Below are 57,444 nucleotides of genomic sequence, written 5' to 3'. Positions count from 1 at the left end.
TCCAAAGAGCCGCCGGGACTGTCGGCAATAGCTGCGGGCCTGTCGGGTTGCCGGCTGGTGCTGACCAAATCAGACTGGGCGCGTGAGCATTTCGACAGTTTTGCTCAATTGGTGGATCCCGACTCGACCGAGTCAATCCGCGAGGGCGTTGAGGCCGCCATTCGTGCTCCCGCACAAACCGATGTGCAACGCGAACATCTTCGCCGGCACTGCCTGCCTGCGGCAATCGTACCGTTGCTGGATGTTTTCAATGAGGTGGTTGAGGCGCCATGAGGCTTTATTTGTTCCGACACGGCCTGTCTGAAGCCAATATCGCGCGGCGCGTGACGGGTACGCCGGAAGACCCCTTGTCTGCCCAGGGCGTGAATCAGGCGCGCGCAATGGCGCCATGGATCGAGGCCGCTGCGATTTGCCCCGACCGCTTCCTGACTAGTCAGTGGAGGCGTGCGCAAGAAACCGCGAGGCTTCTGTTCCCGACGGCCGAGTGGGAAATCGATCCCCGGCTCGGCGAAACCGACGCCGGCGCGGTTGCCAATGCGCCACTTGACAGTTTTTTGCACGACTATCCCGATTTCTACTCGGACTATCGTAATGCCTATCCGGGCGGCGAGTCGCATGCCACCTTGAACGAGCGGGTGCTTGACTGGCTTCATTCATTGCGCGTGCAGGGCATATCCGATACCGCGGCAAGCGAGATCGCTGTCGTCTCGCACTCCGGGCCAATCGCCTGCTTGCTCCAGCAGGCGCTTTCGATCGGGATGGAGAGATTTCCGGCATTACTGCCGGCTCATGCGAGCCTCACCATACTGGACTGGAACGTGGGTTCCGACTTGCCGGTGCTACGTGGGTTCTCGTTGATGCCGCCTGAAGCGCTGGCTTCCATGTCCATGAGCAGTGCGAGGAAAGGCTAATGATGAAAGTCCTTGCGCTACAGCGCGTATCCCATGTCGCCGCTGATGCGCTCTCGCTATCAGTTGAGGCGCGGATGACTGAGACGCTTGACTTCCTTTCCGACAAGGGTATGTTGACATTCGCCGCGATCGCGGAGAACCATGAGCGAGTCGATTCCGCACTCGAATGGGCTGATGCGCTGACCCTGAGCAAGCACAGTTCGCCGGCGGCCGTTGCCGTGGCGCGCCGTGCACGGGAGAGAGGAGTACGCATTGTCTATGATGTTGATGACTGGATTTTCTCGTTCCCTTCGTACAGCAACGCGACCAAAGTTGCCAAACAACTCGACGGTATCCGCGAGTTGATGTCACTGGCAGATGTCGTGACGGTGGCCAATCAGAACTTGCTCGATCACATTGGAGAGTATTGCGCCCGGCCGATCCTGATGCCGAACGGCATGTACGTCGAGAAGTATATTGCGGAGAACCACGCGGGTGCGGTCCGCGAACTGCAACCGCCACGCATCGTATTCACCAACGCGGACCTGATCAAGGTCAACAATAGCAAGGCCGTGCTGTTGCGCGTGCTGCAAGACTTCTTCCATCAGCATCCGGATTACTTGCTTGATTTCTACGGAGATCCGTTCCCCGAGATCTTCTCGCTTCCATTTCTGCACTACACAAGTCGAAAGCAATATCCGGACTACGTGCAGGCGCTGATCGCGGGTGGCTACGTTTTCTCGATCACCCCGCTTGGAGGGGCGGAAGACCCTGACAGCCTGTTCTTCAATAGCTGCAAGAATCCGTTCAAGTACCTGAACTATGGCACGGCTCGGGTGCCTGGCATCTATTCGCGCAGCCCGATCTATGAGGACTGCGTCAAAGACGGCGAAACAGGCCTGCTGGTCGACAATACCTACGAGAGCTGGCTCGATGCGATGGAGCGGATGGCCGCTGACGCGAGCCTGCGCAACAGGATCCGGGGCGATGCATTCGACGATGTCTGCCGTTCACACCACATCAGTCGCAGCGCTGAGATTCTTCTTGCTTTGCTAGGCAATGGTTGAGTATCAATCCATAGCGGCGAGCGCCGGCCAGGTCGGACTGTACGAGCCGCTCTATCGACCGGATCAGGTTTCGTCGAGTGACTTGTTGATTCCGCTGGAGATGCGTGACAACTCACGGCCGGACTGGCGCGAATTTGCAATTCTTGTATCGATGTACAAGCAGGGCATTCATCGACGGCACGCAGCGACAGGGCTCATTTCGCCAAAGTTCGGCCTCAAGTCGCGCGTTGGCCTTGAGTCATTTGTTGCATTCGTCCACGCCCATGTGGGAGATGACGTCAGTTTCGTCAATCCATTCCCCCAGCTCGCTTATTGGTCCTATAACGTGTGGATGCAGGGGGAGCACGCGCATCCAGGCCTGGGCGCAGCCGCACAGGCGCTGCTTGACAAGGTTGGCATTGGCTGGCCGCTTTCCAGCGTGCCGCGTCACGGTCAAGCAACGCTTGCTTACTGCAATTTCTGGGCAGGCTCGCCAGAGTTCTGGGAGCGCTACGTAGGCGGTGTTCTCGTTCCCATCGCGGAGTTTCTGGAAGACGCACCTGGCGATCCCGTCGCACAGGCCGTGATGCGCGATACCACGCACACTGATCCGGCGCCGCTGCTGCCGTTCATTGTCGAGCGGCTGTTCAGTACATTTCTTTCGCTTCATCCCGAATGCAAGGCGAGTGCTGTGCCGATCGAGTTCGAGGACGCGCTCGCTCATTGTGTGGACGAGTTCGAGCGTGTCATCGTCCGGTACATGCGTCAGCCCGTTGAATTCGCGGATGCCTCGGGCAAACCATTTGGTGGCGATCTACTCCGGCAGATGGATGCAATGTGTGCACTTTGGCAGCAGCACTTTCGTGATCTTTACTCGTTGGTACCACATCCTCATACAGGACGAACGATTTGATCGAGTTCCTTGTGAGCGCCTGTTCTTGCAGCGCATGCCTGAGGGCGCGTAGGTGCTGACTACCAGAATGGCTTCGTCGCGTGTTTGCAGGCTTTGGTAGCGGCATTTCTTTGCTGCTTTTCAATGCGGGCCGCAGCAGTATCCGGGGTGGATGGCAGAGAGTTTGGACGTCAGCGCGGACGGGGCCAGGTAGCGGCAACAATAGCGGTAAGCTGCGCCAACATATCATTTGCTGGCTTGTTAGGATCAATCGTCGGTGGTCTGAACGGCTACGACGTTAGAATTTCATCGCTAGAATGAATCAGAAAATTCGGATGAATCCAATGAATTTGGTCGAACGGAAATCCGCCGTGGCTGCTAAGCCTAGTGGCGGCTCGTGGCTGTTGGCCGTGGGTGCCGCGTTTCTGACCTGCTTACTTCTGATACCTGTGGGGCCACTGATGCCAAGCGCAGGACTTGATCCATCGTGGACTTTCGCGGTGAACGAGGCTATTGCCACGGGTATGGTCTTTGGGCGTGACATTATTTTTACGTTTGGTCCGTATGGGTCTGTGTACACGCATGTCTTTCATCCTGCCACGGAAGCCATGATGCTAGGCGGTAGCGCACTGGTCGCGCTCGGTCTCATGTCAGGGTTCTGGCTGCTCGCTTTCCCATACCGGGTGGCGTGGTTGGTCTTTGTGCCGGTTGCAGTGGGGCTGTGCCAATTGATGGATGGCATTTTCCTCATTCTGCCGCTGCTATTGCTTCTTGCAGTCTTTCGCCTAACTAACGCATCCGACGAGCGCGAGGCCGTCCCAAGTGACGGAGCCGCCCGGATTGCGATGGCGCTGCTTGCAATAGCCGTTGGCTTACTGCCACTGATAAAGGGTAGCTTGGGTGGCTTCGCGGGCGTTGCGGTCGGCTTGTCGGTTGTCCTTTGCCTCGTGTCAGGCCGCGTGTCACAGGGGATCGCACTGGTTGCGCTCGTGGTCGCGTCGATGGTACTTGGATGGGTGCTATCAGGACAACCGATTGGCGCGCTGCCAGGCTTTTTTGTGTCGCAGAAGCCGATCATCTCAGGGTACACCGGTGCAATGTCGCTTGAGGGCGATCCATCGGAGGTCGCTATCTGGCTTGCTGCGGCAACTGCATTCGTGCTGGCTCTCGCCGGAACACTTAAGGGCGCTTCAAGGGGGCGTCAGGCCTGCACATTGCTGGGTATTCTGTTCTTTGTGTTCGTCCTTTTTAAGGCCGCCTTTGTAAGGCATGACGGACACAGCCTGATCGCAGCGAACGCGTTGTTGTTTATGACTCTCATTGTGCTGATGACAATGCGCAATCGGGGTGCGCTCGCTGTCGGAGCGATTTGCCTTGGCGCTTCCTGGATGGTTAACCAATCGGCTAGTGGGGAGTCTCTCCGAGAAACCGCAGGTCGCTTGACGGGCTCAATTGTTAGCGACGTACGGGCATTGTCCTCTCGCTTGTCAGGCACTAAAGATTTACACGCTGAGTATACAAGGAGCAATCGGGAGATACTGCGCAATGCGCATTTCCGTGTGCTCCCTGGCTCTGCAGATGTTTATCCGACTGAACTGGCTCCGCTGCTCGCATCTGGTCAGCCTTGGGCAGGACGGCCGGTGCCCCAGAGCTATTCGTCTTATACCGGCATCTTGCTGGAGAAGGACGCCCGTCATCTGAATGGCCCCAGTGCGCCAGAGCATATATATTTCACGATCGCCCCCATTGACGGCCGCCTTCCGTCACAAGACGATTCACTCAGTTGGCCGTTGCTGCTGAGCCACTACCGAATTATTGACTTCAATGGGATCTTTCTCACGCTGGCTCGGGAGGATGGGAAGCTGGCGCAATTCGGCCCTGAGCGGAAGCAGACGACCAAGGACGGAGAATCCGTGATAGTGGCCGATGGTACGGATCTGCTCTGGGCGAAGGTAGACCTGCGCCTGACCGCGCTTGGCAAACTTATGCTCGGGCTTTACAAGCTGCCCCCGGTGGAGATCGAGCTAACCTTGCATGACGGCAAGATGGTTACTCACCGCCTGATCCCCGACATTGCCCGACACGGGTTACTCTTGTCACCATATGTGTCATCGGCAGGTGATTTCTTGAATGTCGCTGGCGGTGGCGAGACTCGTCACGTCCGCTCCTTTCGCATCCTGACAGGTAAATCGGTCTACTGGCAGCGCGATATTGCAGTGTCGACCAACGAGCTCACGATCTCGCGGCAGCCGGATGCGCTGAAACTATTGGCGGTGCAGCCGTCGCAGCCGCTTGCGCCCCATTCGGCGACCTGCGCGTTGGACCGCATCGAGCGTCGTGAAGACGGCCGTATTCATGCTGCTGGTTGGATTACGCCGTCAATCGACAAAGGAATCAATCCGGAGAAGATTTGGGCGGTTGTTCAGGTCGGCGATGGTAGCGTCACAACATTCCAGTTGCCCGTGTCCGAACGTCCTGATGTGGCGGCTGCATTCCGCAAGCCAGTGATGGACAAGACTGGCTTCGACACGATGGTCGACGTGCCCAGCCTGAATGGGGAACTGGAGTTCTCGGTGAGAGCGGAGGCGGGAGGCCTCTTGTATGAGTGCCGGAACCGCGCCACCGTCAAATGAAAGAATGCGCCAGCCAATGCACCGGTGCATTGCGGTATTGATAATATAGCCGCTAGCGGAACGTGAAGCGCTTGTGGCCGATATAGCTAGTGAACACGGGTACCGCTACCCCAACCATGTGCGCGATCTCCTTGCTGTGCCACATCATGCCCAGCGCAGGCAGTAGGTGGTACGCCAACAAAACGCTTACAGCCCAAGTCTGGATTACCGCAGCGATATTGACCAAGGTGAAGATCAGCGCCGAACGTCCTGTCGACTGCGTGGAAGTGGTGAAGACGAACATCTTGGCCAGCACGAACGCCGTCACCATGCCAGTCAAGTAAGCGAGCACAATCGCGTACGTGTAGGGCATCCACAGATTGTAGGCAATTCGGCTCGTCCAGTTGACGGCGGCCGCAAAGCCGCCAGTCAGCAGAAACAGCAGAAAGGTCCGCGACTGCATCAAAACATCCTCGCCATCTTGCGCGAGAGGCCGATGCTCTCGGAGATGCCGCGGTCTTCGGGATAGTAGTACGAGGTATCGGCGACGAGCAGGCCTTTCACGGGCAGCTGGATCGGCGGCAGGCGGTCGAGATAGCCTGGCTCGCAGATCGGTTGCGCGAAACGGTAGCGGCTCGCACGCACATCGATGAAGTCTGATTCCGTCAGCGTCGGATTGATCCGTTTCAGGTACGACTTCACCTTCTCGATGAAAACGACATCCGGTTCCTGATATTTCGGATGCTCGCCTGGAACGTAGTACGGTACGTAGACGATGTGGCTGTCCATCGGTCGCAGATTGGTGTACTCGACGATACCCGGGATATCCATGTCTGGGTCATTGACGTTCAGCCAGAAGTTCTCGGTAACGGCCTTCTTCAGTTTGGCGATCACGCACACCACGGCTACGTTCTTGACGCTGGAGAATTTGCCCAGCACGTCGGGGGGAAGGTCAGGCATGATGCGCGGCACGTAAGGCAGCGGTACCGTGCTGATGACCTTGTCGTACGGATCGAATCCGTCTTTGGTCTGAATCCCCTTGACTACGCCGTTCTCCATCACCACCTGCTGCACCGGCGTCGAAAGGCGAAACTCGCCGCCGCCTGCGACAATGGCATCGCGCATGGCGTGCAGCAGTGTGTCGGAGCCACCCTCCAGATAGCCGAGCTTCTCGTGGAACAGGTTGTAGCGCGATCGGCCAATCCGGCGGATGCGGCTCCAGATCCAAGCGGCGGAGAGGTTGTAAGCGTAGTCGTAGAACTTATAGTCGAACAGTCGGCGCCAGAGCACTTCCCAGGCCTCTTCGCCAATCCAGCGGCGAATCCAGCCGCTCGCCTCAACCTTGTCCAGAGAGCGCCAGTCATCACGCTTGGTGGAGAGGAATGCGTGGAGCCCATAGCGGAACTTGGCAATCAAGCTGAGACCTTTGAACTTCAGCAGCGCTACCGGGTTGCCCCAGGGTTGCACATGACCCTGGTAGTAATAACCCATCTTGGTCTCGCGCCATTGCAGCTTGTCGCTCAGGCCGAGTTCGCCGAGCATTTCGAAGAAGGCGATGTCCGAGGTGGCGTGGAAGTGATAGTAGCGCTCAATCGACGTACCGCCGAAATCGAAGCAGGCCGCCATGCCGCCGACGCGGTCGTCGGCCTCGTACACGACAGGCTTATGGCCATCCTTGACGAGCTGGTAAGCGGCGCCCAGGCCCATCGGGCCTGCGCCAAGTACGGCGATGCGTTGCGCCATTCAGAACTCCAGGACCACGCTGCTATAGCGCGGATCGTTAAAGGTTTCGTCGATTGCTTTCTTGAACGGCGTGGAGGACACGCCGAAGGTGCCAGGCCAGTCGATCACTTCGAACTCGTCTTTTGCACTCAGCGCCGCGAGTTGCTGGGTTGTGAACGGCGGATTCTTATCAAAAAGCGACCAGGTCCAGAGCAGGGCATAGAAGAGGCCGTACGGTATACGCACGATCGGCGTCTTTGAGCTGGTAGCCTGCTTGATCTCGCGGATGATGTCGATGTAGTCGACCTTCTCGTGCCCGGAGATGTTGTACACGCCTGCGCCGCGACGGTTTTCAATGCAACTGATGATGATGCGGCAGAAGTCGCCGACATAAAGCGGCTGGCGCATATAGCGTCCGTTCCCCGGGATCGGAAATACGGGCACTCTTTGCATGAAACGCGAGAGCCAGCCAAGATGCTTGCGGTCGAACCAGCCGAACATCAGCGTCGGGCGCAGGATCGGGCAGGGGATGCCGCTGGCAAGGACCATTTCTTCCTGTTCTTTCTTGCTGCGCGTGTAGAAATCGTCGGCGACGGATTCGACCACGGACGAACTGATGTGCACGAGGTAAGGCACGTTCTTCGTCTTGATTGCATCAAGGATCACGCGCGTCGAATCGACGTTGTTGCGCACGAACTCCTGCCAATCGGTGCCGCCAATCTGGGCCTGCAGCATGACCACCACCGCAGCGCCATCGAAATGAGACAACCATTCGCCGGGTACCGAGACGTCGACGCATTCGACGACCACATCGGGTTGGGTCTTCCTGAGAACTTCCACGTTGGCGCGATGCTTGTCGAGCACAACGATGTTGCTGTAGCCCAGGTCCTTCAGGCGGGCCACCAGGTTTTGTCCAACTAGGCCAGCTCCGCCCGGGAGGACGATCTTCTCGTTCAGGTTTTTCACACTTCGCCTCGATTCATGATGTTCGCTGTATTGCAGTCCGCTATGGGCAGGTCATCGGGAGACAACACGTCCACCAGGCCGCTGCCTATGCAGTGCGGAGCCTTGCACTCAAATATCCATCTTGTTAAAGACGACGCTCGGCAAATGTCGGATCACCATCATGATCACGGCCCATTTCCCCGGTGCGTAGACTACCGGGTTGCCAGCGCGCATCCCGTCGACGATGCACTTCGCGACGTCTTCCACCCGGGCCATCTTGCCGGCCTGGGCGGTCATATGCGCGGTCATCGGCGTGGCGGTGGGGCCGGGCTTGATCAATACGACTTTCACGCCGTTGAGGCCGCCCAGAGCCATACGGTGCTGCAGGCCTTGGGCGTACCGGGTGACCATGCCCTTGGCGGCGCCGTAGACGTAGTTGGACTTGCGTCCGCGGTCGCCGGCCACGGAGCCGATGATGCCGAGCGTGCCGCGGTTGGCATTGGCCATGTGTCCGGCGAAAGCTTCCGCGAACAAGACCGGCGAGATGCCATTGACGGTCAGCGCCTCGGTGGACGCGGCGAGATCCTGCTGGCAGAGCTCCTGGTCGGGAAGTGAGCCGTGCGCGATGAGCACGGTGTCAAGCGGGCCATCGGCTGCGATGGTGTCGGCCAGCTGGCGAATCGCGGTGGCGTCGGTGAACTCGCTCTCGACAATCCGGACCGCCGCGCGGGGGCCGCGAACCTGGAGATCGGCGGCGATGCGCTCGGCCTTCCCACGGTTTCGAACCACAAGCGTCAGTTCAGCCCCCGGTTCGGTGGCCCATGCGCGCGCGCAGTGCTCGGCGATCGAGGAGGTTGCGCCGACGATGACGATTCGCTTTCTCTGGTCTTGCAAGGTCAGTGCCCCATGAGTCTGAGTGACAGGGCGGAGCTGATGCCCGGATCACGAAATGGAAGAAATTCCGCGAGCCGCGGATAGCCGGCTTCGAACAGGTCGCGCGGCATGCGCGCGTCCTTGGCCGGATAGAGCCGCCCGCGCGCGTCACGGACGATGGCGTCGAGACGTTCGAATAGCTTGGCGGTCTTCTCGCCCCGATTGGGGAAATCGAGCGCGAGCGTGACGCCGGGCTCCGGAAAGCTCAGCATTCCCGGGGCCTGCCGGTCGCCGAAGGTCTTGAGCACGGCAAGGAACGAGCCCTCGCCCGACCTGGCGATCTCGGTCAGCATGGCCTGAACAGCATCGCGGCCTACCGCACGCGGCACCACGCTCTGGTACTGGAAGAAGCCCTTGGGACCGTACATACGGTTCCATTCGTGCAGGTTGTCGAGCGGGTAGAAGAACGATTCATAGTGGGCCACGCCACGACCTGCCTTCCACTTGTTCAGATGGAAGTAGGCCGTGTTGAATGGCCGAAGCGTCAGTCCGTTCACCAGTGAAACCGGTGGCACGAATGGCATCGTCTTGCTGCGGCCCTTAGGCTCGGAACGGCCCGTCGCACTGCTCGGATTGCCTCGCATGAACAGCCCGCGCTGCGAGCTACCGCCAAGGCAGTCGATCCAGGACACTGTGTGCTCCCAATCTGCCTCCGAGCTGTCGGCAATGGCGAAGAATTCGTCCAGGCTGGCATAGGGCAGGGTCTCAGTGTCGAGCCAGGGCCCGGCAACTCGCCGCAGTTGCAGCTCGGCCGTCACAATGACTCCCGTCAGGCCCAGCCCTCCGATGGTCGCGGCGAACCATTCTGGCTGCTCACCAGGGCCGCATTCGAGCACGCTGCCATCGGTACGCACCAGCGTCATTCGGCGAACGTGATCGCCGAATGAACCGAAGACATGGTGGTTCTTGCCATGCACGTCGTTCGCGATGGCGCCGCCAACCGTGATGAGCTGGGTGCCTGGTGTTACCGGCAGCATCCAGCCGCGGGGCAGGGCGAGATGCTGGATGTCGCGCAGCAGCACACCGGCCTCGCAGACCAGGTGCCCGTTTATGTCGTCGAATGCGATGAAACGGTCGAGGCCGGTCGTCTTCCAGAGCGTGTGGCCGGGATTGAGGCAGACGTCGCCATAGCTGCGACCCATGCCGTGCGCAAGTCCTGGCAGCGAGCCGGCAAGGTGCCGCGCCACCTGCGTTCGATCGGTCAAAGCCCGAAGTTCATGTTCCCAGCTTGCGAGCCGGCCCCACGACGAGACGCCTACCACGGCCACCCCACCGTTCCCATTGCCAGCACGGCGGCAAATGCGACCCCGGCGAGCTGGCTGGCGCGGTCCTTGACCGCGAAGATCAGCGGATCGTCGTGCATCTGGCCGCGATGTGCCTTCATCCACATCCAGCTGACCCAGAACAGCATGATGGGCACCGCGCCCCACATGAATTCGGGAGTGCTGTAGAGCACAAGCACGGAATCGCTGTTGAGATAGAGTGCGAGCACCAGGACGGATGCGTAGCCAGCGCCAATGCCAAGTGACTGGATCAGTTGCGCATCGCTGGTGTAGTAGCCGCGGCCATGGACCTTCTCCTTGCCGTTCTGCAGCTGAACTTCGAGTTCAGCGTAGCGCTTAACGAACGCCAGCGACATGAACAGGAAGATCGAAAACGCCAGCAGCCAGAACGTCATCGGAAGCATTGCCGCGGCGGCGCCGGCGATGATCCGCAACGTGTAGAGCAAGGCCAGCACAAGGCAGTCCACAAGGATGATTCGCTTGAGTGCCAGGGAATAGGCGCAGGTGACGATGAAGTAGACGGCCAGCCAGGGCAGGAAACTGCCGCCGACGAACCATCCCAGCGCCACGCTGATCAACAGTAGCACAGGCGCCAGTACCACCCCTTTCCATGCGGGAACCTGGCCCGATGCGAATGGTCGGAAGCGCTTGCGCGGGTGCTGCCGATCGCTTTCCAGGTCGAGCAGGTCGTTGGCGATATAGACCGATGACGCGCAGATGCTGAACGAGAAGAACGCCAGGAGCATCGCGACCCAGGTCGAACCACTGGTCAGTTCGTGGCCGGCAAACATCGGCACGAACAGCAGCAGGTTCTTGAGCCACTGGTGGACTCGCAGCACGCGGCGCCATGCCGTGAAGCCGAGACCTTCGGCCGGGAACACCCGTTCGACTTCGCAGCAGCCGCCGGCAGCTTTTGCCAGGCTGGTCGATCCGTTGACGACGATGGCATTGCGCGCGCAGCGCCAGACGGCGATATCGGCGCTGGAGTTGCCAACATAATCGAAACCAGCCTGACCGTAGCGCTCGTGGAGAACAGCGGCCTTGTTGGGGCCAGCGAGGTTCGTGACGCCATCGCTGGCCATGACCTCATCAAAAATGGTCAGGTGTTCGGCGATGGCGAGCGCCACCGACTTGTCAGACGCCGTGCACAGAACCAGCTTGCGGCCTGCGGCCTTCTGCACCTTCAGCCATTCGAGCAGCTCGGCATTGTAGGGTAGGGAGGCCGGGTCGATGTCCACGAGTCCTGCCAGGCGTTCCTTGAGCACCGCCTTGCCTCGCGAAAGCCAGAGAGGAATGCGCAGGACGCTCCCCGGGCTGTCGCGCAATAAGCTCAGTGCGGATTCGTGGAGCATGTCCGTACGAATCAGTGTGCCATCCAGGTCGACTACAAGTGGCATCGAAACCAAGAACCAACTCCTCTTCAAAGCTTGTTATATCTCTATTTTTCGCGCGTGACATCGGTGTCGCAGTTGTCACCTGAGGTGGCAACTGCCTGCTGAAGTCAGTGCGCGGACTTTGCTCATTGCCGAACGCGGCTTGCGCAAGCAATCCAGCGTGGCTGGCCGATTGCCCCACGGGGCACTTTGGCTGAAGTAATTGGGAACAACATGTTCCCACAATGGAGTGCCATATTTTAGCGGAATCGACTGATCATGTATCCAGACGCGCGCAAACTTGGCCTGCGATGTGCTCTGCTGCTCATATGGATGGAACGCTGTTGCGCTTGCCTATTGTTCGCCAGAAACCTCGTTCCGCCAATATTCCGCGGTTTTGCTCGCAATTGTCCCCATTTGAGCCGGCTCTGACCGCATGCAATGGCCCTGTTCACATGCCGAGTGAACGCAGGGCACGGTGCGCATAGTATATAGTCCTGCACAATCGTGGCCATGGCGGGAGTGGGTTCGTGCCCGTAATCCCTCGTCGTGGCTCGTTCAGTGCTCGCTTCGAGCGCATGTTGCGCAAGGGAAGTTACAGGAAGCGCTCGTTCGAGGTAAGCTCCGGACTCCTCTGCACGTGCAGAAAAACACGCTGCGCAGGATCTATTCAGGTTTGCTAAATGTTTGATTTTTTTTGGGTTCCACTATTCACGCTCTTGGCCACGGCCGTGGCGATAGTCGCATTGCGACCAGTGGCGATTGTGGGTGGAGTGGTCGATCGGCCAGACTCGCGCAAACGTCACCATGGCGAAGTGCCTCTAGTGGGGGGGGTTGCCATCACGATCGCTGTGTGGGCGGGCGCGATGCTGTTCATGCGTTCTCAAGGATACTATGTCGCCCTCTTGGGAGGATTGACGCTTTTGGCAATTATCGGCGTCATCGATGACATAAAGGGAATGTCGCCTGTTGCAAAACTGGGAGTTCAGTTACTGGCGGCTATTCTAATGACGTCGTGGGGTGGGATTTATCTTGGTACTCTCGGCGATCTTTTTGGTCGCAGGGAAATTGAGCTAGGTAATTGGGGGATTCCGCTGACACTCTTTGCAGCCGTCGCCGTAATTAACGCGATGAATATGTGCGACGGTCTGGATGGCTTGGCGGGAGGGTTATCCGCCATTATATTTGCTTGGTTCGCATATTTGGCTGGTCAAGTCGGTAACGGTGCTGCTCAGCGCATGTGCGTTATATTTTGTGGTGCCATTCTTGGTTTTCTCATATTCAATATTAAAAATCCACTTCGTGGGGATAAAAAGGTTTTTCTAGGGGATGCCGGTAGTTTGATGCTGGGATTTAGTATAGTGTGGTTCGCAGTTCTCCTCTCGCAGAAAAACTATAATGAGAATCGCCAAATCCCACCTGTTGTGATGTTGTGGGTACTTGGTTTCGTGCTAATTGATCTCTTCACTGTCGTACTGCGGCGTTTGCTTAAGGGTAAGAACCCATTGGCGGCGGACAGGACGCATCTTCATCACATTCTGTTACGGTTGGGGGTGGGGCCTGATGCAATTGTCTGGGTTATCTTGATTAGCAACGCCATATTTGGGCTTTGTGGCGTATACGGCTGGAAAGCAGGGTTTTCTGAGCAGACACTATTTATTCTCTTCCTTGGGCTAGTTCTTGTCCACTTAATGATCATGCGCAGTGCGTGGCGCTTCATAAGGGTGGGCCGTCGTGTTGTGGCTAGATTGAATCACAAGCCCAGGTAAAAGGCAGGTTGGGCTCTGTGCAGGGTCGGCTGCAACATTGGGTTCATAATCGAAATCCATACAGCCCAGTGCACAACCTTCGGGCGCCACCTGCACATGACCTGTACCGTAGCGGCAAGAGCCAGGGTAGGGCATAATCAGATTCTGAATGGGAGGGTTGGGGGATTGTTGAAATACTTTCCCGCAAACCGGAATTTTCCGGCTGTGCGGGTGAGGTGCTGTTTGCCTTCACAATCAGGAAGCCACGCATCACTTCATCGAGCTTTTCGTGGATTGGGTGCCCGTTGGCCGCTGACAGGCAATGACAATCTATAGACGTAGCGGCCGTCTCACTCTACGTGAGGCGTGCGATATAAGGCTCAACATGCAGAGGGAGTCTATCCATCCGAACGATGATATGTTTCATGGTTCATTCGAGCACTATCACTCGGTTGGCCATCAAATGGCAGAGTTTGCCTCCGATGCGGCTAAGCTGGCCAGCGCTACGGACGCATCTATCCTAGAGCTTCCTTGTGGCTACGGGCGCGTCACGCGTCAACTTGCGAAGCGATTCCAGCCTTCGCGAATCCACTCGGCTGACATCATGAAGCCATCAGTGGACTTTTGCGTCGAGTCCTTCGGGGTCGTCGGGCACTATGTAACGGATCCTGTACACGAATTCAGGAACATCCCCGACAGCCATTTCGACGTAGGCGTACTTGGCTCACTGGTTACCCACCTGTCGAGCAACAACGCAAGATCCGTCATCAAGCATTTCTTCGACAAAATTAAGATTGGCGGTGTGGCGGTAGTCACGACGCACGGGGAAAAGTCACGCGAACATCTCGGGATCGCCGACTGCTATCAGGTGGGTGAAGAAGCCCGGCAACACCTGCTGTCGCGGTACGACTCTGGGGAGTTTGCGTTCGTCAACTACCGGTCGGACCATTCCCTTGAGGCAAAGACGGTCGACTACATTGGTGACAGCTACGGGATCGCAATGATTCCCACCTCTTGGGTGCATGAGGTCTGCCGTGCGAACGGCCTGATGATTATTGAGCATCGTCCCGGCGGTTGGGATGGCCACCAGGACGTGTTCTGGATCAGGAAGTAACGGCGTCCAACTTGAGGGCGGCGTTATTTAAGCCTGCCGTCGGATCGCCTACGGCCTGAGCGATGATCATGCGCAAGCTAGTTCGATATTCCATCCAGGGCCTGGGCGTTTGGGCCTGTCCGTATTTTTGTGTGCGAGGCGGTTTTGAATTCTGTCAGCTTCGAGCGGCAGTAAATCGCTCGCCATACAGAATAGCAAACTGATTCATGGCGGACTTCCAGTCATAGGTCGTGCGAACGGACTTGGTCAGCACGTTGCGCAGCGCCAGCCACAGCAACTTGATCGCAGCTTCATCCGAAGGGAAGTGGCCCCGGGTCTTGATGATCTTGCGCAACTGCATGTTCAAGCTCTCAATGGCATTCGTGGTGTAGATCACACGCCGGATGTCGGGCGGGAACACGAAGAACGGTATGACGTGCTCCCAGGCGCGTCGCCACGACTGCACGATCATCGGGTACTTGGCTCCCCACGGGCCGTCGGCGAAGTCCTGCAGCGCCTGCCCGGCCTCTTGTTCGCTGGCCGCGCTGTAGATCGGACGCAGCGCCTGTGCCAGCACCTTGCGGTCCTTATAGTTGGCGTATTCCAGGCTGTTGCGGATCAAATGCACAATGCAGGTCTGCACCGTCGTGCGGGGATAGGCCGTGGCAACGGCCTCCGTCAACCCCTTGAGGCCGTCGACCACTGCGATCAGGATGTCCTGGCAGCCTCGGTTCTTGAGTTCATTGAAGACCTTGAGCCAGAACTTGGCGCCTTCGGTCTGCTCGACCCACAGGCCCAGCACGTCGCGCTGGCCATCTGCCTGGATTCCCAATGCCAGATACACGGCCTTATTGCTGACGATGCCGTCACTGCGGATCTTGACCCGCAACGCGTCGAAGAACACGACCGGGTACATGGCCTCAAGCGGACGGTTCTGCCAGGCGATGGTCTCGGCCATGACCTCGTCGGTGACCGAGCTGATGAAGTCCGGGGAGACTTCGGTGCCGTAGCTCTCGGCCAGAAACGCCTGGATCTCGCGCACGCTCATGCCGCGCGCGTACATGGCGATAATGCGCTCATCGAAGCCGGTAAAGCGCCGTTCGTGCTTCGGGATCAGAACCGGATCGAAACTGCCATCGCGGTCGCGTGGCAGTTCGACCCGCACCGGGCCGCGGTCGGTGATCACGGTCTTGCCGCTCAGACCGTTACGCGCATTGGACTGCTCGGCCGGCTTGGGCTCGCCTGGCTTGTAGCCCAAATGCATGCTCATCTCGGCGCTCATCGCCCGCTCGATGATGGCCTTGTTGAACGCCAGCATCAGATCCTGGACCTCGCCGGGCGTCATCGGCCCTTTAACCAACTCATCAAGCAAGCCGTCAGGCAAGGCAGGCAGCGGCCCGCGGGCCGCTGCCTGAGACGCCACCGTACGTTTCTTCTTCATCGGCATATCCATGGTCATTACCTCTCATGATATGCCTCGTACACAAATTTCCGGATAGGTCCGGGCGTTTGCCTGTTGTTCCTGACATAGGAGAAGATAGTAATCAGTAGGACTTTAGGCCCGACTTTAGTGTCCGCTAGCAGCTGTCAGGCGAATTTATGTCAACCTGCCTCGGCCATACGCGAGAGGACAACAGCCCATCCCAGTTTCTGACAATATTGGGCAGGGCATATTTTCGGACTGTTCGTCTTCCGGTGGCCGCCATCCCCTGGATATTGTCCCCCCCTCGAATCACTCTCAACAATCCTTCAGCCAGCGCCCCGCGATCGTCCACAGTTACGACCACTGCATTCTCTCCCGCCTCCAGCAACTCCCTCGGCCCTGTCTCACAAGCAGTGGACACAATTGGGAGGCCGAACGCCATTGCCTCAATCAGCACCAGCCCGAAACCCTCGTAACGAGAACTCATGCAAAAAACTGACATCTGTTCGTAGGCCTCGCGGGCATCGAGGCAAATCCCCGGCAAACTGACACTTTCCTGCAGCCCAAGCTCCTCGACGAGTGCAGCCAGCGCCGGTCGCTCCTCTCCCTCTCCATGAATGATGAGGTTCCAATCCGGCGCTTCAGCGGCGACGCGCTTCCATGCCCGAATCAGTACATCAAAGCCTTTGGCATGAACCAGCCTCCCCATTGCCAACACGGTCTTGCTTGTCCGGGGCGCAGGTTCTTCCGGAAACGGAAAAGGCAGCGGATTCGGAATGACAACCACATGACTACGTGGCCGCAGCGCTTCCTCCCACCGCAGCCTGTCCCGCTCCGTCAGCACCACCACATGTCTGCAATAACGCGCGGCAAGTCGCCGAGCCAGCCTCCGAGCTGGTTTCCCAAGATCCTCGTCAAAGTGACAATGCTCCCAGGCAATATGCTCGACACCCAGCCCCACCGTGGCTGGCAGTGTGTAAAGCGCCAGCATGGTGTCAACCTGCACCAGTACATCGACCCCATGCTCACGACAAAACCTGCGGATGCCCGCCACCGTTTCCAGATAGACCCGCTTGAACGACGGCCGCCGCGCATACAACGCCTCATGCCGAACGGCAGGATGCAAGGGAAAGCAGCTTTCCTTATCCCAGAGGCTCAGAACGCTGACGGTGTAACCGCAATCTGCCAGCGCATTGGCGATGACCGCCGTCATCCGCTCGGCCCCGGCCATCGCATTCAGAGTTCCCGTCAGGAAACAAACATGGCGATTCTGACTCATGCTTTTGCCCCATGTGCCGCCGGTGTACCTGGCAGTGGACGAAGGCAGACTGCAATGCCGAACGCAATGGCAAGCAGATTTGCCACCGCGTAACCAAGAATGGCACCGCGCGCTCCGAGGTGCGGAATCGCAATGCTATCGACAACGACGGTGGTGGCAAACACGATGCCCCATTTCAGCGCTACCAGTTGAGGCCGTCGCATATAGACAGGCAGCAGGGTGAGCGCAACGTCCGCAAACACCAATGAGGATGCCATTGCCGCAAGCTGGAGCAGTTCGGCTGCGGAGGCGAACGCCGAGCCGTAGAGCAGACGGATGATCCAGTGCGCCGACGTGGCGATGATCATCCCACCTGTGGTGCCGATCACAACCATGCCAACCGCGATGCGCAGGATATTTCTGCGAGCCTGGGCCAGCGTCGACTGCGCATATACATAGATGGGGGCGATGCCAGCGGCAAGGATGCTGGCCACCGTAACGAAATTGTCCAGTATCTGCATGGTGGCCGCATAGGCGCCGAACTCTGACAAGGGTACGAGAGGCTTGAGCAATAGCTGGTCCACGCGGCGCGAACCCAGCATTAGCATGAAGCTTACCCAGAACAGTGTGCCGTTGCTGAATAACTCTCGCGCCAGCCCGGGATCGGCGGCGACGCGTGCCCGGGGAGCCCGGGACAGATAGAAATGCGCCAGCAGGATTGCCGCCAGGACCGGCTCCACCGCGATCGCCGTTGCGTAGGCAGTCACGTTCTGGCTTCCGAACCAGAACAGCAATCCGACACAAGCTGCCTTGACCAGCAAGGATGAGACATTGATAACAGCGTTGGGTCGCGTGCGCGTATGCGCCTGCATCCACGCAGTCACGATGCCGGAGGGCTCGCGCAGCAGGACTGCAGTCCCCAGGATCAGGGCTGGCCACCATGTTTCCGGTCCCTGACCGGTCACGAGCATGAAGGCGCAAATCACCAAATACGCCAACACCCCCGCTCCAAACCTCAGCCCAAACGCATGCACCACCAACCGATGCTGCGCCACCGGATCCGTGTTCGCCACCAGCCGCGGAATCACCACCTCGCCGCCGCAGATCAGCGCCACCGACGCCGCGATATACACCACCGCCTGCGCATACTGAACATGCGCAAATCCCTCCGGCCCCAACCCCCGCGCCAGCATGGCGACGATGCCGATGCCGCCCGCGACCTGGAGGCCGCGCTCCATCAGCATCCAGGCAAGATTGCTCGCTACCTGTCGCCTCATCGGGCTGGCTCCGGTGCCGGGTTGCCGGTAACGCCAGCCAATCCGGCATAGCAGTCCACCCATTGCCTTGCAACGGCCTCGAGGCTGAACCTGTCCAGAATGCGCTGACGGCGCGCTGACTGCTCCAGGGTTGTACCCGTGCCGCGAGACAATGCCCGATCCAGCGCTCCAGCGAGTGCCTCGATATTGCCGCGCGGCACGATTTCCCCAGCGTCGCCAAGCAGTTCTGCCACGCCCGCTGCATCGGTCGCGACCACGGCACAGCCACTGGCCAGCGCTTCGCCAATGACCAGCGGCATGCCTTCGATATCCGACGACAACGCGAACACGTCAGCCGCGTTCAGCAGTTCCGGTACGTCATGCCGCATGCCGAGGAGCGTGACGAAATTCTCCAGCTTGTGCCGGTGGATGATGGCTTCCAGTTCGCCTCGCATTGGGCCTTCGCCCGCGATGAACAAGCGCAGGTTCGCCGCTGACGTAGCGGTCTGCGCTTGGCGCAGCAGCCGCGCGAACGCTTCGATCAGTACATGCTGGGCTTTCTCCGGCACTAGCCGTCCAACGGTGATGGCGACTTGTGTATTCGCATCTACCCCGAGCGCAGTGCGAGCGGCTTGCCGCCGCCCGGTATCCGGCCGGAAGAGCGAGGTGTCAATGCCGTTAGGCATGACGCGGATACGTTCCGGCGTCATCGCACCAGCCGCAATCATGGCCTGCCGTCCGGCCTCGCTGACATGCGTGGTCAGCGCCGCCCATCGGTCGGTCAGGCGATAGGCCAGCATGCGCGCCCGTCCGCCTTCGCGAGCGCTGTGCGCGGAACACAGCACCGGCGGCGCGTTAGTCAGGGCGGCAAGCGTCCGGGCAGCGAGATTGGCGTGCACCATATGGGCGTGAATGATGTGAGGCTCCCACTTTCGCACAAACCGATTCAGTCGCCACAATGCCAAGGCAAAGGACGGCAAGGTCTTGCGCATGCCAAGATTCAGCACGGTGGCGCCATCAGGCAGCGATACCTCTTGTTCCGCCGTCAGGCTGACAACGGCGACCGCATGCCCGTCACACAGGAATTGCCGCGCGAGCCCGGCAATCTGCTGTTCCGCACCGCCCATCTTGAGGCCAGTGCATAGCAACAGGATCCGCATGGTCCGCTGCGCGGGCATGCTTTTCGATTCCTGCTGCGTCACCGCGCACCGTACCCGGTCAGGATCGTCTGCATCGTCTTCACGGCAATCAGCAGGTCCAGTGCGAACGAGCAATGCTTGACGTAGTACAGGTCGTAGCTGAGCTTGGTCACGGTCTCTTCGCGCGTGCCCACATATCCCTGCTGCACCTGTGCCCAGCCAGACAGGCCAGGCCGCACCAGGTGGCGATAGGGGTAGTAGGCGATGGTGCGCTCGAAATCCTCCACCATCGGAATCTGTTCCGGGCGCGGACCGATCAGGCTCATGTCGCCTGTCAGCACGTTCCATAGCTGCGGGATTTCATCCAGCCGGTACTTGCGGATGAACCGCCCGACGCGCGTCACGCGGGGATCCTTACGTGCCGCGAACTGCGCGCTGCCCGAGTTATCCACAGCCATGCTGCGGAACTTGAACATGGTAAAGGGTTTGCCCAGCAGCCCTGCTCGTACCTGGCGGAAGAGGGCCGGTCCCGGCGATTCCAGGCGGATGGCCACTGCCACGGCCAGTGCGAGCGGCAGCGCTAGCGGCGCCAGGCACAGCACCGTGCCGATATCGATGACGCGTTTCAGATAGCCGTAGAAGTAGTGCGCCGCGTAATCGTCCAGGAAATTCTCATCGATATGCGCCAGTCCGACCCGGCCGCTCAGCATCTCGCCGACGCGCTCGACCGAATAAATGCGGACATGGCTGAGCTTGAACTGTGCCAGTGCGCGCGTGCGTTCGGGGTCGGCGGCGGCGTTGCGATCGAGCATCAGGCCGTCGCAATTCACCGCTTCGGCGAGCGAGCTGATGGGTTGGAAGCGGGTGCGGCCGGCGGGAGCGGCGCCGGGCATGGCCAGCACGGCTTCGAGCTGTGCCAGCGCGGCTGCGTCCGTATAGCCAAAGACCGGCACATAGTTACGCACGAAATGCCGGTAGCCAAACCAGAGCCAGGCGAGGGTGGTGAAGTACGCCAGCAAGAACGCGCCGCGCGAGTACTCGATATGGAAGCCGGCAAATACGAACAGCAAGGCCGCGAAGGGCAGGGTGGCGGCCAGGCCTGCCAGGCTATTGCCTTCCATGGCGGGCAGATGCAGGGAGCGGTGCAGCAGGATGAAAGCCGCCAGGTACGGGGCGATCGACCAGAGCAGCGTGCGATTGAAGACGTAGGTCACGAAGCCGGCGCGCTGTGCCAGTTCGGCGAGGGCGATGTTCATGCCGAACAGCAGCAGCCCGAGCAGGGCCCAGGCCAGCATGCGGCTGGCGCGGCGGATGGTTTCGGAGCCTGTAGCGCGGGCGGCTGCTGGCCGGCGCAGGCTGTCAGTTTTGTGCATGGCGTTGTCGTGCGGACGCCCGGTAGCGCGGCGCGCTGGCGAGCGTGTCCTGATAGACGGCCCAGGTGGCCTGGATCATGCGCGCCAGGCCAAATTGCTGCTCCCAGCGCTGACGCGCCAGGCGGCCAAGCGCCTCGCGCCGTGGCGCGTCGGCGGCCAGGGCTTGCAGCGCGCGCGCCAGGGTTTGCGGCTGCTTGTCTTCCAGCAGGATGCCACAGCGGCCGTCGTCGAGCTGCTCGCGGATGCCGGGCAAATCGCTGGCAATGACTGGCAGGCCTGCCCGCATGGCCTCCAGCACCGATAGTGGCAATGCCTCATGGTCTGAAACCAGCACAAAGATCTGCGAGGAGGCCAGCAGGCCCGGGACGTCATGGATACTGCCCGGCAAGGCCACCTGCGCAGGTGTCATGGCTTGCGCCCGCGCCCGGATGGCGGGCAGCTGCGGCCCTTCGCCGGCGATGACCAGTTCACACTGGGCAAGCCCCGTCTGCCCGAACGCTTCCAGCAGGACGTCAGGCCGCTTGGGGTGCGCAAAGCGCGCAACCATGGCGATCCGGCGCAGCGGCGCGCCCGGATGGGCGCGCTCCGCCACGTCTGCCAGCCCATTGCGGATGACGCTGACGCGCGAACCGGCGATCGGCAGGCTGCGAGCCAATTCACGTTCTCCATCCGCCACGCAGATCAGTCGGGTGGTCAAGGGCGCGAGCAGCCATTCCGTCACGCGCGCCGCCAGGCGCTGGCGCCAAGGCGCGGCCGGCTTGAAGGCGAAGCCGTGTACGGTGTAGATCACAGGAATCCCCAGTACCTTGCCGGCCACGCGCCCGAGTGCACCTGCTTTGGCGCTGTGGGCATGGATGATGTCGGGTGCAACCTCGCGCAGTGCGGTATTCAGCTCCCTGAGGGCCTGAACCGCTCGCACCGGAGAGAGGGCGTTGTCCAGCATGCGCAAGCGTATTGCCGGAATGCCGGCCGCTTGCGCGCTCGCGAACAGGTGCCCGTCGCCGCCTGCCAGCAGGGTGACATCGGCGTTCTGGCGCATAGCTTGCATCAGGTCTGCCACATGCGCCTGCGCCCCGCCGATCTCCGAATTGGTGATCAGGTAGGCAATGCGCGGACGGTGGGCGGATGTGGCTGACAAAGGATTCCGGGCAAACGGGAACGGGATTGCCGTGTCGAAAGGCAGATAAGGCTGGCCGCGCCGGGTGCCCATCAGCAAGAGCGATAACGCCGCCGAACGGCAGAACGGCGCCCATTCCGGGGCGGCGGCGTGATTATAGCGCCGGCTATCCTCGCGATCCGGCAAAATAACGCCTTTGGCGCGACGAGCGTCCCGCAAGCCGGGACGGCACCGGGCAGCAGAATCTGATAACTGGAACTCCCTATGCAAATCGATCCCAGCATCTTCAAAGCCTATGACATCCGCGGCATCGTCGGTAAGACGCTGACCCGCGACGTAGCCCGCCTGATCGGCCAGTCATTCGGTTCCGCGGCAGCCGAAGCCAGCGAGAAGGCCGTCGTGGTCGGCCGCGATGGTCGTCTCTCGGGCCCTGACCTCATCGGCGGCCTCGTCGAAGGCCTGCGCGCGGCGGGCATGGACGTGATCGACCTCGGCATGGTTGCCACGCCGATGGTCTATTTCGGCACCAACATCGAATTGGATGGCGTAAAGGCCACTTCCGGCATTATGGTCACCGGCAGCCACAACCCGCCGGACTACAACGGCTTCAAGATGGTCCTGGCCGGCAAGGCGATCTTCGGCGAGCAGATCCAGGCTCTGCGCCAGCGCATCGAAGCGGGCAACTTTACCAGCGGCGCTGGCGGTTACCGCCAGTGCGATGTGCGTCAGCAGTATCTCGACCGCATCACCAGCGACGTAAAACTGGCCCGCCCAATGAAGATCGCGCTCGACGCCGGCAATGGCGTGGCTGGCGCCTTCGTAGGCGACCTGTTCCGTGGCCTGGGCTGCGAGGTCACCGAGCTGTTCTGCGATGTGGATGGCAACTTCCCCAACCACCACCCCGATCCCGCTCATGTGGAGAACCTGCAGGACCTGATGCAGTGCCTGCGCGACACCGACTGCGAGCTGGGCCTGGCTTTCGACGGCGACGGCGACCGCCTCGGCGTGGTGACCAAGGACGGCCAGGTCATCTTCCCGGACCGCCAGCTGATGTTGTTCGCCGAGGAGATCCTCGGCCGCAACCCGGGCGCGCAGGTGATCTACGACGTCAAGTGCACGGGCAAGCTGGCGCCGTGGATCCGCCAGCACGGCGGCGAGCCGCTGATGTGGAAGACCGGCCACTCGCTGGTCAAGGCCAAGCTGAAGGAAACCGGGGCACCCATCGCCGGCGAGATGAGCGGCCACGTGTTCTTCAAGGATCGCTGGTACGGCTTCGACGACGGCCTGTACACCGGTGCACGCCTGCTGGAAATCCTGTCGCGCCATGCCGACCCGAGCGCCGTGCTGAACGCGCTGCCCAACGCCAACAACACGCCCGAACTGCAGCTCAAGTGCGCGGAAGGCGAGCCGTTCACGCTGCTCGACAAGATCAAGGCCAACGCGAAGTTCGACGGCGCGCGCGAAGTGATCACCATCGATGGCGTGCGCGTGGAGTATCCCGATGGGTTCGGCCTGGCACGTCCGTCCAACACCACGCCGGTCGTGGTGATGCGCTTCGAGGCCGACAACGACGCGGCGCTGGCCCGCATCCAGGCTGAATTCAAGCGAGTGATCCTGGCCGAAAAGCCTGATGCCAAGCTCCCGTTCTGAGCAGATGCGCGAGGCGATCGCCGCTCCGGCGGCACCGCAGGCCGTGACGCAGGCGGTGCCGTTCGTGTTGCCGGCCAATCCGCGCATCCTGGTGGTCAAGGTCTCGTCGCTGGGCGATGTCGTCCACAACATGCCGCTGATCCACGACCTGCGCGCGCGCTGGCCGGGCGCGCAGATCGATTGGGTGGTGGAGGAGGGCTACGTTGACCTCGTGCGCCTGCTGCCCGACGTAGCACGCGTGATCCCGTTTGCGCTGCGGCGCTGGCGCAAGCGCTTCTGGCAACCCGCCATCTGGCATGAGATCGGTGAGATTCGCGATGCGCTGCGCGCGCAGCGCTATGACGCCGTGATCGAGAGCCAGGGGTTGCTGAAGACCGCGGTGGTCGCGCGCGTGGCCGCGCGGGCTGCCGGCGCGCCGGTCATCGGCCTTGGCAACCGCACGCAGGGTTCCGGCTATGAGCCGGCTGCACGCTTGCTGTACACCGATCCCGTCCACGTTCCGCGCCAGGCGCACTCTGTACGCCGTTCGCGCCTGCTTGGCGCCGCCCTCACCGGCACGGCTCCGACCGAGCCGCCAAGGTTTTTCGGCGAGTCGGCGCAATCGCTCCATGTCGATGATCCAATCTGGGCGCAATTGCCGGCGCGCTACGCGGTGTGCTTCCACGCCACCGCCGGCGCGAAGAAGAAATGGCCGGTAGCCAGCTGGCACGCGCTCGGCCAGCGCCTGCAGGCGGATGGCCTGACCATGCTGCTGCCCTGGGGCAACGAGGCGGAGCGCCGCGCGGCACAGGAGATCGCAGCCGGTGTGCCTGGCGCGCAGGTGCTGCCGCGCTTCTCCGTGATGCAGGGCTTCGGGCTGATCAATCGCGCCGAGGTGGTCATCGGGGTAGACACCGGGCTGGTCCATATCGCTGCGGCGCTGTGCCGGCCGACCGTGGAAATCTATACCGCCACCTGGCGCTGGAAGACCGAGGGGTACTGGTCCGAGAGGATCGCCAACGTGGGCGACGACGGCGTCGTGCCCACGGTCGATGAAGTCTGGCAGGCGGCCAGCCGCGTACGCGGAGCTGGCCGATGATGCTGCGCGTCCTGTACAGCCTGCTATGGATCGTCATCCTGCCGCTGGCGTTGTTGCGGCTCTACTGGCGCGGGCGCAAGGAGCCAGGCTATGTCCGCAACGTCGGCGAGCGGCTCGGCGCCTACGGCCATCTGCCCGCGCCAGGCCCATGGCTGTGGGTGCACGCGGTTTCCGTGGGCGAGACGCGCGCGGCGCAGCCGCTCGTCGAGGCCTTGCTGGCCGCCTATCCGACGCACCGGCTGCTGCTCACGCACATGACCCCTACGGGGCGTCAGACTGGCGCGCAACTGTTCGGCAAGGAGCCGCGCGTGCTCCAGTGCTACCTGCCCTACGACTTGCCCTGGCTCGTGAGCCGGTTCTTGCGGTATTTCCGGCCGGCGGCGGGCATGCTGATGGAAACCGAGGTGTGGCCCAACCTTGTGCACGGCGCGCGCCGTGCCGGCGTGCCGCTGTTCCTCGTCAATGCACGCCTGTCGCCGCGCAGCTTCCGCCGCACGGCGCGCTTCGGACGCGCGGCGGCAGCCATGTACGCGGACTTTGCCGGCGTGCTGGCGCAGACCAGCGGCGATGCCGAGCGATTTCAGGCCCTGGGGCTCGAAGCGGTGCAGATCACGGGGAACCTCAAGTTCGATATGCAGCCGGCCCCGGCCGGGATTGAGCGCGGCCATCGTCTGCGCCAGGCATTCGGCAGTCGTGCCGTGCTGGCGGCCGCCAGCACGCGGGAGGGTGAGGAACCGTTTCTGCTGGATGCACTATCGCGCTGGCCGCGACTTGGTGGCCACACGCCAAGACCGGCCTTGCTGCTGATACCGCGCCATCCGCAACGCTTTGACGAAGTGGCGGCCATGGCGGAGCGCGCAGGCTTCTCGGTCCAGCGCCGCAGTGCGATGGATATCGACCACCTTGCCGCGCCGATCACCGCCGACATCGTGCTGGGCGATTCGATGGGCGAGATGGCCATGTACTTCGCCGCATCGGACCTGGCCTTTGTGGGCGGTAGCCTGTTGCCGCTGGGCGGGCAAAACCTGATTGAGTCCTGCGCCGTGGGCACGCCGGTGCTGGTTGGCCCGCATACCTTCAACTTTGCGCAGGCAACGGAAGATGCCATCGATGCCGGTGCATGCCGGCGCGTGGCGAACGCCGAAGAGTTGATGCAGGCCGCGGCCCGCTTGCTCGCCGATGCCACCGCGCTGACGGACATGCGCGCACATGCACGCACGTTCGCGGGGGTGCACCGCGGGGCCACGCTGCGGACGCTGGCGGCGCTGGCGCCTGCGCTGGGTGCCTGAGCCGATCGGGAATTCGTGGCAAGGCCCCAGGCTCTAAGGGGCATTAACCTGGCGCGCCCGGCAGTCGGACTGCCTGGCTCGCCTCATGACAGGAGCCGAACCCATGCAGACACTGACCCGTGATACCTGCCGCCGGATTGCCCGGCGCGGGGCAGCCGCCGCCATCCTGGCAGGTGCCCTGGGCGCGTGCGCGACCGGGCCTGCGCCTGACTCCACCGGCGCCACCACCGCCCTAAACCAGACCCAGTCCTCCGGCCCGAGCCGCTGGGAACTGGTGCGCTGGCAGCAGCCCGACGGCACTTTGCGCGACATCCCGCATGGCGACAACGGCCAGCCCATCATCTTCGAGTTCAGCGCCGGCATCGACGCCGCGCAGGGCACGGTCAGCGGCACCAGCGGCTGCAACCGCTTTACCGGCAGCTACGGCAAGACCGATACCGGCATCCGCTTCGACCACGTCGCCGGTACGCGCATGGCCTGCCCGCCGCCGCGCATGGAGCTGGAGTCGGCCTTGCTCAAGGCCATGCAGACCCCGTTCCTGACGGTTGGCACGCAGCCGACGGCGGGTTCCACGGGGCGCCAGATCATCTGGAAGACCGCCAGCGAAGACCTGCTGCAGTTCGTCGAGCGTGAGGGTGTCGGCCAGCGCGGCGCGCGCATCGATGCCGCGGGCAGCGTCGAGAAGACCGTCTATATCGATTCCCAGCGCGTGGATTGCAGCGGCGTGGGCCGGATGACCTGTTACCGCTGGCGCGAGTCGCCGGATGCGCCATGGCAGCTCTGGTATGGGCCGATCGAGGGCCTGGATTTCGAGCCGGGGGTGTCGTACAAGCTGCGTGTGCGCGAGTACAAGGTGCCCAACCCGCCTGCGGATGCCTCTTCGATCCGCTGGCAATTGCTCGGCGTGGAGTCGCGCACGCGCGCGAACTAGGGTCAGCGCATAAGCAAAACGGGCCGCATTGCGGCCCGTTTTGCGTTGTCCAGCATGTCCGTCAGGAGCGGGGCGTGCCGCTTGCCAGCGCTTCACGCCGGCCGCCGCCGCGAGCAGACGCCGCGGGCGCGGGCGTCGCCACCGCACCGACCTTGGCCTTTTGCGGCAACTGGTACATGGCCCCCGGTGCCGACGTCAGCAGCGTGTTGATCTGGACGATATCGTCTTCCTTCAGCGCGCCCGTCGATGCCTTCAGCCGCAGGCCGTTCATGATCGTGTCATAGCGCGCCTTGGCCAGGTTGGCGCGAGTCTGGAACAGCTGCGCCTCGGCATTGAGCACATCGATGTTGATGCGCACGCCAACCTCGTAACCGAGCTGGTTCGATTCCACCGCGCTCTGGGCCGAACGCTCCGCAGCTTCCAGCGCCTTGACCTGCGCCAGGCCGTTGGAGACGCCCGAATAGCTCTGGCGCGCGCCCTGCGCGGCAGTGCGGCGCGCGAATTCGAGGTCGCTGGCGGCCTTGTCGGCCAGCGCCAGCGTTTCACGCACGCGCGACTGGATCTGGCCGCCCGCGAAGATCGGCATGCTCAGCTGCACGCCGATCTGCGAGGCGTTGTAGTGCGTGGAGATCGTCTGCGTGGCGCTGCCGGTCTGGTTGGTGAAGCCGTAGGAAGCCACCAGGTCCACGGACGGCAGGTGTGCGGCGCGCGCCTTGTTGGTTTCGCGCTGCGCGGTTTCCAGGTTGTAGTTGGCCAGGCCCACCTGCAGGTTGCTGGCCTCGGCCTGCGCCGCCCAGGCGTTGGCGTCGGCCGGGATCGGCGCGGGCAGCTCGGCCTCCGGCCGCAGCCCGAGCAGTTCGTCGACGGGCTTGCCGGTGATCTGCTGCAGGTTGGCGCGGGCGACTTCCAGCGCGCTCTGCGCGGCGATCTCGGTCGAGGTGGCCAGGTCGTAGCGGGCCTGGGCGTCGTTGGCGTCGGTGATGGTGGCGGTGCCCACCTCGAAATTGCGCTTGGCCTGGGCGAGCTGCTCGCCGATGGCCTTCTTCTGCGCGCCGGCCAGATAGAGGTTGTCCTGGGCCGTGAGCACGTCGAAGTAAGCCTGCGAGGACCGGGTGATCAGGTCGAGCTGCGCCTGCTGGAACGTGACTTCGCCCGCCATCGCGACCAGCTCGCCCTGCTTGTAGGTTTCCCAGCGGTCCCAGCGGAACAGCGGCTGGCTCAGCTGCAGGGCCCAGCTGTTGTTGTCGAAGAAGCGTACCCCCGAGGCAGTGGGCAGACCCGGCGCCAGCGCCGCAGTCTGGTCCAGCCTGGTGCGGTTGGCGCCTGCCGTGCCGGTGACCAGCGGCAGCAGCCCGGCGCGGCCCTGCGGCAGCTTCTCGCGCGTGGCCAGCAACTGGGATCGCGCGCTGGCGAACTGGGCGTCATTGGACTGGGCGTCGCGGTAGACCTGCAGCAGGTCGGCAGCCGTGGCCGGCATTTGCAGCAGCGCATACAAGGACAGCGCTATAGCCAGCCGCGTCTTGCCGGACACGGCGAAAGGCGCAAACGTCATCACATCTCCAGGTTGCCGGCACAGGCGCGGCCAACAGTCGTTTTCTTGTTCGGGTTTGACTTCGCGGGCGGGCCGGCAAACTGGGTCGCGCAGCCTCTCTCAGTACTTCGGCATGGCCGGGTCCACTTCGCTCGCCCAGGCGTCGACGCCGCCGGTGAGGTTGTAGACCTTGGCATAGCCTTGGCGTTCGAGATACGCGGCTACCTGCATGCTGCGCATGCCGTGGTGGCAGATGCAGACGATGTCCGCGTCTTCGTCGAGTTCGGCAGCGCGCGCCGGAATGTCGCGCATCGGGATATGGGTGATGCCCGGCATGGCGCAGGTCTGCACCTCCCAGGGCTCACGCACATCGAGCAGGACCGGCCTGGCGCGGCTGGCATCCGCCAGCCACTGGGCCAGTTCGGCAGCTTGAATGACCTGCATGGCGGCTGTGTCCTCAGAAACGGAACTGCGACGGCTGGGCCGCGCCGACCAGCGGCTTGACCGCGGTCTCGAACAGGTTCAGCACCTGGTATTCGGTTTCCGACAGGCGCGTGATCAGGCGCGCTTCCATCACCGGCAGCGTGCCGACGAAGGCCGCGATACGGCCGCCCACCTTGACCTGCGACAGGATCGACTGCGGGATGGCCGGCAGCGAGCCGGAGATGCAGATCACGTCGTACGGCGCGGCGGCGGTCCAGCCGTCGGCGGCGTTGCCTTCGGCCACGTCGACATTGGTGACGCCGGCGCCGGCCAGGTTCTGGCGGGCCAGGGTCACGAGTTCCGGCATGATATCCACGGTCAGCACATGGCGCGCGCGGTTGGCCAGCAGCGCGGCCATGTAGCCGGAGCCGGCGCCGATTTCGAGCACGTTCTCATGCTTGCGCACGACCAGTTCCTGCAGGATGCGGGCTTCCACGCGCGGGGGCAGCATGTTCTGGCCGCCCGGCAGCGGAATCTCCATGTCGACAAAGGCCAGGCCCTTGTAGGCCGCGGGAACGAATTCCTCGCGCTTGACCACCGCCAGCAGGTCCAGGATTTCCTGGTCCAGCACATCCCACGGGCGGATTTGCTGTTCGATCATGTTGAATCGGGCTTTTTCGAGATCCATCTTGCCATTCCTTACCAATGCCAACCGCTATGTGGGTGCTTGTGTCCGGGCCGCGCGGTGCCACGGCCGGGCAGTCTTGTCAAACCCAGTATTTTAACCCTCCGTGCGCGGTCCGGCTCATTCGGCGCTCCGATGTTGTGCCACGGCCTCCGCGTCGGCCCCGGCGGGCGAAGTGGCCGCCACGGCCGCCTTGCCTTGCCAGCGCCGCCGCAGCCACGTCGCGAAATCATCAAGGTACGTATAAATCACAGGTACCACCACGAGCGTCAGGATCGACGACGTGATGATGCCGCCGATCACCGTCTGGCCCATCGGCGCGCGCTGCTCGGCGCCTTCGCCGAGGCTGAAGGCCAGCGGCACCATGCCGAAGATCATGGCCAGCGTGGTCATCAGGATCGGGCGCAGGCGCACGCGCGCGGCCTCGACCAGGGCGGCTTCGCGCGAGAGCGGCGCCTGGCCGTCGGCGCCGTCCACATGCCCGCGCCGGGCCTGGTTGGCAAAGTCCACCAGCAGGATCGCGTTCTTGGTGACCAGCCCCATCAGCATGATGAAGCCGATGATCGAGAACATGTTCAGCGTCGAGCGGAACAGCAGCAGCGCCGCGAATACGCCGATCAGCGTGAGCGGCAGCGAGGTCATGATGGCGATCGGCTGGAAGAAGCTGGCGAACTGCGAGGCCAGGATCATGTAGATGAAGATCACCGCCAGTGCCAGCGCCGAGACTGCATAGCCGAAGGACTCGTTCATCGACTTGGTGGAGCCGCCAAAGCGGTACTTGTAGCCGGCCGGCCAGGTCATGCCGTCGAGCGCTGCCTTGACGTCGCGCGCCACCTCGCCCGCGGAACGTCCGGCGGTGTTGGCAGTCAGCTCGACCTCGCGGTTCAGGTCGCGGCGGCTGATCTGGTTGGCGCCCGTGGTCGGCACCAGGTCGGCCACCTGCCGCAGCGGCACCATCTTCGGCGTGCCGTCGGGGTTGGTCTGGCTGCTGGCGATCATCAGCGCATTGAGGTCCGCCAGCCCTGTGCGCGCATCGCGCGGCAGCCGCACGCGCACGTCGTAGTTCTGGTCATCGGGCGCGCGCCACGAACTGATGGCATCGCCCGCGAGCAGCGGCCGCAGCGCATTGCCGATCTGCGCGACGCCCACGCCCAGGTCGGAGGCCAGCTCGCGGCGGATGCGCACCTCGATGGTGGGGCGGTCGTCCTTCATGCTCGAATCCAGGTCCGCCAGGCCGCGAATGGCCAGCATGCGGCGGCTGGCCTCCTGCGACAGCCGCCGCAGCTCGTTCAGGTCATCGCCCTGGATCGACACCTGGATCGCCTTCTGGCCGCCCGCGCCGTCGGGCATGCCGACCATGGTCAGCGTGATGCCGGCAATGCCGCCCAGGCGCTCCCGGATCTTCGGGTTGAGCTGCACGGTGGACAGCTTGCGCGCGCGGCGATCGACCAGCCGCACCGACACCAGCGCGTTGTTGCGCCCGGACGTATTGCCGGAATTGATCGTCGCGTAGGTATAGGCAACCTCGGGGAAAGACTTGAGCGCGGCTTCGACCTGGCGCACCTTGGCCTCGGTGACCTCGATCGACGTGCCGACCGGCGTGGTGAAGCCGACCTGTGTCTCGCCAAGGTCGGCGGCGGGCACGAATTCCGTGCCGATCAGCGGCACCAGCGCAAAGCTGCCGAAGAACGTGACGATCGCGATCAGCGTGGTGGCCAGCCGGTGCCTGAGCGCCCAGCCCAGCATGCCGGCATAGCCATGGCCCAGGGCATCCATGCGCGCGGAGAACCAGTCCAGCAGCCGGCCCACGGTGCGGCCGTACCAGCTGGTCTTGTTGCCGGTGCCGTGCAGGTCGGGGTCGTGCCAGACCGAGGACAGCATCGGGTCCAGCGTGAACGACACGAACATCGAGATCAGCACGGCCGCCACCACGGTGATGCCGAACTGGTGGAAGAAGCGCCCGATGATGCCGCCCATGAAACCCACCGGCAGGAACACCGCGACGATCGAGAACGTCGTGGCCAGCACCGCGAGGCCGATCTCGGCGGTGCCGTCCAGTGCCGAGGTGCGGTGATCCTTGCCCATCAGGTTGTGGCGCACGATGTTCTCGCGCACCACGATGGCATCGTCGATCAGCAGGCCCACGCACAGCGACAGCGCCATCAGCGTGATCACGTTGAGTGTGAAGCCGCACAGGTACATCACGCCGAAGGTGCCGATCAGCGCGATCGGCAGCGTCAGGCCCGTGATCACCGTGCTGCGCCACGAGCCCAGGAACAGGAAGACGATCGCCACGGTCAGCAGCGCGCCTTCGAGCAGCGTGGAGCGCACCTCCTTCACGCTGCTGCGGATGCCGCGCGCGGTGTCGTTGACCACGGTGAGCTGCACGCCCGCGGGCACCAGCTTGCGAACTTCATCGGCCATGCGCACCAGGCCGTCGACGGTATCCACCGTATTCTGGCCCTGCGCCTTGACCACGGATAGGAAGAGGGCGCGCTTGCCGTCGAGCAGCGCCAGGCTCTCCTGCTCTTCCTGGCCGTCGCGCACGTCGGCGATCTCGCCGAGCGTGACCGGCTGGCCCGCGCGGCGCGCGACGATGATGCGGCGGAAGGCATCGGGCGTGGCCACGCGGCCCTTGACCTGCACCACGGTCTCGGTCGCGGACGAGCGCAGTTCTCCGGCCGGCAGCTCCTGGTTCTCGCTGCGGATCGCGTTCATGACCTGGTCGATGCCGATGCCGAGCGCTTCGAGCTGCGCCGGGCGGATGCGGATCTCGACCTCGCGCTTGGTGCCGCCGACGATATTGATCGCGCCCACGCCGCGCACGGTCTCGAGCCGCTTGCGCACGATCTGGTCGGCAATGGTGGTCAGCTCGCGCTGGCTGCGCTGCGCACCGGGCGCGTTCGAGACGGAGAGATAGAAGATCGGCGCGTCGGTCGGGTCGTAGCGCAGCACGCGCGGCTCTTTGACTTCGTCGCGAAGCTGCGGGCGGATCAGCGCCAGCTTGTCGCGCACGTCCTGCGCGGCCTGGCCGACGTCGACGCTCAGGTCGAATTTGACCACGACCACGGAGGTGCCCTGGTAGGAATGCGAGAAGATCTCGTCAATGCCCGAGATCGTGTTGACGATCTCCTCGACCTTGCGCGTGACGTCGGACTCGACCGATTCCGGCGCGGCGCCCGGGTATTCGGTCTGCACCACCACCACCGGGAAGGTGATGTCGGGGAACTGGTCCACCGGCAGGCGCTGGTAGGAGAACAGGCCCACCACGATGAAGGCCAGCATCATCATGGTGGCCAGCACGGGGTTCTGGATCGACAGGCGGGTGAACCACATGGCGCGTCGTCCTCAGGCCTCAGGCCTCAGGTCCTTCACGCGGCGCACCTGGCTGCCGCTGCGCAGCGTGCCCAGGTTGTTGCGCACGATCTCGGCTCCGGCGGCCAGCCCCGAGATGATCTCGACCATGCCGCTGCCTTCGTCGCGCACGCCGGTCTGCACGGCGCGCTCGGCCAGCATGCCGTTCTCGATCACGTAGACAAAGGCGCGTTCGCCGTCGCTGCGCACGGCCGAGGCCGGCACGGACACCACGCCGCTGCGCTCGCCGAGCACCAGCGCGCCGCGCGCGAACATGCCGGCGCGCAGCCTGCCCTCGCCGTTCTGCACGCGCACATAGACCATGATGCTGCGCGTGCCCTGGCTGACAGCGGGATTGATGCGCACGAGCGCGCCAGCGAATTGCCCCGCGCCTTCCACATTCAGCCGCACCGACTGGCCCACCGAGGCGCGCGCCACGTCAGCCATCGGCACGGGCGCTTCCAGTTCCAGCACGCGCAGGTCGACCAGGTCGATCAGGCGTGTGTCGGGCGATACTTTTTCCCCGGGCTGCACCGCGCGCGCGGCGACCATGCCGTCGAGCGGGGCCTTGACCACGGTATCGTTCAATGCCTTCTGCGCCACGGCCAGCCCGCCCTGGGCGGCATCGAGGTTGGCGCGCGCCACATCGAGGTTGGACTGGTAGTTGTCGAACGCGGTCTTCGAGATAAAGCCCTTGCCGACCAGCTCGCGGTTGCGCTCCCAGGTCTGGCGCGAGTTCTCGAACTGGCCGCGTGCCGCCAGCATCTGGCCGCGTGCCTGCGCGACCTTGGCCTCGTACTCGGTCGGGTCGATGCGCACGATGACCTGTCCCGCGCGCACGGCCTCGCCTTCGCGTACGAGCACCTGCTGCACCTCGCCCGAGACCTTGGCCTTGACCGAGGCCTGGTTCAGCGCGCGCAGGCTGCCCGACAGGGGCAGCGCGACCTGCAGGTCATGCGTGCCAGCCAGCACCAGATCGGACTGCAGGAACTCCACCACGGAAGGCGCAGCGGCCTGCGCCGACGCCTGCGCCCGGCGCGTGCTGCTGGCCTTGCGTACCGCGGCGGTGGCGCTGAGCACAGCCACCGCGCCCAGTACGGCAATCAGGATCTTCGTGTTTCGCTTCATGTCTCGTCTTGTTGTGCGGCGCCTGTGGCTGCCGTCGTGTCCGGCTCGCCGGCGCCCTGCGCCAGCTGCTGGGCCTGCATCTCGTCGCGGATCTTTTCCCAGACGTAGGGTCCGGACTTCGGCGGCAGCGGGCGGTCGCGCGCCTCGCCGGTCGTCAGGCCGAACAGCAGCATTTCGAGCAGGTTGTCGAGGTAGGCATCCGGGTTGATTTCCTTGTGCGCGTAGAGGCCGAACGCACGCTGCCAGAGCATCAGGAACACCAGCGGCGCACAGACCAGCGTGGTGGCCGGATTCGCGGGCAGGGCCCGGAACTCGCCGCGCTCGACGCCGCGCGCCAGCACGCGCGCGAACAACTCGTCGCCGGGCACCATTACTTCTTCCTGGTAGAAGCGCGCGATGTCCGGGAAGTTGCCCGACTCCGCCATGATCAGCTTGGTCAGTCCCGCCACCGGCGTGGCGCCGATCAGTCCCCACCAGCCGCGCAGCAGCTCGCGCAGCAACTCCGGGGTCGAGCCCTCGAAGCGGTCGACCAGGTCCGTGCCGCGCGCCAGGGCCGGTACCAGGTTCTCGCGCACCACGGTCTTGAACAGCTCTTCCTTGTTGGCGAAGTAGAGGTACACCGTCCCCTTGGAGACGCCCGCGGCCGCAGCCACGTCTTCCAGTCGCGTGGCGGCATAGCCGCGCGCCACGAACAAGTCGAGCGCGGCAGCGACCAGTTCCTGCGGGCGGGCGGCCTTGCGCCGGCTCCAACGCGGGGCTTCGGCGTCTTTGGGGGAGGCGGGGCGGTCGATCACGGGGGTCTTGCCAGGTATTGCCATGGGTGACGAGCAGCGGGGGGCGGATATTAATAACTTATGGGTCAGTAATGTAGGGCGGGTTCGCGGCAGGGGTCAACCCGGGTTCGCCCTGCCTTGGGGCGGATAGCGCGGCACCCATACAACAAGTGACTCAAGGTGCTCCTGATGATGAATGCCTGGGAAGACCAGCGGGAGTTGCGGTCGTATTCGGGCACAATGGCGCGTTTGCCGTCGCCTGGCGACGGCCTGCTGAACCAATCACATGAGCTGTCAGTCTCACATTTCTTGCCGCGACGGCTGCGGCGCCTGTTGCATTGCGCCCTCGATCGCATCGCCGCTACCCGGCATGCCGGCTGGAAAACCGGCTGGGGTTCGTTGCGCGCAGTTGCTGCCCGATGCGAGATGCGCGGTGTTCGGCCGGCCGGAGCGGCCGGCCTTTTGCGGCGGGCTGCAACCCTCGGCCGAAATGTGTGGCGACTCGCGTGAATCGGCGCTGCGCTGGCTCACGCAGCTTGAAATCCTGACCGCGCCTGCCGGGCGCGATGCGTAATGGCTCTGCAGCTGTGCAAGGGCTGCCCGCGCCGGTCGGCGCAAATCCATCCATCGGAGGCAATATGATCCGGATTTCCCGGCGGCGCTGGACTGGCGCCATCGCCGCTGCTGTTGCGACTGTCTGGCTGGGCGCCTGCGGTTCCTTCGGCAACGAATACACGTTTTCGCAAAGCCAGCTGCAATCGGCGCTGGAGCATAAATTCCCGTTCAGCAAGCGCTACCTGGAGCTGTTCGACATCCAGTTGTCCAACCCGCGCCTGACGCTCGATGCGGCACGCAATCGTGTCAACTTGCAGTTCGATGCCATCGTTGACAACAAATTGTTCTTCCGCCAGGCGCTGGCGGGCCGGTTCGCGCTGGACAGCGGGCTGCGTTATGACGCTCCCAGCCATTCGGTAGTGCTGCAGGATCCGGAAGTCCAGCAGTTCGATGTGCAGGGACTGCCCGGCCAGTTTTCGCGCCAGATCAACGCGCTGGGCGGGATTGTGGCTGAGCAGTTCCTGCAGGGCTACGCGCTGTATACCTTCAGGCCGGACCAACTGCGTCTTGCGGGACGAGATGTCGAGCCCGGTACAATCACCGTCTTGTCCGACGGTATCAACGTCAAGATTAACCGCCCCTGAGCCACCAAGCAGGCATCGCCCGGTCCATACCGGGCATGTCCCCGCCTAATCGATCCCATCCATGGAAATCGCACTTGCCCTGAAAGCCGTGATCCTCGGCATCGTCGAAGGACTGACCGAGTTTCTGCCTATTTCGAGCACCGGCCACCTGATCCTGGCCGGCCAGTTGCTCGACTTCAACGACGAGAAGGGCAAGATCTTCGAGATCGTGATCCAGTTCGGCGCGATCCTCGCGGTCTGCTGGGAGTTCCGCCGGCGCATCGCCAATGTATTGAGCGGGCTGACCTCCGACCCGAAGGCGCAGCGCTTCGCCATCAACGTTATCGTCGCCACCGTGCCGGCTATCGTGCTGGCGCTGGTGTTCGGCAAATGGATCAAGGCCCACCTGTTCAACCCGATCACGGTGGCGCTGGCGTTCATCATCGGCGGCGTCGTGATCCTGCTGGCTGAATGGCACGACGGCCGGCGCGGCATGGTGACTGGTCCGCGCGGCAACGCCTTGCTGCAGGCCGCCAAGGCCGGCGCGCCGCGCATCGAGTCGGTGGATGACCTGAACTGGCGCGATGCCGTGAAGGTCGGCATCGCGCAGTGCTTTGCACTGGTCCCGGGCACGTCGCGTTCTGGCGCCACAATCATCGGCGGGATGCTCTTCGGCCTGTCGCGCCAGGTGGCGACCGAGTTCTCGTTTTTCCTCGCCATCCCCGTGATCTTCGGGGCGACGGTGTATGAGTTGTACAAGGCCCGCTCCCTGCTATCGGCGGACGACTTGGGCATCTTCGGTATCGGCTTCGTCTTCGCCTTCGTGTCGGCCTTCTTTTGCGTGCGCTGGCTGCTGCGCTTCGTCGCCACGCATGATTTCAAGCCCTTCGCGTGGTACCGGATTGCATTCGGCATCATCGTGCTGGCTACGGCGTACACCGGGATGGTGTCCTGGCACGCTTGATACGGCAGGCGCGGAAAACAAAAAGGCGTGGCCTGTGCCACGCCTTTTTGTTTATGCCGTTCGAGTCGTTCAGCCGCGCTTGCGGAACACGACATCCCAGACGCCATGCCCGAGTCGCACACCGCGGCGCTCGAACTTGGTAGTGGGTCGGTATTCCGGCCGCTCCGAAAAGCCGTCAGCGGCAGTAGACGTATTCTCCAGGGCAGGCTCCCCGGACAGCACTTCCACCATCTGGTGCGCGTACTCTTCCCAATCCGTGGCGCAGTGGATGTAGCCCCCCGGCTTCAGGCGCCCGGCCAGCAGCTTCACCAGCGGCGGCTGTACCAGCCGGCGCTTGTTGTGCCGCTTCTTGTGCCACGGGTCGGGGAAGTAGATATGCACGCCATCCAGGCAGTTGTCCGTCAGCATGTGGGCAATGACCTCCACGGCATCGTGCTGGATGATGCGCACGTTTTCGATGCCACGCTCGCCTGCGAGCTTCAGCAGCGCGCCCACACCAGGTTCGTGCACTTCGCAGCCGAGGAAATTGTCCTGCTGGCGCAACTGTGCGATATGCGCGGTGGTCTCGCCCATGCCGAAGCCGATTTCCAGGATCGCGGGTGCCTTGCGGCCGAATGCGGCTTCCCAGTCCAGCGGCTGGGAGGTGTAGGGCACTAGCAGGCGCGGGCCCACTTCGTCGATGGCGCGTTGTTGACCGGTGGAGGTGCGGCCGGCGCGCCGGACGAACGAACGGATGCGGCGGGGGTGGGCAACGCCTTCGGGGTCGTTCGTGGGCGGGGCATCAGCGCTCTGGGCGGCCTGCATGCCTTCTGCGGGGATCGGTTCGGTATTAGTGTCTTGGGGAAGCATGGCAACAAGGCTACCTGGCAGTTCTCTGCGCGACTGTCGTGGCGGCCTTCTTCTTATCAATGAAGGTTATGAATGTGGCAACACCCACCGCGTAGAAGGGGAAGACCTCCCACCAAAGGAACACCACGTCGGTCAGGCCGAGTACGAAAATGCCGGCACACAAGCAGGCGCCCATGCAAGCCGCTGCCCGGACTTCTTTGTCGTGATGCCTGAGATCTCGGGCGAAGTAGTAGGCGGGCACCAGGTACAAGGCCAGGAGGGCAGCAATGCCAAACAAACCGAGTCTGGCGGCATTGAACAGGAACTCATTGTGCGAATGTGCGAATTCGGCGGCTGCAGGTGTGATGACTTTCCGATTGGGCAAGTCCTCGAGGGCCTCGCGATACTTGTCTACGCCTACGCCGAAGATCGGATGCTCAAGGAAGATTGCCAAAGAGCCGTGCCATAGCTGGAATCGAAAGCCGATTGGGGTATCGACATTCGTACGAGTTACGTACAGTTCGATATCGGCTCGGGTTTCTGCTACTCGATCTTTGACCAGTTTGGCCTGGCTCAAGGCTGCGACAAGCGCAATTGCAATCAGCGCTGCTATGGCTAACTTGCGTTTCCCTCGCAAGATTCCACTGGAAAACAGTGCAATGCCGGCGAACACTGGAATCGTGATCCAAGCGCCGCGCGATTGCGACAGGTAGCTGCCATACAGGATTGCGATCGCCGCCAGCACCTTAAGCAAGATCTGAGTCTTGTCCCGCTTCTCGCTCCAGCCAAGCGAGAAGAGGCTATATGTGCCAAGCAGCATTGCCAATTCAATGAAGATCGTGATGGGAATGAAGTCGGTCGAGTATCTCACCTGGCCGCCATGGGTCAGCACTTGAGCCTTAATGGTGGACAAGATGGTGCCGGCCACGAACGCCCATTGCAGATGACGCAGATACCGCACCGGTATGATTGATACGGTCCACAGCACCAGCGCAAAAAGGGCCAGCCTCGATGGTGCGTCGATGCTTCTGCCCGAGAATTGCAGCCTTGATATCTCATTTGCCAATACCGCGAACATCGGCGCGGCCATCGCCAGGGCAAGTGGCCAGTAACGCCTGATCTGACTGGCAAACAATTGGCTCTGCGACTTCCAAGAGCAGATCAGTACCGCGAGGCCCAGCACAATCAGCAGGCCATACAGCACGCCGGCAGCACGATCCACGATCAGCGCGAGGACGTAAAAGGCTGCAAGGACAATTGCGGTAAATCGAGCCATGGCGCGGAATACCGCAGTGTCCTTTTCCATGGCAGCAAAGCCCGATAATGAAGCGGATGAAGTGAGGCTTTGATCGAATTGGGTCATTCTCTTCTTGGTCTGCACTTACTTGTGTAAACGGTAGTTCGCAGGCGAAAGCCTTATGAGGATTTCAGGTTCTGCATTAGCCGCGACCTCAGGTAGCGGCAATGCCAGTAGACGCCTTCCGCGATACGGTGTTGTGTGATCAGAAACCTGGAGAACAGTTTCAGTTCACGCGCGGTTCCCGGCCCGTCAAGCGGCGTTTCCGCCCATGGCGAGCGGGACTGGATTTCGGTGAACAATTCCCGGATGTCATGCAGACACCAGCTGTGCCACGGCTTTACCGGGCCTGTGAAGTGCATGAAAACGTAAGGCTGCGAGACGTTCAGCTTAGTCTCGCCGCGTGTCAGGTAGTCCACGAGGTGGTATCGATAGTTCCACTTCGTATCAACAAATCTGACCCGGCCATCTAGCGCGATGTTGAGGGCATCCTGGTCCGCAAATCGCATATCCAGCGTCGTGAGCGCTTTCAACGCGACCTGCTGGACGTCGGCGGCGATCCAGTTCTGCACATCGATGTACATGACGCCGGCATTGAAGTAGTGGCCGTGTTTCAGCCCCAGTGCCGGAATCTGCGTCCTGACAGTCGTATCCTTCTCATCGGCGACCGCCGCGGCGATGCAGTCGCCGAGATCGATGGCGAGCAGTCCTGACAGGTCACCAAAGCAAAGCAGGTCAGCATCCAGGTACAGCACTTGGTCCGCGATACCGCTCAGCTTCGATGGAATCAGCAAGCGGATAAAGGTGCCCAGGGAATGCTTGCTGAAGCAGGGGAACTGGCGGAAATCGTCGAGCGTGGCCGTGTCGATCAGGTGGACCCGGACCGTGACGTCATGTTGTTCTTCAAGCTTCTCCAGCTTCTCTCGGTTGTCGGCGGTGATGGAGAAAGCAAATACATGGAAAACGAAATCCAGTCCCGGGTTGTTTTCCAGGACGGATGTGATGGTCACGCCCATGCCGCGATAGTAGCCAGCGTCTACACCGAATGCGACGTGAACCGGTCCACTACCGGAGCGAAGGGTAGATACATCTCGCAGTTCAGATGGCACTTGTCATCCTCGGGTAATGGGCGAACTGTGTGGAGTAATGGGAACTCCGGCGGGATGGCGGGATGGCGGGATGCGGACAAAGAGACGCGCGGGGCTTGTCGCCTGAGCCGACATGCGCTTGCGCTTCGAGCGTGCGTCCTGCCGAATTTGGCCCGCCTTGGCTCAGGCCTTAGGCTTGGCAGTGGAGCGGGCGATGGGAATCGAACCCACGTCTTTAGCTTGGGAAGCTAAGGTAATAGCCATTATACGACGCCCGCGAACCTGTAATTCTATGCCGGATTCGAGCGAGAGTGCAAGCAACGGAGCTGGAGACTGCATTGGAAAGTGCTTCAATTGCCACCCTTGGGTGCATGCGCTGGCCTTGCTTCAACTTACCAGCACCAATTCGAAGATGTGCCAAACCAGCTTCCAGCACACCCCGGTGGCCTCCATGGCCTTCTAAGGCTCCGGGATGTTGCCATCCATGGCCAGATTATCCCCGTTCAAGCGCAAGTCACCCGCCCAAAGCCAGCTTCATCCTTCAGGGGCGGGGACCGCTCGATGGGCAACTATTGACTGCTGTCTCGGTAGTCCCACAGTCCGAGTATCCTAGGACGCTGGCAGTCTTGCCAAAATCGATTCGACATAGTAGCCTATAAGCTACTTTTCGCCCTCGGGCATCGACTTTGGCATTCGTGCCACATCAGGACGTGGTATGGCTATCGTGGAGTGAGGCGCTTGGCGCTGTAACTGCACTTTGGCTATATGCTGTCCATCTTTTTTGGGCCGATCGGCTGGGCTGTCTAGGTCCGTCCAGTCGCTGGTCCACTGCCTTCAATGGCGCTCCGTAGCAGCTTCGGAGGCCTATCCACTTTCTCCGGTCTTTTGCAGTTCCTTCCCGAACCTTCGCCGACGGCTTCGCATGCCTCGGTGCTGCGTCATTTTTTGCCTTTTCGCTGCCGCCTTTCTCAGCAGCGCCCATAAGGGGTTCCAAGCCCTTCCCCCCGTCTGATCTCCTCAGGACTATCTGAGCACTGCCGGAATGTATCTGGCGAGTTCGTCTGCACTCTCAAAGCAGACATCCAACGGAACCATTCGGTTGCTTGGAAGGCAACAAAGGTGGACGTAGGGCTCCGCCTCACGAAGGCCCGGCATCTTATCGCCAGAACGTCTGTGTGTGCCCGACGGGACGCACAGGCCCGCTGGTGGTGCCGTGGCTAGTCGCTGTATGGGGTTGCCCCGTTTCATCGGACAGATTCGCATTGGAATTTTATGTCGATGGGTTTTCTCCTTGTGATGGGGCAGTGTATGCCCGGTGTAGCGCCGGATTCATGCCATTGACGGGAAGCTTTTCAAACTCCTGCGGAGACCGATATCCCAGTGCGCTGTGCAGGCGATGCGAGTTGTACCAACCCTCGATCCAGGTGAACAATGCCTGACGGGCGTCGTCGTGCGTGGCGAAGCGCGAACGCATCAGCAGCTCGCATTCGAGCGTTGCGAAGAAGGACTCGCACATGGCGTTGTCGTAGGCATCGCCCACCGAGCCCATCGAAGGCTGAACGCCGGCCTCGCGGCAACGTCGCCCGAAGGCAACAGACGTGTATTGGCAGCCCTGGTCCGAATGGTGAATCACTGCGCTGGGATGTCGCTGCGCCAGCGCCATGTCCAGCGCTTGCAGCATCAGTGCGGTGCGCAGATGACTACCCATGGCCCAACCTACGATGCGCCGGCTGTACACGTCCAACACGACAGCCAGATAGTAAAAGCCGGCAACGGTCGGAATGTATGTCGCATCGGCGACCCACAGCTGATTTGGCGCATCGGCAGAGAAGTGTCGCTGCACCAGATCGGGCGCGGGTCTGCCCGCTGGCGCACGGTGGGTGGTGCAAATGAAGCGCGGCCGGCAAGCCCCGCGCAGGCCGGCCTCACGCATCAGACGCGCCACGCGCTTGCGCCCGACGTGGATACCTTGGCGCAGCAGCATGGCATGCACACGTGGCATCCCATAGGTACCGCGCGAGCGGGCGTGAATCTCACGGATTTGCGCGAGCAACAGCTTGTCACTCACGGCATGAGCGCTCGGACGTCGTTCCATCCATGCATGGAAGCCGCTGCGCGAGACCTTAAGCAGCCGCGCCATGGTGGACAGCGGAAAGCGGTCCTGATTTGCCTTCATGAACTCGAACCCTTGTCGGGCAGCGTGTCGGTCTCCCGGGCAAACCAGGCCGCGGCTTTTGCAAGTATCTCCCTCTCCATTTTGAGTTGCCGGTTCTCACGGCGCAGCCGCGTGAGTTCCTGGCGCTCCGCCGTGGTCAGGCCGTCCTGACGAACGCCGGCATCGCGATCCGCTTGGGCAACCCAGTTGTAGATCGTCTGGGCCGTGGGTTCGAACTCCTTGGCCAGATCCTCCGGACGGCGACCTGCATGGACCAAGTCAACCATTTGCTGACGGAAGACCGCACTGTACGGTGGGCGCGTTTTCGGCATGGTGCACCTCCTGCTTACTCAAGATAGGCACTGTCCGAAAAAGCGGGTCACCTCCAGTACCCGTACCGCGCGCCCGAGGGTGCCGGTGCTAGGGCTGGATTAGCCAGCCGCAGTTAACACTGACCAAAGTTAATGCCGACAAAGTGAGGAATCCAATGAAGTTCGATATTTTTGTAGACTTGATGCGCTTAGTTACGCGCAATCGTGATGGCTCTTATGCAACACAAGCGGCTCGAAGGGAAGTGCTTGCTCAGGTGGCGCATGACCTAAAAGACATGGGCTTTCGCACGCTTCCTGCGACTGGTTTGAAGCCAAAGCATGTTGCTGCGCTAGTTAAGCGTTGGCAGACCGCCGGGATCGCCGTGGGTACGATGAAAAACCGTATGTCACATATTCGATGGTGGGCAGAGAAGGTCGGTAAGCAGAATTGCGTCCCACACACTAATAAGGAATTGGGTATTGGCCGGCGCCGGTATGTCACCAACATTTCGAAGGCATTGGTGCTTGCGCCTGGCGATCTCGAGAAGATTACCGATGAGCGTGTGCGCTGTTCTGTCGAATTGCAGGAGGCTTTTGGACTCCGTCGAGAAGAGTGCCTCAAGTTTCAGGCGGGATATGCTCTGGCAGGCCTGACGGTGGACGAAATACAGGAGATTCACCTTATGGCCACGTGGTGTAAGGGAGGCCGGGCACGCGTTGTGCCAATCACGGATGAGCATCAGCGGGCTGTGCTTGCGAGAGCGGCCGCATTCTGTGGAAGCGGATCGATGATCCCTAAAGACCTCAAATATGTCGACCAACTCCATCGCTATGAATCGGCGATTGAAAAGGCTGGATTGTCGAAGTTGCACGGACTTCGGCATGCATATGCCCAACGGCGTTACCAGGAGCTCACTGGCTGGCCAGCTCCTGCCGCAGGTGGCCCAGTTTCAGCACAGCTGACCGAGCAACAGCGGGCAATGGATCGTGCAGCGCGACTGCAGGTTTCAGCGGAGCTAGGTCACAATCGCGAGGAGATTACGGCCGTTTATCTGGGCCGCTAAGGCATTGCCCGACCTTGCTCATCCTCATAGGACATCGTGCTGGTGCCTTACTTTAAGGCATCTGTGTGTATTTCTTTTTGCTCTAGTTGATATGAAGAGGAGATGCTTTGACAGATCTGTTCGAAAAAGAATTTCTCGGCTTAGTTTCCCGCAATTTTGTGGAATTTGTCGAGCTTTTGCCGGCGCCGGACGGCTGGTACTTACGCATCAATGGTTTCCAGTGGTTGCCGTACCGTTTTGACCAGCTTGAAAGGACCTTGTTGTACCTACGCCAGTTGGGCTGCACGCATGTGACGGTGCGCCTGAATGCTTGGCCAAAATCATCATAGTTCGCTCCGTGCGTGTCCTCCGATCGGAGTTCTAATTCACCAACTTTTGGTTGGCCGAATTACCCTGGAGGACGGGCAGATCAGGGGGCATTGCCAGAGCAATCCTGGTGGCGACCCCTTTGAGGCGATAGCTCTTGCCTTCAAATCGAGGCTTGTCGGTGTATCAAATGGCACCAATGCCATGGTGCTATGGTGTGTCGCCAAGGTCTCGCCCTGGGGGTGCCCCGTTTGATCGGACAGATTTGCATTGTATTTTTTTGTCGATGGGACATTTCCTTGTGATGGGGTGGTTTATCGCTCGCCGAACAGGATAGACCGCTTGGCGACTTCGCCGCCCCAGCCTGAAACCAAGGCCACGCACTGCTCGCTGTTGTCTTCCCAGATGACCGGCGGCGCCACCACGCCACGGCCCGTCCGGAACGTCCACTGCTCCTTGCCGGTCTTGGCGTCCATGGCCTTGACCTCCCAGACGATCTTGCTGGTCTTGGGTTTGATCGCGCGCAGCGAGCCGATGTAGTCCTCGTTCTGTCGCGTGGCCAGCGATGAATGGATGGCGACTGAGGTCTAGGCCACTCGCGCCAGCACGCCACGGGCCCTGGCAATGAGGGCTGCCGTGGACGCGTCGTGCGGGCTTGCTTCGGCACCGGCCAGTTCCGCTTCGATCGGGCGAGCCAGGATCTTGCCCGGTTCCACGCCCCATTGGTCGAAGGAGTTGATGTTCCAGACCACACCCTGCACGAAGGTCCTATGCTCGTAGAGCGCAATCAGGGCACCCAGTACATGCGGCGTCAGGTCTTCCATCAAGAGCGTATTGCTGGGGCGGTTGCCCTCGAAGACCATATGGGCGATGCACAGTTCGTCGGTCATGCTGGCCGCACGCAGCTCCTCTGCGGAACGGCCGCGCATCAGCGCCTCGGCCTGGGCAAAGCAGTTGGCCAGCAGTTTGGCATGGTGGCCGGGCAGTTCGCGCGGCGGCACCAGCGGCGCAACGAAATCCACCGGCACGATGTGCGACCCCTGGTGGATCGTCTGGAAGTACGCATGCTGGCCATTGGTGCCCGCGGTGCCCCACACCACCGGCGAGGTATGCGTACGTACGCGCCGCCCGTTGAGCTGCACGGACTTGCCGTTGCTTTCCATCTCCAGCTGCTGCAGGAGCGCCGGGAACAGCTCCAGCGACGTGGAGTAGGGCGCCATGCAACTGGTCGGCAGGTTGAAGAAGTTGCGGTACCAGATGCCGAGCATGCCCAGCACGACAGGCATGTTGCGTTCGAGCGGCGCGGTGCGGAAGTGCTCGTCCATGGCGCGGCCGCCGGCCAGCAGGTCGGCAAAGGCATTGAAGCCAACCGCAAGCGCAATCGACAGGCCCACCGAGGACCACAGCGAGAAGCGGCCGCCGATCCAGTCCCAGAACTCGAACATATTGGCCGGGTCGATCCCGAACGCGCGTACCGCCTCTATGTTCGTCGAAACCGCGACGAAGTGCCGGGCGAACTGGTCTTCGGCCACGCCATTGGCCAGGAACCATTGCCGCGCGCTGTGCGCGTTGGCCATGGTTTCCAGCGTGGTGAAGGTCTTCGAGCAGACGATCATGAGCGTCCGCCGCGGATCGAGGCGCTCAAGGGTTTCGGCCAGCTCGGTGCCGTCGACGTTCGATACGAAGTGCATGCGCGGCCCGGAATGGCCGTCATCATGTGCGAGGTGCGACAGCGCACGGCACACCATCTTCGGGCCGAGGTCGGAGCCACCGATGCCGATGTTCACGACATCGGTGATGCGCTCGCCGGTCGTGCCGGTCCATGCGCCGCTGCGGACCGCTTCGGAGAATGCGCGCATGCGAACCAGGACGCTCTGGATGCACGGCATCACAGGCAAACCATCGACCTTGAAGCCGGCACCGGCAGTAGCGCGAAGCGCAACATGCAAGGCAGCGCGATCCTCGCTGGTGTTGATATGCTCACCGGCGAACATGGCATCGCGACGAGCCGGAACGCCGGCCTCATCGGCCAGCTGCAGCAGCAACTGCATGGTCTGCGGCGTGATCCGGTTCTTGGAGTAGTCCAGGCACAGGCCAGCGGCTTCCAGTGAAAACTGCGTGACACGATCCTCGCCGCCTTCTGCAAACCAATCCCGCATCTGGTGATCGCGAATGGCGTCGTGATGCTGCAGCAGGGCGTTCCAGGCGTGAAGGTTGGTGGGCATGCGAGGTACAGATTCGTTGCGGGAGCTTTACTGCCCGGAAATCTCCGAGCTTTGCAAGTATAAAGCGTGCCTTGCGTCGACCAGGCCTTGTCGGGGGCGTTTATCGTGACGCCGGCTGACGTATAGTATGCTGACATACGGCACGTTGGTGGATGCCATTGCCGTCAACCCTCAACGCCAGGACGCCCCCCACCTTGACCCCGGACCTCTTCGCCCGCTTCGAATTCGAATGCCTGCCGCGCATTATCGACACCATCGGCAGGCTGCACCGGCGTGTGCAGCTCCACACCTTGCCCGCCGATGCGCGCGATTGTCCCGCGCGGCTGCAGCTGACAGGCGAAGGGCCGCCGGAATTGCGGCGCTATCGGTTTGCGCTGGATATCACGCTGGCCTGGGACGGACTGGAAGTGCAGCGCCTGTTCGGTGCCGGGGGCGACGCGCGCTTTGTCGCGTACCTGGCGGCGCTGCCCGGCAAGCTGCGTGCCTGGCAGGAGCCGCGCGGCATCGACTTTGACTCGTTGTCGCAGATGGATCTTTCGATTCTGATTGGCGGGCTGGACTTCGAGCACTGAGCGTTGTCGCCGCTGGGTCCTGTCATCCGGTCACGCGCAACCGGCAAACCGCGCTTTCCGTCTGCCCGGGTTCGATCCAGCGCAGTCCCTGCCCATGGTGGATCGCATCGGGCAGTCCTACCCACGGTTCCACACAATAGAAGTCCGCGGTCTCGCTCTCGGACCACGTCGTCACGGCGTGCCATGGCGCGCTGCCGGGCAGATCGAGTTCGAAGTCGATAGTGCGGCCAGAGATTGCCATCGTGGCGCCGGCAGTACCGTGGAATACGTGGAAGGTGTCCTGCAGGCGCGGGTCGTCGAGCCGGTATGTGACCTCGCAGGCTTCGGCAGGGCCAAGCCGGCCATCGGGCAACTGTCGAACGCGGTCGGCCCTTGGCAGCGTCAGCGAGGCGGCGGCGCGCTGGGTGTGCGGCAGGGCGAAGTAGAAGTGGTGGCCGGGGTAGCACGGCAGCCGCTGATTACCTGTGTTGGTGGTGCGCAACGTGACTTCCAGTCCATTGGGCAGCAGGGCATAGATCGCGTCGAAGGCGAACGCAAAAGGAAAGCCGACCCGTGTTGCATCACTGTCGCGCAGCGTCATCGTGATCGCGGTGTCTGCATAGATGGTGGTGACATCGTAAGGCAGGTCGCGCGCGAAGCCATGCTGGGCAAGCGTGCGCAAGGTGCCCTGCGCGTCGCGCCAATGGCCGGCTTGCCCGTCGACGAAGTGACGACCAATGAATGGGAACAGCAATGGATTGCCGCCGCGAATCTTTGCCGGTCGGCTCCAGTCGGCCTGGTCGGGCCAGTGAAGGATGTCCTCCCCGAGCAGCACCCAGCGCACCAGCCGTCCGCCATGCTGCGGCGCCAGCAGTAGGTAGTTTTCTTCGTGGCCGATGCGGACCAGATCCTGATCCTGGAAACGCTGGATTTGTCGGGGTGCCATGGTTGTCCTGTAATGGACTGTGCATTGTATTCGCCATGGACCGCGGCGCGATCAGTCACCGTGATTGGTGGGCCGCCAGCCACTTCACTCGCGCATATAGATCGTATCTCGGACCAGCGGATAGACCTGGGTCTCCCAGCGCTTGCCGTTGAAGACGCCATAGTGGCCAACTCCGGTCTGCACATGGTGCATGCGCAGGTACGGGCGCAAGCTGCCACACAGGTCCTGGGCGGCCATGGTCTGGCCGATGGCGCAGATGTCGTCGCGCTCACCCTCCACGGTCAGCAGGGCCGTACGGCGGATTGCGTGCGTGGAAACGCGGCGACCGCCCACTTCCAGCAGCCCCTGCGCCAGCAGGAAGCGCTGGAACACCATACTGACGGTTTCAAGGTAGAACTCCGCCGTGAGGTCCATGGTGGCGAAGTACTCGACGTAGAAGTCCTGGATGGCGTCGGCTTTATCGTGCTCGCCGCGCGAGCGCAGCGCGTGCATCTCGCACAGCGCCTGCTCGTGCCGTTCCAGGTTCATGCTCATGAAGGCCAGCAACTGGACAAAGCCCGGGTAGACACGGCGCAGCCCGCCGGCAAAGCGCAGCGGCACGAAGCCGATCAGCGTGCTCTCGAACCACTCGATCGGACGGCTCATGGCCAGTTCGTTGACCTTGGTCGGGTTGACGCGCGCGTCGATCGGCCCGGCCATGAGCGTGAGGCTGGGCGGCTGGGCTGGGTCGTCGTCCTCGGCCATCAGCGCAGCGGCGGCCAGCGCCGCGACGGTGGGCTGGCATACGGCCACCAGGTGCGTGTGCCCGCCCAGCGTCTGCAGGAAGAAGATCAGGTGGTCGACGAATTCATCGAAGCCGAAGCGGCCGGCCAGCAACGGGATATCGCGCGGGTTGTGCCAGTCGGTAATGTAGACGTCATGGTCGGCCAGCATAGTCTGTACGGTGCCGCGCAGCAGCGTGGCGAAATGGCCGGACATGGGCGCGACCAGCAGCACGCGGGGCTGCCCGCCGATGCCGTGGCGGCGGAAGTGCAGCAGCGAGCAGAATGGCGTACGCGCCACGACTTCCTCGGAAACCTGCACGGGCACGCCGTTGACGACTACGCTGTCAATACCGAAGGCGGGACGGTGGTGGGTCAGGCGTGCCAGCGCCAGGATCTCGCAGGCTGCCCACAGCGAACGCAGTGAGTCGGTACCGGCGGCACGCGGGTTGGCGGCAATTAAGGATGCGGTGAGATCGGCCAGCGTACAGCCCGGCTGCATCAAGTCCGCATAGGTCTGGTACGCCTGGTACAGCATGGCTCGCCTCCCGTGATTCCGTGGGCCGGTATGCGCAATATATATGCCATCCGCATGAATGGTGGCACAAGCTTTGCGAGCCGCACGCTCAGGGCTGCGGGAACGGGCCGCAGGTGGCGTCGCAGCCGCGCGCAAGGGGCTGCCGGGTGACAGCTGGCGCAAAGGCTTCACGCTGGTGCCGGCCCGCTGCACTGCATGGGTGCGTAGCGCCGGAGAGCCGGCATTGCGCGGATCGTCGCGACGGTAAGGAGGCGAGATGGGCAAGACCACACTCACCATCAGCAGCAAGACCTATTCATCGTGGTCGCTGCGCGGATGGCTGCTGGCGCGCTTTGCGGGCCTGGAGTTCGACGAGGTGCTGGTGACTCCGGACGACCCGGCCGTGCGCGCCGAAATCCTCCTGCTGTCGCCGTCGATCCTGGTGCCTTGCCTGCGCCATCAGGGCGTGACCGTCTGGGACACCCTGGCGATCGCCGAATACCTGAACGAGACCCATCCGAAGGCGGGGCTGCTGCCTGACGATCGCGCCGCGCGTGCGCATTGCCGGGCGATCTGCGGGGAGATGCACTCCGGTTTTGCCGCCATGCGCGCGGCGTTGCCGATGAATCTCAAGGGGCATTTCCCGGGCTTGAAGGTATGGTCGCGCGCGCAGGCCGATATTGATCGCATCACCGCCATCTGGACGGACTGTCTGACGCGCTATGGCGGGCCTTATCTGTTTGGCACGCGCACGATGGCCGATGCCATGTATGCGCCGGTGGTGACGCGCTTCGTCACGTACGGCGTGATGCTGGACCCGGTGCCCGTGGAGTACTGCAAGCAGATCCTGGCCATGCCCGAATTGCAGGAGTGGATCGCCGCGGCCAAGCAGGAGCCCGACGAAATCAGCGAACTCGACGTGGAGTTTTGACGTTCGCCGGGCGCACGGCGCTTCAGGCCGGGGCGGAGTCTGCCTGCCGAGCCGCAAGATATCGCCCGGCGTAGGCGAAATACCAGTCCAGGCTGTCCGGATTGGCCATGGCGTCGCGGTTGGCGATGCTGTGCGGTGCATGCCCCAGCAGCAGCTTCTTGATTGGCACTTCCATCTTCTTGCCGGACAGCGTGCGCGGGATGGCCGGCGCCTGGAGGATCTCGTTGGGCACGTGGCGGGACGACAGCGCGTCGCGAATGCGGCTGCGCAGCCTATCGCGCAGGGCATCGTCCAGCACCAGTCCGTCGCGCAGCACCACGAATAGCGGCATGTACGAATCCCGGCCCAGGTACTCGAGATCCACCACCATGCTGTCCAGGACTTCGGGCAGCTCTTCCACCACGCGGTACAGCTCGCTGGTGCCCATGCGGATACCGTGCCGGTTGATGGTGGCGTCGGAGCGTCCGTAGATGATGGCGCCGCCACGCGCGGTGATCCGAATCCAGTCGCCATGCCGCCACACGCCGGGGTAGGTGTCGAAGTAGCTGTCGCGGTAGCGCTTGCCGTCGGCGTCGCCCCACAGGTACAGCGGCATCGACGGCATGGGTTCGGTGCAGACCAGTTCGCCGACCTGGTCGATCAGAGCCTGTCCGTTCTCGTCAAAGGCCTCTACCTTGGCGCCGAGGCAGCGGCACTGCATCTCGCCCGCATACACCGGAAGCAGTGGGCAGCCGGCAACGAAGGACCCGGCGAAATCGGTGCCGCCGGACATGGGCACCAGCCAGATATCGCTGCGCACGTGGCGGTAGATCCATGCATAGGCTTCCTCCGGCAGCGGCGAGCCGGTCGAGCCCAGGCCGCGCAGCCGCGACACGTCGGCCATGCGCGCCGGCTCGACGCCGGCCTTCATGCAGTTGGTGAAGAAGGCCGCTCCGGCGCCGAACATCGTGACGCGCGCGTCGTCGACAAAGCGCCACAGCACGCCTGCATCCGGCCACGCCGGGTTGCCGTCATAGAGCGCGATGGTCGTGCCCAGCAGCAGTCCGGCGACCTGCGCGTTCCACATGATCCAGCCGCTGCTGCTGTACCAGTGGAACACGTCGTCGGGGCCGAGGTTGTTGTGGAACGCCATCAGCTTGAGCTGCTCGATGACGATGCCGCCATGGCCATGCACGATCGGCTTGGGCATGCCCGTGGTGCCGGACGAATAGACGATCCACAGCGGATGGTCGAAGGGCACCGATTCGACGGCGAGCGGCACGCGGTGGCACAGCACGTCCTGCCATGCATGGACGCTTACGCCATCGCGTGCGATGACCCCGTTGCCAGTGTGCGGGACGATGACGACATCGGTGAGCGAGGGCAGGGCGGCGACAAGATCCGCCACCACCGGGGCACGGTCATAATCCTTGCCACCGTAGCGATAGCCGTCGACCGCGATCAGCACACGCGGTTCGATCTGGCGGAAACGGTCGATCACCGCGACCTGGCCCATGTCCGGCGCGCAGCCCGACCATACCGCGCCGAGACTGGCCGTGGCGAGGAAGGCAACGATGGTCGCGGGAATATTCGGCAGGTAGCCGGCCACGCGGTCGCCGCGGCGTACGCCCATCTGGCGCAGCGCATGCGCGAGCGACGCAACCTGGGCTTCGAGCGTATCCCAGCTCACGTCTTCAAGGGGGCGATTCTCGCCTGCATGGCGGATGGCCGCGCGCTGGCGGGCCGCGCCGCTGCCGGCATGGCGGAACACCTGCTGCACGTAGTTCAGGCTCGCGCCCTCGAACCAGCGCGCGCCGGGCATCACGCGCCGGTCCAGCACACTTTGCGCGGGCGTGTCGAAGCGCACGTCGAAGTGCGCGCGCACCGCATCCCAGAAAGCTTCGATCTCGGTGACCGACCACCGCCAGAGACTGGCGTAGTCGTCGAACGCGAGCCCGCGCTCGCGCTGCAGCCAGCGCATGAACTGCGCGAGCTGGCTGCCGTCGCGGAATGCGGCAGACGGCGTCCACATCAGCTTCCCTTCTTTCCCTTCTGCAAGGGTGGTCATGTCTCCTCCTGGCGCCCGTCTGTCGCGGGCATCGGATGGTGAAGGCGAACGGGGCGGCACGGGTGCCTCTCGCGCCGCTCCGCGGTTCAGCCTGCCATGATAGCGGCGCCCGGGCTCACGCGCTGGCGGGATGGTCGAACAGGGTGGCCATCATGTCGTCCACCCTGGCCTTCACGGCCGGATCCATGCTGATCGTGCGGCCCCACTCGCGCGTGGTCTCGCCCGGCCACTTGTCGGTGGCGTCGATGCCCATCTTGGAGCCCAGCCCGGACACCGGCGAGGCAAAGTCCAGGTAGTCGATCGGCGTGTTCTCCACCATGACCGTGTCGCGCGACGGATCGACGCGCGTGGTGATGGCCCAGATCACTTCCTTCCAGTCGCGCACGTCGATGTCGTCGTCCACGACCACGATGAACTTGGTGTACATGAACTGGCGCAGGAAGCTCCACACGCCGAACATCACGCGCTTGGCGTGGCCGGCATACTGCTTCTTAATGCGCACCAGTGCCATGCGGTAGCTGCAGCCTTCGGGCGGCAGGTAGAAGTCGGTGATTTCCGGGAACTGCTTCTGCAGCAGCGGCACGAACACCTCGTTGAGCGCCACGCCGAGCACCGCCGGCTCATCGGGCGGCTTGCCGGTGTAGGTCGAGTGGTAGATCGGGTCGCGCCGCATGGTGATGCGGTCGATCGTGAAGACCGGAAACCAGTCCTGCTCGTTGTAATAGCCGGTGTGGTCGCCATAGGGGCCTTCGAGCGCGTGCTGGTAACCCGACGGATGGTCCGGGTCGGGCTGGATATGCCCTTCCAGCACGATCTCGGCCGAGGCCGGCACGCTCAGTTCGGACAGTGTCGGCGTCAGGCAGCCGGCCAGTGCCGTGCGGCTGCCGCGCAGCAGGCCGGCGAACTGGTATTCGGAGAGCGTGTCCGGCACCGGCGTGACCGCACCGAGGATGGTGGCCGGGTCGGCGCCGAGCGCCACTGCGATCGGGAACGGCTTGCCGGGATTGGCCAGCGCGTGTTCGCGAAAGTCGAGCGCGCCACCGCGGTGCGCCAGCCAGCGCATGATGACCTGGTTGCGGCTGATCACCTGCTGGCGGTAGATCCCCAGGTTCTGGCGCTTCTTGTGCGGGCCCTTGGTGACGACCAGCCCCCAAGTGATCAGCGGCGCGGCATCGCCGGGCCAGCAGGTCTGGATCGGCAAGCGCGCCAGGTCGACGTCATTGCCTTCCCAGACGATCTCCTGGCAGGCGGGGCTGCTGACGCGCTTGGGCGCCATGTCCCAGACCGACTTGGCCAGCGTGAACAGCTTGCCGGCCTCGCGCAGTCCGCGTGGCGGCTCGGGCTCCTTCAGGGCCGACAGCACGCGGCCGATGTCGCGCAGGTCTTCGAGCGATTCCGCGCCCATGCCCAGCGCCACCCTGTGCGTCGTCCCGAAGAGATTGGCGAGTACCGGGACGCCATAGATGCCCTCAGGGCTGCCAAAGCCGGCCGGACGCTCGAACAGGACAGCCGGCCCGCCAGCGCGCAGCAGACGGTCGCAGATCTCCGTCATTTCCAGGTTGGGGGACACCGGCACGCGCGTGCGTCGCAGCTCTCCCAGCTGCTCGAGCTGGTTGATGAAATCGCGCAAGTCTTTGTATTGCATAGTGAATTCAGGTCCTGATGTGGCGTCGCAGCAGCGCCGGTGCGTGGCTGCGGTGTGTGCCACGATACACACGCGCAGGCGTCCCGGCAAAAAAATCGCTTATTTGCGTCAACGCAAATTGTAAGTTTTTTGATACCCGGCGCCTCGCTCGAATCGGTATGGGCCTAGGCCAGGCCTACGATTCCGGGCAATCGAGTGGCGCTTGCGTGACCTGGGGTGCCTTGTTACTAATAACAAAAAGTATGGTTATGATAAATCGTTATGCTTGACTGGTTATAAAAGCGTTCCTACAATCGCGTCTGCTCGATGGACTGTTGCGACGCAACATGGAATCTCCCCTTGTGTCAAGGGGTGCACATAGAAATTTGTGAGCAGAAGATTCCTCCATCCAGACCGGTAGCGGTGGCCCGACAGACATGAGGCCCGACCGGCCGCTCTGGCGACTCGCCGGAGCGTATTGAGTTGTCCGTGGCAGGGCGCGTTCCCCCAAGAGCGTGCCCTGTTTCTAGTTGGGCGCATGGGGAGCGCCCACCAACAGGTGCTGGTTGCCACTGCTAGGCAGCGCAGCATCCTTACTTGAGTACGTTGAGATCGGGTGCGTGCAGCTGTCTGGGCGCGCGCAGCGGGCAACGGATGGAGGTAAGCATGAGCGGTTGGAAAACCCTTCATCTTCCCGGCATCGGGCGGGCATTGCAGGTCCGCCTCAGAAAGCCGGTACCCGGAGTGAATCGGGCATTTCAGTTCCGGTTCGCGCATCCGGTCGCGGGCCGCGCCTTGCGCGGTGGCCGCACAACTTTGAAGTACGCCCTGAACAGCCTCGGCGTGGTATCGGTCGTTACGGCCGTCTCGCTGTCGCTGAGCCAGGAATGGCGCACCACGCTGGCGGCGTTGCTTGCCGGCGATGAAGCGCCCGCAGTGCTCGTGGGGGCTGCGGCGCCCGCTACCGCAAGTACCGCCGTACCGTCGAGTTCGGCGGATGCCGCGGCGGCCAGGCTCGGTTACGGCCGCGCCGGCCTGCCGACCGTGTCGGGCGTGGATGAATGGAGCGTGGCGGCAGCCGCCAAGGTGCCATCCGTGGCCCACCTGGCGGCCCAGATCCCGGTGACCCGCGTGGCGCTCGACGCCCGCAGCACCAGCGCGCTTGGCTCCGCGCGCGAACAGGCGGCCGTGGCTGAGTATATTGCGCGCAAGTACCGCGTGGCGGCGCAGGCCACCGCGCAACTGGTCAAGGCAGCCTACCTGACGGGCCGCGAGGTCGGTATCGACCCGCTGCTGATCCTGGGCGTGATCGCGATCGAGTCCAGCTTCAATCCGTATGCCGAAAGTGGTGTCGGTGCGCAGGGCCTGATGCAGGTGATGACCAAGGTGCACCAGGACAAGTACGAAGCCGTCGGCGGCGTGGCCGCTGCACTGAACCCGTACGCCAATATCAAGATCGGCGCACTGGTGCTGAAGGACTGCATTGCCCGCGCCGGTTCGATCGAAGGCGGCCTGAAGTACTACGTGGGTGCCACCACCAATACCGACGGCGGCTACGGCGCCAAGGTGCTGGCCGAGCGCGCACGCCTGCGCCAGCTGCTGGGCGTGCGCGTTGCCGACGCGCAGGCCGAGAAGGCTGCCGAGGGCAAGGCGCAGGCGGAGCACCGCCAGAACGGCGAGAAGCTGGAGGCGGCGAGCAACACGCAGCAGAGCGCCTGAGCGGCGTCTTGCGCCGAGACGAAAAAGCACCCCGCGGGGTGCTTTTTTCTTTTCCCTGTGCAGCCCGGCGGAACAGCGGAACAGCGGAACAGCGGAACAGCGGAACAGCGGAACAGCGGAACAGCGGATCAGCGGATCAGCGGAACAGCTTTTGCAGCCGCTCCATGGCTTGCTCGATGTTCTGGCGCGAGGTCGCGTAGGAGATCCGGATGTAGTCGCGCGCCGTGTGGGGCCCGAAATCCTGGCCGGGCACCATGACGACGCCGGCATCGTGCAGCATCGCCTGGGTCAGCTTGTCGGCATCGCCGGCGGCGGCGTGGTTCACGCCACGGCAATCCGCGTAGACATAGAAGGCGCCATCCGGCATGACCGGCACGTGCAGGCCGAGCGATTCCAGCGCCGGCACGATCAGGTCGCGGCGGCGGCGGAATTCGGCCTTGCGTTCGTCATAGATGGCCATTGCGTCCGGCTCGAAGCAGGCCAGCGCGGCATGCTGCGCCACGGCCGATGCGCAGATAAAGAGGTTCTGCGCCACTTTCTCGAAATCGGGCACCAGCGCGTCCGGCACCACCAGCCAGCCCAGGCGCCAGCCGGTCATGTTGAAGTACTTCGAGAAGCTGTTGACGGTCACGACGTTGTCGTCGAGGCTCAGTGCCGAGACCGGCGGCGCATCGTAAGACAGGCCCTGGTAGATCTCGTCGAGGATGGCGAAGCCCTGGCGGGCGCGCACCGCCTGCAGGATGCGCGCGAGTTCTTCGGGCAGGATCGAGGTGCCGGTCGGGTTTGACGGCGAGGCCAGCAGTACGCCGCGCGTGCGCTCGTTCCAGTGCGTTTCGACTTGCGCGGCCGTCAGCTGGAAGCGCTCGGCGGGGCCGCTCGGGATCATGCGCGCCGCGCCATCGAAAGCCGCGACGAAATGCCGGTTGCAGGGGTAGCTCGGGTCCGGCATCAGTACCTCGGCCCCGATCTCCACCAGCACCGCGCAAGCCAGCAGCAGCGCGCCCGAGGCCCCGGCCGTGACGATCACGCGCCGCGCCGGGATCTCCAGGCCGTACATCGTCTTGTAGTAGCCGGCGATCGCCTCGCGCAGCGCGTGGATGCCCAGCGCGCCGGTGTATTGCGTGACGCCGCGCCGCATGGCGGCTTCCGCCGCGCGCACGACCGGCTCGGCGGCGGTGAAGTCCGGCTCGCCGATTCCCATGTGGATGATGTGGCGGCCGGCGCGTTCCAGCTCGTTAGCCTGCTTGGCCAGCTCCATGACGTGGAAGGCTTCGATATTGGCGAGGCGGGAGGCGGTGGCAAGGCGCTGCAGGTCCATGGCGGTTTGGGCTGTGCCTTTACAGGCTGGCAATGATTGGAAGTGAAAACACCCGCTCGCGCGGGTGTCGTATCGAAGCAGGGCGGGGCCCGCGGGCCCGGTGCTTCAGCGGCGCGCGGCGACCTCGGCCGAGCGCACCTGGGCGGCGAGCTTGTCCAGTACGCCGTTCACGTACTTGTAGCCCTCGACGCCGCCAAAGGTCTTGGTCAGTTCAACGGCTTCGTTGATCACGACCTTGTAGGGGATGTCGACGCAATGCACGAGCTCATAGCTGCCCACCAGCAGGGCGGCACGTTCCACCGGCGACAGTTCATTGACCGTGCGGTCCAGGAACGGCTCGAAGGCCGCGGTCAGGCGGGCCTCTTCGCGCACGGCGCCATTCAGCAGCGCGTCGAAATGCTCGCCGTCGGCCTTGTTGAAGCCCTGTGCGTCGTGCAGGTGAGCCTGGATCGCGCCGATGTCGTTGCGGTTCAGCAGCCACTGGTAGAGGCCCTGCAGGGCCAGCTCGCGCGAGCGGCGGCGCGCGCTCTTGGGCGGGGCCTTGGCTTCGGTGCGGGCGGCGGGCTTGGCGCCGGCCGCCGGCTTGCCGGTTTCAGGCGTGTCACTCATCGTCGTTCTCGTCTTCATCGTCGCCGTTGTGCTCGCGCAGCGAATCCAGGGCAACCACCA

Annotated in this window: 48 protein-coding genes, 1 tRNA gene and 2 pseudogenes (2 of these 51 only partly in view); 19 read left to right on the top strand and 32 right to left on the bottom strand. The window is 62.8% G+C overall.

Going from position 1 to position 57,444, the window contains the following annotated elements:
* From CupriaWKF_RS12820 to CupriaWKF_RS12800, 5 genes are all read left to right on the top strand, one after another.
* Positions 1 to 273 carry the final stretch of a mannosyltransferase gene (locus tag CupriaWKF_RS12820; RefSeq protein WP_276098236.1) on the top strand. 705 nt of this gene lie to the left of the window's left edge, so only the last 273 of its 978 coding nucleotides appear in the window; its start codon lies beyond the left edge, outside the window; the stop codon is at positions 271 to 273.
* Complete coding sequence (locus CupriaWKF_RS12815) at positions 270 to 911, top strand: histidine phosphatase family protein (RefSeq protein ID WP_276098235.1); 642 nt, start codon at positions 270 to 272, stop codon at positions 909 to 911. The genes CupriaWKF_RS12820 and CupriaWKF_RS12815 overlap by 4 nt, the downstream gene beginning before the upstream one ends.
* Positions 911 to 1,957: a glycosyltransferase gene (locus CupriaWKF_RS12810; RefSeq protein ID WP_276098234.1), complete on the top strand. Its 1,047-nt coding sequence runs from the start codon at positions 911 to 913 to the stop codon at positions 1,955 to 1,957. The genes CupriaWKF_RS12815 and CupriaWKF_RS12810 overlap by 1 nt, the downstream gene beginning before the upstream one ends.
* Positions 1,950 to 2,849: a hypothetical protein gene (locus CupriaWKF_RS12805; protein ID WP_276098233.1), complete on the top strand. Its 900-nt coding sequence runs from the start codon at positions 1,950 to 1,952 to the stop codon at positions 2,847 to 2,849. The genes CupriaWKF_RS12810 and CupriaWKF_RS12805 overlap by 8 nt, the downstream gene beginning before the upstream one ends.
* A 314-nt stretch (positions 2,850 to 3,163) precedes the next feature.
* Positions 3,164 to 5,461, top strand: coding sequence for a hypothetical protein (locus CupriaWKF_RS12800; RefSeq protein ID WP_276098232.1), 2,298 nt, complete (start codon positions 3,164 to 3,166; stop codon positions 5,459 to 5,461).
* Between the two features lie 52 nt (positions 5,462 to 5,513).
* On the opposite strand, the gene CupriaWKF_RS12795 is transcribed toward CupriaWKF_RS12800, so the two are convergent.
* From CupriaWKF_RS12795 to CupriaWKF_RS12770, 6 genes are all read right to left on the bottom strand, one after another.
* Positions 5,514 to 5,903: a GtrA family protein gene (locus tag CupriaWKF_RS12795; protein WP_276098231.1), complete on the bottom strand. Its 390-nt coding sequence runs from the start codon at positions 5,901 to 5,903 to the stop codon at positions 5,514 to 5,516.
* Entirely contained in the window at positions 5,903 to 7,183 is a 1,281-nt protein-coding gene (locus tag CupriaWKF_RS12790) for an NAD(P)/FAD-dependent oxidoreductase (RefSeq protein ID WP_276098230.1), read from the bottom strand. Before CupriaWKF_RS12790 ends, CupriaWKF_RS12795 begins: the two co-directional genes overlap by 1 nt.
* Positions 7,184 to 8,119 carry an NAD(P)-dependent oxidoreductase gene (locus CupriaWKF_RS12785; protein WP_276100795.1) on the bottom strand — a complete coding sequence of 312 codons (936 nt, stop codon included), beginning with the start codon at positions 8,117 to 8,119 and terminating at the stop codon, positions 7,184 to 7,186. It abuts the gene before it with no gap.
* A 117-nt stretch (positions 8,120 to 8,236) separates the two neighbouring features.
* Complete coding sequence (locus tag CupriaWKF_RS12780; RefSeq protein ID WP_276098229.1) at positions 8,237 to 9,001, bottom strand: SDR family NAD(P)-dependent oxidoreductase; 765 nt, start codon at positions 8,999 to 9,001, stop codon at positions 8,237 to 8,239.
* A 2-nt stretch (positions 9,002 to 9,003) separates the two neighbouring features.
* Positions 9,004 to 10,302, bottom strand: coding sequence for an FAD-binding oxidoreductase (locus CupriaWKF_RS12775; protein ID WP_276100794.1), 1,299 nt, complete (start codon positions 10,300 to 10,302; stop codon positions 9,004 to 9,006).
* Complete coding sequence (locus tag CupriaWKF_RS12770; protein ID WP_276098228.1) at positions 10,296 to 11,729, bottom strand: UbiA family prenyltransferase; 1,434 nt, start codon at positions 11,727 to 11,729, stop codon at positions 10,296 to 10,298. Before CupriaWKF_RS12770 ends, CupriaWKF_RS12775 begins: the two co-directional genes overlap by 7 nt.
* Before the next feature lie 650 nt (positions 11,730 to 12,379).
* Here CupriaWKF_RS12770 and CupriaWKF_RS12765 point away from each other — a divergent pair.
* The gene (locus tag CupriaWKF_RS12765) at positions 12,380 to 13,465 is read left to right on the top strand and encodes an MraY family glycosyltransferase (RefSeq protein ID WP_276098227.1); all 1,086 of its coding nucleotides are present in this window, start codon (positions 12,380 to 12,382) and stop codon (positions 13,463 to 13,465) included.
* A 442-nt stretch (positions 13,466 to 13,907) separates the two neighbouring features.
* A complete protein-coding gene (locus CupriaWKF_RS12760; RefSeq protein WP_276098226.1) occupies positions 13,908 to 14,558 on the top strand; it encodes a class I SAM-dependent methyltransferase in 651 nt (216 codons plus the stop codon).
* Between the two features lie 154 nt (positions 14,559 to 14,712).
* Here the strand turns inward: CupriaWKF_RS12760 and CupriaWKF_RS12755 are convergent, their stop codons facing one another.
* The 6 genes from CupriaWKF_RS12755 to CupriaWKF_RS12730 all read right to left on the bottom strand — a co-directional run bounded on the left by CupriaWKF_RS12755 (position 14,713) and on the right by CupriaWKF_RS12730 (position 22,124).
* Complete coding sequence (locus tag CupriaWKF_RS12755; RefSeq protein WP_276097757.1) at positions 14,713 to 15,978, bottom strand: IS256 family transposase; 1,266 nt, start codon at positions 15,976 to 15,978, stop codon at positions 14,713 to 14,715.
* Positions 15,979 to 16,114: 136 nt separating this feature from the next.
* The gene (locus CupriaWKF_RS12750) at positions 16,115 to 17,239 is read right to left on the bottom strand and encodes a glycosyltransferase family 4 protein (RefSeq protein ID WP_276098225.1); all 1,125 of its coding nucleotides are present in this window, start codon (positions 17,237 to 17,239) and stop codon (positions 16,115 to 16,117) included.
* A complete protein-coding gene (locus CupriaWKF_RS12745) occupies positions 17,236 to 18,495 on the bottom strand; it encodes an oligosaccharide flippase family protein (protein ID WP_276098224.1) in 1,260 nt (419 codons plus the stop codon). Before CupriaWKF_RS12745 ends, CupriaWKF_RS12750 begins: the two co-directional genes overlap by 4 nt.
* Positions 18,492 to 19,652, bottom strand: coding sequence for a glycosyltransferase (locus tag CupriaWKF_RS12740; protein WP_276098223.1), 1,161 nt, complete (start codon positions 19,650 to 19,652; stop codon positions 18,492 to 18,494). Before CupriaWKF_RS12740 ends, CupriaWKF_RS12745 begins: the two co-directional genes overlap by 4 nt.
* A gap of 20 nt (positions 19,653 to 19,672) precedes the next feature.
* On the bottom strand, positions 19,673 to 20,986 hold the full coding sequence (locus CupriaWKF_RS12735; protein ID WP_276098222.1) for an exopolysaccharide biosynthesis polyprenyl glycosylphosphotransferase: 1,314 nt from the start codon (positions 20,984 to 20,986) through the stop codon (positions 19,673 to 19,675).
* A complete protein-coding gene (locus tag CupriaWKF_RS12730) occupies positions 20,973 to 22,124 on the bottom strand; it encodes a glycosyltransferase (protein ID WP_276098221.1) in 1,152 nt (383 codons plus the stop codon). Before CupriaWKF_RS12730 ends, CupriaWKF_RS12735 begins: the two co-directional genes overlap by 14 nt.
* 243 nt (positions 22,125 to 22,367) lie before the next feature.
* Between CupriaWKF_RS12730 and CupriaWKF_RS12725 the strand changes: the two genes are divergently transcribed.
* The 4 genes from CupriaWKF_RS12725 (at position 22,368) to CupriaWKF_RS12710 (ending at position 27,051) form a co-directional block, all read left to right on the top strand.
* Complete coding sequence (locus tag CupriaWKF_RS12725) at positions 22,368 to 23,753, top strand: phosphomannomutase/phosphoglucomutase (RefSeq protein ID WP_276098220.1); 1,386 nt, start codon at positions 22,368 to 22,370, stop codon at positions 23,751 to 23,753.
* Positions 23,754 to 23,757: 4 nt separating this feature from the next.
* Complete coding sequence (gene waaC, locus CupriaWKF_RS12720; RefSeq protein WP_276100792.1) at positions 23,758 to 24,831, top strand: lipopolysaccharide heptosyltransferase I; 1,074 nt, start codon at positions 23,758 to 23,760, stop codon at positions 24,829 to 24,831.
* Complete coding sequence (gene waaA, locus CupriaWKF_RS12715; protein ID WP_276100790.1) at positions 24,831 to 26,120, top strand: lipid IV(A) 3-deoxy-D-manno-octulosonic acid transferase; 1,290 nt, start codon at positions 24,831 to 24,833, stop codon at positions 26,118 to 26,120. Before waaC ends, waaA begins: the two co-directional genes overlap by 1 nt.
* A 103-nt stretch (positions 26,121 to 26,223) precedes the next feature.
* Positions 26,224 to 27,051: an META and DUF4377 domain-containing protein gene (locus CupriaWKF_RS12710; RefSeq protein ID WP_276098219.1), complete on the top strand. Its 828-nt coding sequence runs from the start codon at positions 26,224 to 26,226 to the stop codon at positions 27,049 to 27,051.
* Positions 27,052 to 27,112: 61 nt separating this feature from the next.
* Here CupriaWKF_RS12710 and CupriaWKF_RS12705 read toward each other — a convergent pair whose 3' ends face one another.
* From CupriaWKF_RS12705 to CupriaWKF_RS12680, 6 genes are all read right to left on the bottom strand, one after another.
* Positions 27,113 to 28,603, bottom strand: a complete 1,491-nt coding sequence (locus CupriaWKF_RS12705) for a TolC family outer membrane protein (protein WP_276098218.1) — start codon at positions 28,601 to 28,603, stop codon at positions 27,113 to 27,115.
* A gap of 99 nt (positions 28,604 to 28,702) precedes the next feature.
* A complete protein-coding gene (locus CupriaWKF_RS12700) occupies positions 28,703 to 29,026 on the bottom strand; it encodes a rhodanese-like domain-containing protein (protein ID WP_276098217.1) in 324 nt (107 codons plus the stop codon).
* 13 nt (positions 29,027 to 29,039) lie between these two features.
* Positions 29,040 to 29,693: a protein-L-isoaspartate O-methyltransferase gene (locus CupriaWKF_RS12695; protein ID WP_276098216.1), complete on the bottom strand. Its 654-nt coding sequence runs from the start codon at positions 29,691 to 29,693 to the stop codon at positions 29,040 to 29,042.
* A 117-nt stretch (positions 29,694 to 29,810) separates the two neighbouring features.
* Positions 29,811 to 33,026, bottom strand: a complete 3,216-nt coding sequence (locus CupriaWKF_RS12690) for an efflux RND transporter permease subunit (RefSeq protein ID WP_276098215.1) — start codon at positions 33,024 to 33,026, stop codon at positions 29,811 to 29,813.
* Between the two features lie 12 nt (positions 33,027 to 33,038).
* Positions 33,039 to 34,172 carry an efflux RND transporter periplasmic adaptor subunit gene (locus CupriaWKF_RS12685; RefSeq protein WP_276098214.1) on the bottom strand — a complete coding sequence of 378 codons (1,134 nt, stop codon included), beginning with the start codon at positions 34,170 to 34,172 and terminating at the stop codon, positions 33,039 to 33,041.
* Positions 34,169 to 34,990 carry a TetR/AcrR family transcriptional regulator gene (locus CupriaWKF_RS12680; protein ID WP_276098213.1) on the bottom strand — a complete coding sequence of 274 codons (822 nt, stop codon included), beginning with the start codon at positions 34,988 to 34,990 and terminating at the stop codon, positions 34,169 to 34,171. Before CupriaWKF_RS12680 ends, CupriaWKF_RS12685 begins: the two co-directional genes overlap by 4 nt.
* 241 nt (positions 34,991 to 35,231) lie before the next feature.
* Here CupriaWKF_RS12680 and CupriaWKF_RS12675 point away from each other — a divergent pair, with 241 nt between their 5' ends.
* From CupriaWKF_RS12675 to CupriaWKF_RS12665, 3 genes are all read left to right on the top strand, one after another.
* A complete protein-coding gene (locus CupriaWKF_RS12675) occupies positions 35,232 to 35,519 on the top strand; it encodes a YkgJ family cysteine cluster protein (protein ID WP_276098212.1) in 288 nt (95 codons plus the stop codon).
* 64 nt (positions 35,520 to 35,583) lie between these two features.
* Positions 35,584 to 36,144, top strand: coding sequence for a DUF1439 domain-containing protein (locus CupriaWKF_RS12670; protein ID WP_276100789.1), 561 nt, complete (start codon positions 35,584 to 35,586; stop codon positions 36,142 to 36,144).
* A 61-nt stretch (positions 36,145 to 36,205) separates the two neighbouring features.
* Positions 36,206 to 37,087: an undecaprenyl-diphosphate phosphatase gene (locus CupriaWKF_RS12665; RefSeq protein WP_276098211.1), complete on the top strand. Its 882-nt coding sequence runs from the start codon at positions 36,206 to 36,208 to the stop codon at positions 37,085 to 37,087.
* Between the two features lie 69 nt (positions 37,088 to 37,156).
* Here the strand turns inward: CupriaWKF_RS12665 and trmB are convergent, their stop codons facing one another.
* From trmB to CupriaWKF_RS12640, 5 genes and pseudogenes are all read right to left on the bottom strand, one after another.
* Positions 37,157 to 37,936, bottom strand: a complete 780-nt coding sequence (gene trmB / locus CupriaWKF_RS12660; protein WP_276098210.1) for a tRNA (guanosine(46)-N7)-methyltransferase TrmB — start codon at positions 37,934 to 37,936, stop codon at positions 37,157 to 37,159.
* Positions 37,937 to 37,946: 10 nt separating this feature from the next.
* Positions 37,947 to 39,296: an O-antigen ligase family protein gene (locus tag CupriaWKF_RS12655; RefSeq protein WP_276098209.1), complete on the bottom strand. Its 1,350-nt coding sequence runs from the start codon at positions 39,294 to 39,296 to the stop codon at positions 37,947 to 37,949.
* A gap of 35 nt (positions 39,297 to 39,331) precedes the next feature.
* On the bottom strand, positions 39,332 to 40,321 hold the full coding sequence (locus tag CupriaWKF_RS12650) for a glycosyltransferase (protein ID WP_276098208.1): 990 nt from the start codon (positions 40,319 to 40,321) through the stop codon (positions 39,332 to 39,334).
* Positions 40,322 to 40,503: 182 nt separating this feature from the next.
* Positions 40,504 to 40,578 (bottom strand) — tRNA-Gly (locus tag CupriaWKF_RS12645).
* Between the two features lie 1,070 nt (positions 40,579 to 41,648).
* A pseudogene (locus CupriaWKF_RS12640) lies at positions 41,649 to 42,787 on the bottom strand (IS3 family transposase); the annotation flags it as partial.
* A 155-nt stretch (positions 42,788 to 42,942) separates the two neighbouring features.
* Between CupriaWKF_RS12640 and CupriaWKF_RS12635 the strand changes: the two are divergent.
* A complete protein-coding gene (locus CupriaWKF_RS12635) occupies positions 42,943 to 43,830 on the top strand; it encodes a phage integrase N-terminal domain-containing protein (RefSeq protein WP_276098207.1) in 888 nt (295 codons plus the stop codon).
* Between the two features lie 107 nt (positions 43,831 to 43,937).
* Positions 43,938 to 44,159, top strand: coding sequence for a hypothetical protein (locus CupriaWKF_RS12630; protein WP_276098206.1), 222 nt, complete (start codon positions 43,938 to 43,940; stop codon positions 44,157 to 44,159).
* 291 nt (positions 44,160 to 44,450) lie between these two features.
* Here the strand turns inward: CupriaWKF_RS12630 and CupriaWKF_RS12625 are convergent.
* Both CupriaWKF_RS12625 and pgi read right to left on the bottom strand, forming a co-directional pair.
* Positions 44,451 to 44,684 (bottom strand): annotated as a pseudogene (locus CupriaWKF_RS12625) (PQQ-dependent dehydrogenase, methanol/ethanol family); the annotation flags it as partial.
* A 39-nt stretch (positions 44,685 to 44,723) separates the two neighbouring features.
* Complete coding sequence (gene pgi / locus CupriaWKF_RS12620) at positions 44,724 to 46,361, bottom strand: glucose-6-phosphate isomerase (protein ID WP_276098205.1); 1,638 nt, start codon at positions 46,359 to 46,361, stop codon at positions 44,724 to 44,726.
* Between the two features lie 194 nt (positions 46,362 to 46,555).
* On the opposite strand from pgi, the gene CupriaWKF_RS12615 reads away from it, so the two are divergent.
* On the top strand, positions 46,556 to 46,933 hold the full coding sequence (locus CupriaWKF_RS12615; RefSeq protein WP_276098204.1) for a DUF5594 family protein: 378 nt from the start codon (positions 46,556 to 46,558) through the stop codon (positions 46,931 to 46,933).
* Positions 46,934 to 46,955: 22 nt separating this feature from the next.
* Here CupriaWKF_RS12615 and CupriaWKF_RS12610 read toward each other — a convergent pair whose 3' ends face one another.
* Together CupriaWKF_RS12610 and phaZ are read right to left on the bottom strand one after the other, a co-directional pair.
* The gene (locus tag CupriaWKF_RS12610) at positions 46,956 to 47,858 is read right to left on the bottom strand and encodes an aldose epimerase (RefSeq protein ID WP_276098203.1); all 903 of its coding nucleotides are present in this window, start codon (positions 47,856 to 47,858) and stop codon (positions 46,956 to 46,958) included.
* 84 nt (positions 47,859 to 47,942) lie between these two features.
* Positions 47,943 to 49,157 (bottom strand): polyhydroxyalkanoate depolymerase, encoded by a 1,215-nt coding sequence (gene phaZ, locus CupriaWKF_RS12605; RefSeq protein WP_276098202.1) that lies wholly within the window; start codon positions 49,155 to 49,157, stop codon positions 47,943 to 47,945.
* A gap of 256 nt (positions 49,158 to 49,413) precedes the next feature.
* Between phaZ and CupriaWKF_RS12600 the strand changes: the two genes are divergently transcribed.
* Complete coding sequence (locus CupriaWKF_RS12600) at positions 49,414 to 50,067, top strand: glutathione S-transferase family protein (protein WP_276098201.1); 654 nt, start codon at positions 49,414 to 49,416, stop codon at positions 50,065 to 50,067.
* A 22-nt stretch (positions 50,068 to 50,089) separates the two neighbouring features.
* Here CupriaWKF_RS12600 and CupriaWKF_RS12595 read toward each other — a convergent pair whose 3' ends face one another.
* Positions 50,090 to 52,114 (bottom strand): acetoacetate--CoA ligase, encoded by a 2,025-nt coding sequence (locus CupriaWKF_RS12595; RefSeq protein WP_276098200.1) that lies wholly within the window; start codon positions 52,112 to 52,114, stop codon positions 50,090 to 50,092.
* 115 nt (positions 52,115 to 52,229) lie between these two features.
* Positions 52,230 to 53,759, bottom strand: coding sequence for a 4-hydroxy-3-polyprenylbenzoate decarboxylase (ubiD, locus tag CupriaWKF_RS12590; protein WP_276098199.1), 1,530 nt, complete (start codon positions 53,757 to 53,759; stop codon positions 52,230 to 52,232).
* A 645-nt stretch (positions 53,760 to 54,404) separates the two neighbouring features.
* On the opposite strand from ubiD, the gene CupriaWKF_RS12585 reads away from it, so the two are divergent.
* Positions 54,405 to 55,457 carry a lytic transglycosylase domain-containing protein gene (locus CupriaWKF_RS12585; RefSeq protein WP_276098198.1) on the top strand — a complete coding sequence of 351 codons (1,053 nt, stop codon included), beginning with the start codon at positions 54,405 to 54,407 and terminating at the stop codon, positions 55,455 to 55,457.
* 136 nt (positions 55,458 to 55,593) lie between these two features.
* On the opposite strand, the gene CupriaWKF_RS12580 is transcribed toward CupriaWKF_RS12585, so the two are convergent.
* The 3 genes from CupriaWKF_RS12580 to ribH all read right to left on the bottom strand — a co-directional run.
* The gene (locus CupriaWKF_RS12580; RefSeq protein ID WP_276098197.1) at positions 55,594 to 56,775 is read right to left on the bottom strand and encodes a pyridoxal phosphate-dependent aminotransferase; all 1,182 of its coding nucleotides are present in this window, start codon (positions 56,773 to 56,775) and stop codon (positions 55,594 to 55,596) included.
* Positions 56,776 to 56,880: 105 nt separating this feature from the next.
* Entirely contained in the window at positions 56,881 to 57,384 is a 504-nt protein-coding gene (nusB, locus tag CupriaWKF_RS12575; RefSeq protein ID WP_276098196.1) for a transcription antitermination factor NusB, read from the bottom strand.
* On the bottom strand, positions 57,377 to 57,444 hold the 3' end of the coding sequence (ribH, locus tag CupriaWKF_RS12570) for a 6,7-dimethyl-8-ribityllumazine synthase (protein WP_276098195.1). Its footprint extends 439 nt past the window's final position; the window shows 68 of its 507 coding nt (coding positions 440-507); its start codon lies off the right edge, out of view; its stop codon occupies positions 57,377 to 57,379. Before ribH ends, nusB begins: the two co-directional genes overlap by 8 nt.

Source organism: Cupriavidus sp. WKF15 (assembly GCF_029278605.1).
Lineage (GTDB): Bacteria > Pseudomonadota > Gammaproteobacteria > Burkholderiales > Burkholderiaceae > Cupriavidus.
Note: the sequence above shows the minus strand (reverse complement) of the source record. Positions and strands in the feature narration are given on the sequence as shown.

Coding starts and splice junctions, on each gene's coding strand:
- CupriaWKF_RS12815 (WP_276098235.1), top strand. CDS start 270: ATGAGGCTTTATTTGTTCCGACACGGCCTGTCTGAAGCCAATATCGCG.
- CupriaWKF_RS12810 (WP_276098234.1), top strand. CDS start 911: ATGATGAAAGTCCTTGCGCTACAGCGCGTATCCCATGTCGCCGCTGAT.
- CupriaWKF_RS12805 (WP_276098233.1), top strand. CDS start 1,950: ATGGTTGAGTATCAATCCATAGCGGCGAGCGCCGGCCAGGTCGGACTG.
- CupriaWKF_RS12800 (WP_276098232.1), top strand. CDS start 3,164: ATGAATCCAATGAATTTGGTCGAACGGAAATCCGCCGTGGCTGCTAAG.
- CupriaWKF_RS12795 (WP_276098231.1), bottom strand. CDS start 5,903: ATGCAGTCGCGGACCTTTCTGCTGTTTCTGCTGACTGGCGGCTTTGCG.
- CupriaWKF_RS12790 (WP_276098230.1), bottom strand. CDS start 7,183: ATGGCGCAACGCATCGCCGTACTTGGCGCAGGCCCGATGGGCCTGGGC.
- CupriaWKF_RS12765 (WP_276098227.1), top strand. CDS start 12,380: ATGTTTGATTTTTTTTGGGTTCCACTATTCACGCTCTTGGCCACGGCC.
- CupriaWKF_RS12760 (WP_276098226.1), top strand. CDS start 13,908: ATGGCAGAGTTTGCCTCCGATGCGGCTAAGCTGGCCAGCGCTACGGAC.
- CupriaWKF_RS12755 (WP_276097757.1), bottom strand. CDS start 15,978: ATGAAGAAGAAACGTACGGTGGCGTCTCAGGCAGCGGCCCGCGGGCCG.
- CupriaWKF_RS12750 (WP_276098225.1), bottom strand. CDS start 17,239: ATGAGTCAGAATCGCCATGTTTGTTTCCTGACGGGAACTCTGAATGCG.
- CupriaWKF_RS12745 (WP_276098224.1), bottom strand. CDS start 18,495: ATGAGGCGACAGGTAGCGAGCAATCTTGCCTGGATGCTGATGGAGCGC.
- CupriaWKF_RS12740 (WP_276098223.1), bottom strand. CDS start 19,652: ATGCCCGCGCAGCGGACCATGCGGATCCTGTTGCTATGCACTGGCCTC.
- CupriaWKF_RS12735 (WP_276098222.1), bottom strand. CDS start 20,986: ATGCACAAAACTGACAGCCTGCGCCGGCCAGCAGCCGCCCGCGCTACA.
- CupriaWKF_RS12725 (WP_276098220.1), top strand. CDS start 22,368: ATGCAAATCGATCCCAGCATCTTCAAAGCCTATGACATCCGCGGCATC.
- waaC (WP_276100792.1), top strand. CDS start 23,758: ATGCGCGAGGCGATCGCCGCTCCGGCGGCACCGCAGGCCGTGACGCAG.
- waaA (WP_276100790.1), top strand. CDS start 24,831: ATGCTGCGCGTCCTGTACAGCCTGCTATGGATCGTCATCCTGCCGCTG.
- CupriaWKF_RS12710 (WP_276098219.1), top strand. CDS start 26,224: ATGCAGACACTGACCCGTGATACCTGCCGCCGGATTGCCCGGCGCGGG.
- CupriaWKF_RS12705 (WP_276098218.1), bottom strand. CDS start 28,603: ATGACGTTTGCGCCTTTCGCCGTGTCCGGCAAGACGCGGCTGGCTATA.
- CupriaWKF_RS12700 (WP_276098217.1), bottom strand. CDS start 29,026: ATGCAGGTCATTCAAGCTGCCGAACTGGCCCAGTGGCTGGCGGATGCC.
- CupriaWKF_RS12695 (WP_276098216.1), bottom strand. CDS start 29,693: ATGGATCTCGAAAAAGCCCGATTCAACATGATCGAACAGCAAATCCGC.
- CupriaWKF_RS12690 (WP_276098215.1), bottom strand. CDS start 33,026: ATGTGGTTCACCCGCCTGTCGATCCAGAACCCCGTGCTGGCCACCATG.
- CupriaWKF_RS12685 (WP_276098214.1), bottom strand. CDS start 34,172: ATGAAGCGAAACACGAAGATCCTGATTGCCGTACTGGGCGCGGTGGCT.
- CupriaWKF_RS12680 (WP_276098213.1), bottom strand. CDS start 34,990: ATGGCAATACCTGGCAAGACCCCCGTGATCGACCGCCCCGCCTCCCCC.
- CupriaWKF_RS12675 (WP_276098212.1), top strand. CDS start 35,232: ATGAGCTGTCAGTCTCACATTTCTTGCCGCGACGGCTGCGGCGCCTGT.
- CupriaWKF_RS12670 (WP_276100789.1), top strand. CDS start 35,584: ATGATCCGGATTTCCCGGCGGCGCTGGACTGGCGCCATCGCCGCTGCT.
- CupriaWKF_RS12665 (WP_276098211.1), top strand. CDS start 36,206: ATGGAAATCGCACTTGCCCTGAAAGCCGTGATCCTCGGCATCGTCGAA.
- trmB (WP_276098210.1), bottom strand. CDS start 37,936: ATGCTTCCCCAAGACACTAATACCGAACCGATCCCCGCAGAAGGCATG.
- CupriaWKF_RS12635 (WP_276098207.1), top strand. CDS start 42,943: ATGAAGTTCGATATTTTTGTAGACTTGATGCGCTTAGTTACGCGCAAT.
- pgi (WP_276098205.1), bottom strand. CDS start 46,361: ATGCCCACCAACCTTCACGCCTGGAACGCCCTGCTGCAGCATCACGAC.
- CupriaWKF_RS12610 (WP_276098203.1), bottom strand. CDS start 47,858: ATGGCACCCCGACAAATCCAGCGTTTCCAGGATCAGGATCTGGTCCGC.
- phaZ (WP_276098202.1), bottom strand. CDS start 49,157: ATGCTGTACCAGGCGTACCAGACCTATGCGGACTTGATGCAGCCGGGC.
- CupriaWKF_RS12600 (WP_276098201.1), top strand. CDS start 49,414: ATGGGCAAGACCACACTCACCATCAGCAGCAAGACCTATTCATCGTGG.
- CupriaWKF_RS12595 (WP_276098200.1), bottom strand. CDS start 52,114: ATGACCACCCTTGCAGAAGGGAAAGAAGGGAAGCTGATGTGGACGCCG.
- ubiD (WP_276098199.1), bottom strand. CDS start 53,759: ATGCAATACAAAGACTTGCGCGATTTCATCAACCAGCTCGAGCAGCTG.
- CupriaWKF_RS12585 (WP_276098198.1), top strand. CDS start 54,405: ATGAGCGGTTGGAAAACCCTTCATCTTCCCGGCATCGGGCGGGCATTG.
- CupriaWKF_RS12580 (WP_276098197.1), bottom strand. CDS start 56,775: ATGGACCTGCAGCGCCTTGCCACCGCCTCCCGCCTCGCCAATATCGAA.
- nusB (WP_276098196.1), bottom strand. CDS start 57,384: ATGAGTGACACGCCTGAAACCGGCAAGCCGGCGGCCGGCGCCAAGCCC.